This is a genomic window from Chelativorans petroleitrophicus (genome assembly GCF_025398195.1).
In the GTDB taxonomy this organism is placed as follows: Bacteria; Pseudomonadota; Alphaproteobacteria; order Rhizobiales; family Rhizobiaceae; genus Chelativorans; species Chelativorans petroleitrophicus.
Map to the genome: position 1 here is coordinate 168,475 of NZ_JAODNV010000008.1, position 57,488 is coordinate 225,962.

Annotated in this window: 48 protein-coding genes (2 of these 48 only partly in view); 24 read left to right on the top strand and 24 right to left on the bottom strand. The window is 63.2% G+C overall.

The features are described from left to right. On the bottom strand, nt 1-871 hold the 5' portion of the coding sequence (locus tag NYR54_RS08225; RefSeq protein ID WP_261515135.1) for a class II aldolase/adducin family protein. It extends 185 nt beyond the left edge of the window; only the first 871 of its 1,056 coding nucleotides appear in the window; its start codon is at nt 869-871; its stop codon lies off the left edge, out of view. A 174-nt stretch (nt 872-1,045) separates the two neighbouring features. Here NYR54_RS08225 and NYR54_RS08230 point away from each other — a divergent pair, with 174 nt between their 5' ends. The 6 genes from NYR54_RS08230 (at nt 1,046) to NYR54_RS08255 (ending at nt 7,871) form a co-directional block, all read left to right on the top strand. Beyond that, nucleotides 1,046-1,828: a DeoR/GlpR family DNA-binding transcription regulator gene (locus NYR54_RS08230; protein ID WP_261515136.1), complete on the top strand. Its 783-nt coding sequence runs from the start codon at nt 1,046-1,048 to the stop codon at nt 1,826-1,828. Then, nucleotides 1,828-3,213 (top strand): FGGY-family carbohydrate kinase, encoded by a 1,386-nt coding sequence (locus NYR54_RS08235; RefSeq protein ID WP_261515137.1) that lies wholly within the window; start codon nt 1,828-1,830, stop codon nt 3,211-3,213. Before NYR54_RS08230 ends, NYR54_RS08235 begins: the two co-directional genes overlap by 1 nt. Before the next feature lie 22 nt (nt 3,214-3,235). Beyond that, complete coding sequence (locus tag NYR54_RS08240) at nt 3,236-4,801, top strand: sugar ABC transporter ATP-binding protein (protein ID WP_261515138.1); 1,566 nt, start codon at nt 3,236-3,238, stop codon at nt 4,799-4,801. 34 nt (nt 4,802-4,835) lie between these two features. Beyond that, on the top strand, nt 4,836-5,819 hold the full coding sequence (locus NYR54_RS08245) for an ABC transporter permease subunit (RefSeq protein ID WP_261515139.1): 984 nt from the start codon (nt 4,836-4,838) through the stop codon (nt 5,817-5,819). Between the two features lie 76 nt (nt 5,820-5,895). Then, nucleotides 5,896-6,834, top strand: coding sequence for an ABC transporter substrate-binding protein (locus NYR54_RS08250; protein ID WP_261515140.1), 939 nt, complete (start codon nt 5,896-5,898; stop codon nt 6,832-6,834). A gap of 140 nt (nt 6,835-6,974) precedes the next feature. Then, nucleotides 6,975-7,871, top strand: coding sequence for a sugar phosphate isomerase/epimerase family protein (locus tag NYR54_RS08255; protein WP_261515141.1), 897 nt, complete (start codon nt 6,975-6,977; stop codon nt 7,869-7,871). A gap of 27 nt (nt 7,872-7,898) precedes the next feature. On the opposite strand, the gene NYR54_RS08260 is transcribed toward NYR54_RS08255, so the two are convergent. The 3 genes from NYR54_RS08260 to NYR54_RS08270 are packed head-to-tail and all read right to left on the bottom strand — an operon-like array spanning nt 7,899 to nt 10,661. Beyond that, a complete protein-coding gene (locus NYR54_RS08260; RefSeq protein WP_261515142.1) occupies nt 7,899-8,555 on the bottom strand; it encodes a PIG-L deacetylase family protein in 657 nt (218 codons plus the stop codon). 1 nt (nt 8,556) lies between these two features. After that, entirely contained in the window at nt 8,557-9,369 is an 813-nt protein-coding gene (locus NYR54_RS08265) for a glucose-1-phosphate cytidylyltransferase (RefSeq protein WP_261515143.1), read from the bottom strand. Next, nucleotides 9,366-10,661, bottom strand: a complete 1,296-nt coding sequence (locus NYR54_RS08270) for a class I SAM-dependent methyltransferase (RefSeq protein ID WP_261515144.1) — start codon at nt 10,659-10,661, stop codon at nt 9,366-9,368. The genes NYR54_RS08265 and NYR54_RS08270 overlap by 4 nt, the downstream gene beginning before the upstream one ends. Nucleotides 10,662-10,974: 313 nt before the next feature. Here NYR54_RS08270 and rfbC point away from each other — a divergent pair, with 313 nt between their 5' ends. Beyond that, the gene (rfbC, locus tag NYR54_RS08275; RefSeq protein WP_261515145.1) at nt 10,975-11,517 is read left to right on the top strand and encodes a dTDP-4-dehydrorhamnose 3,5-epimerase; all 543 of its coding nucleotides are present in this window, start codon (nt 10,975-10,977) and stop codon (nt 11,515-11,517) included. On the opposite strand, the gene NYR54_RS08280 is transcribed toward rfbC, so the two are convergent. From NYR54_RS08280 to NYR54_RS08300, 5 genes are all read right to left on the bottom strand, one after another. Continuing rightward, on the bottom strand, nt 11,510-12,856 hold the full coding sequence (locus tag NYR54_RS08280; protein ID WP_261515146.1) for a DUF4910 domain-containing protein: 1,347 nt from the start codon (nt 12,854-12,856) through the stop codon (nt 11,510-11,512). The genes rfbC and NYR54_RS08280 overlap by 8 nt on opposite strands. A gap of 3 nt (nt 12,857-12,859) precedes the next feature. Next, nucleotides 12,860-13,924: an NAD-dependent epimerase/dehydratase family protein gene (locus NYR54_RS08285; protein ID WP_261515147.1), complete on the bottom strand. Its 1,065-nt coding sequence runs from the start codon at nt 13,922-13,924 to the stop codon at nt 12,860-12,862. Between the two features lie 146 nt (nt 13,925-14,070). Beyond that, a complete protein-coding gene (locus NYR54_RS08290; RefSeq protein ID WP_261515148.1) occupies nt 14,071-15,408 on the bottom strand; it encodes a glycoside hydrolase family 140 protein in 1,338 nt (445 codons plus the stop codon). Then, nucleotides 15,405-16,760 (bottom strand): glutamate-1-semialdehyde 2,1-aminomutase, encoded by a 1,356-nt coding sequence (locus NYR54_RS08295; protein ID WP_261515218.1) that lies wholly within the window; start codon nt 16,758-16,760, stop codon nt 15,405-15,407. Before NYR54_RS08295 ends, NYR54_RS08290 begins: the two co-directional genes overlap by 4 nt. Nucleotides 16,761-16,786: 26 nt before the next feature. Further along, a complete protein-coding gene (locus NYR54_RS08300) occupies nt 16,787-17,980 on the bottom strand; it encodes a glycosyltransferase family 4 protein (protein ID WP_261515149.1) in 1,194 nt (397 codons plus the stop codon). Nucleotides 17,981-18,260: 280 nt separating this feature from the next. Here NYR54_RS08300 and NYR54_RS08305 point away from each other — a divergent pair, with 280 nt between their 5' ends. Beyond that, the gene (locus tag NYR54_RS08305) at nt 18,261-19,514 is read left to right on the top strand and encodes a polysaccharide pyruvyl transferase family protein (RefSeq protein WP_261515150.1); all 1,254 of its coding nucleotides are present in this window, start codon (nt 18,261-18,263) and stop codon (nt 19,512-19,514) included. Here the strand turns inward: NYR54_RS08305 and NYR54_RS08310 are convergent. From NYR54_RS08310 to NYR54_RS08320, 3 genes are all read right to left on the bottom strand, one after another. After that, nucleotides 19,491-20,510, bottom strand: coding sequence for a glycosyltransferase family 2 protein (locus NYR54_RS08310; RefSeq protein WP_261515151.1), 1,020 nt, complete (start codon nt 20,508-20,510; stop codon nt 19,491-19,493). The two genes, NYR54_RS08305 and NYR54_RS08310, sit on opposite strands and share 24 nt — an antisense overlap. A 12-nt stretch (nt 20,511-20,522) precedes the next feature. Then, nucleotides 20,523-22,016, bottom strand: a complete 1,494-nt coding sequence (locus NYR54_RS08315) for an oligosaccharide flippase family protein (protein ID WP_261515152.1) — start codon at nt 22,014-22,016, stop codon at nt 20,523-20,525. Between the two features lie 194 nt (nt 22,017-22,210). Next, nucleotides 22,211-22,558 carry a hypothetical protein gene (locus tag NYR54_RS08320; RefSeq protein ID WP_261515153.1) on the bottom strand — a complete coding sequence of 116 codons (348 nt, stop codon included), beginning with the start codon at nt 22,556-22,558 and terminating at the stop codon, nt 22,211-22,213. A gap of 374 nt (nt 22,559-22,932) precedes the next feature. Between NYR54_RS08320 and NYR54_RS08325 the strand changes: the two genes are divergently transcribed. From NYR54_RS08325 to NYR54_RS08340, 4 genes are read left to right on the top strand one after another with little or no spacing between them, the layout of a single operon-like run. Further along, nucleotides 22,933-24,072 carry an MraY family glycosyltransferase gene (locus tag NYR54_RS08325; RefSeq protein WP_261515154.1) on the top strand — a complete coding sequence of 380 codons (1,140 nt, stop codon included), beginning with the start codon at nt 22,933-22,935 and terminating at the stop codon, nt 24,070-24,072. Nucleotides 24,073-24,081: 9 nt separating this feature from the next. Then, entirely contained in the window at nt 24,082-24,912 is an 831-nt protein-coding gene (locus NYR54_RS08330; RefSeq protein ID WP_341484283.1) for a glycosyltransferase family 2 protein, read from the top strand. Continuing rightward, a complete protein-coding gene (locus NYR54_RS08335; protein ID WP_261515158.1) occupies nt 24,909-25,571 on the top strand; it encodes a YdcF family protein in 663 nt (220 codons plus the stop codon). The genes NYR54_RS08330 and NYR54_RS08335 overlap by 4 nt, the downstream gene beginning before the upstream one ends. 17 nt (nt 25,572-25,588) lie before the next feature. Beyond that, the gene (locus NYR54_RS08340) at nt 25,589-26,176 is read left to right on the top strand and encodes an LbetaH domain-containing protein (RefSeq protein ID WP_261515162.1); all 588 of its coding nucleotides are present in this window, start codon (nt 25,589-25,591) and stop codon (nt 26,174-26,176) included. Here the strand turns inward: NYR54_RS08340 and NYR54_RS08345 are convergent. Genes NYR54_RS08345 through NYR54_RS08355 form a run of 3 tightly spaced genes read right to left on the bottom strand, consistent with a single transcriptional unit; the run spans nt 26,122 to nt 29,845 of the window. Continuing rightward, nucleotides 26,122-27,285 carry a glycosyltransferase gene (locus NYR54_RS08345; RefSeq protein WP_261515163.1) on the bottom strand — a complete coding sequence of 388 codons (1,164 nt, stop codon included), beginning with the start codon at nt 27,283-27,285 and terminating at the stop codon, nt 26,122-26,124. The two genes, NYR54_RS08340 and NYR54_RS08345, sit on opposite strands and share 55 nt — an antisense overlap. Before the next feature lie 44 nt (nt 27,286-27,329). After that, complete coding sequence (locus NYR54_RS08350; RefSeq protein WP_261515164.1) at nt 27,330-28,586, bottom strand: glycosyltransferase family 4 protein; 1,257 nt, start codon at nt 28,584-28,586, stop codon at nt 27,330-27,332. Next, the gene (locus NYR54_RS08355) at nt 28,583-29,845 is read right to left on the bottom strand and encodes a glycosyltransferase family 4 protein (protein WP_261515165.1); all 1,263 of its coding nucleotides are present in this window, start codon (nt 29,843-29,845) and stop codon (nt 28,583-28,585) included. Before NYR54_RS08355 ends, NYR54_RS08350 begins: the two co-directional genes overlap by 4 nt. A 279-nt stretch (nt 29,846-30,124) precedes the next feature. Here NYR54_RS08355 and gmd point away from each other — a divergent pair, with 279 nt between their 5' ends. Continuing rightward, nucleotides 30,125-31,198 carry a GDP-mannose 4,6-dehydratase gene (gmd, locus tag NYR54_RS08360; RefSeq protein ID WP_261515166.1) on the top strand — a complete coding sequence of 358 codons (1,074 nt, stop codon included), beginning with the start codon at nt 30,125-30,127 and terminating at the stop codon, nt 31,196-31,198. After that, nucleotides 31,179-32,159 carry a GDP-L-fucose synthase family protein gene (locus NYR54_RS08365; protein WP_261515167.1) on the top strand — a complete coding sequence of 327 codons (981 nt, stop codon included), beginning with the start codon at nt 31,179-31,181 and terminating at the stop codon, nt 32,157-32,159. The genes gmd and NYR54_RS08365 overlap by 20 nt, the downstream gene beginning before the upstream one ends. Here NYR54_RS08365 and NYR54_RS08370 read toward each other — a convergent pair. The 4 genes from NYR54_RS08370 to NYR54_RS08385 all read right to left on the bottom strand — a co-directional run bounded on the left by NYR54_RS08370 (nt 32,108) and on the right by NYR54_RS08385 (nt 37,409). Beyond that, entirely contained in the window at nt 32,108-33,400 is a 1,293-nt protein-coding gene (locus tag NYR54_RS08370) for a polysaccharide biosynthesis/export family protein (protein ID WP_261515168.1), read from the bottom strand. The genes NYR54_RS08365 and NYR54_RS08370 overlap by 52 nt on opposite strands. Nucleotides 33,401-33,410: 10 nt before the next feature. Beyond that, nucleotides 33,411-35,585, bottom strand: coding sequence for a GumC family protein (locus NYR54_RS08375; protein ID WP_261515169.1), 2,175 nt, complete (start codon nt 35,583-35,585; stop codon nt 33,411-33,413). Between the two features lie 44 nt (nt 35,586-35,629). Further along, nucleotides 35,630-36,412, bottom strand: a complete 783-nt coding sequence (locus NYR54_RS08380; protein WP_261515171.1) for a LuxR C-terminal-related transcriptional regulator — start codon at nt 36,410-36,412, stop codon at nt 35,630-35,632. A gap of 259 nt (nt 36,413-36,671) precedes the next feature. Beyond that, nucleotides 36,672-37,409 (bottom strand): Crp/Fnr family transcriptional regulator, encoded by a 738-nt coding sequence (locus NYR54_RS08385; RefSeq protein WP_261515172.1) that lies wholly within the window; start codon nt 37,407-37,409, stop codon nt 36,672-36,674. A 906-nt stretch (nt 37,410-38,315) separates the two neighbouring features. On the opposite strand from NYR54_RS08385, the gene NYR54_RS08390 reads away from it, so the two are divergent. The 3 genes from NYR54_RS08390 (at nt 38,316) to NYR54_RS08400 (ending at nt 42,103) form a co-directional block, all read left to right on the top strand. Further along, complete coding sequence (locus NYR54_RS08390; protein ID WP_261515173.1) at nt 38,316-39,596, top strand: hypothetical protein; 1,281 nt, start codon at nt 38,316-38,318, stop codon at nt 39,594-39,596. Continuing rightward, nucleotides 39,596-40,639, top strand: coding sequence for an SGNH/GDSL hydrolase family protein (locus NYR54_RS08395; protein WP_261515219.1), 1,044 nt, complete (start codon nt 39,596-39,598; stop codon nt 40,637-40,639). The genes NYR54_RS08390 and NYR54_RS08395 overlap by 1 nt, the downstream gene beginning before the upstream one ends. Before the next feature lie 180 nt (nt 40,640-40,819). Further along, a complete protein-coding gene (locus NYR54_RS08400; RefSeq protein WP_261515174.1) occupies nt 40,820-42,103 on the top strand; it encodes a Gfo/Idh/MocA family protein in 1,284 nt (427 codons plus the stop codon). A gap of 192 nt (nt 42,104-42,295) precedes the next feature. On the opposite strand, the gene pgi is transcribed toward NYR54_RS08400, so the two are convergent. Next, nucleotides 42,296-43,933, bottom strand: coding sequence for a glucose-6-phosphate isomerase (gene pgi / locus NYR54_RS08405; RefSeq protein WP_261515175.1), 1,638 nt, complete (start codon nt 43,931-43,933; stop codon nt 42,296-42,298). 146 nt (nt 43,934-44,079) lie between these two features. Here pgi and pdxR point away from each other — a divergent pair, with 146 nt between their 5' ends. Beyond that, on the top strand, nt 44,080-45,570 hold the full coding sequence (gene pdxR, locus NYR54_RS08410; protein ID WP_261515176.1) for a MocR-like pyridoxine biosynthesis transcription factor PdxR: 1,491 nt from the start codon (nt 44,080-44,082) through the stop codon (nt 45,568-45,570). Between the two features lie 149 nt (nt 45,571-45,719). On the opposite strand, the gene NYR54_RS08415 is transcribed toward pdxR, so the two are convergent. Then, nucleotides 45,720-47,522 carry an IlvD/Edd family dehydratase gene (locus tag NYR54_RS08415; protein ID WP_261515177.1) on the bottom strand — a complete coding sequence of 601 codons (1,803 nt, stop codon included), beginning with the start codon at nt 47,520-47,522 and terminating at the stop codon, nt 45,720-45,722. A 123-nt stretch (nt 47,523-47,645) separates the two neighbouring features. On the opposite strand from NYR54_RS08415, the gene NYR54_RS08420 reads away from it, so the two are divergent. Next, nucleotides 47,646-48,116: an SRPBCC family protein gene (locus NYR54_RS08420; RefSeq protein WP_261515178.1), complete on the top strand. Its 471-nt coding sequence runs from the start codon at nt 47,646-47,648 to the stop codon at nt 48,114-48,116. Between the two features lies 1 nt (nt 48,117). Here the strand turns inward: NYR54_RS08420 and NYR54_RS08425 are convergent, their stop codons facing one another. Then, the gene (locus NYR54_RS08425; RefSeq protein WP_261515179.1) at nt 48,118-49,275 is read right to left on the bottom strand and encodes an Mrp/NBP35 family ATP-binding protein; all 1,158 of its coding nucleotides are present in this window, start codon (nt 49,273-49,275) and stop codon (nt 48,118-48,120) included. A 256-nt stretch (nt 49,276-49,531) separates the two neighbouring features. Between NYR54_RS08425 and NYR54_RS08430 the strand changes: the two genes are divergently transcribed. The 5 genes from NYR54_RS08430 to NYR54_RS08450 all read left to right on the top strand — a co-directional run bounded on the left by NYR54_RS08430 (nt 49,532) and on the right by NYR54_RS08450 (nt 55,618). Continuing rightward, entirely contained in the window at nt 49,532-50,005 is a 474-nt protein-coding gene (locus tag NYR54_RS08430) for a formate dehydrogenase subunit gamma (protein ID WP_261515180.1), read from the top strand. Beyond that, nucleotides 50,002-51,558 carry a formate dehydrogenase beta subunit gene (locus tag NYR54_RS08435; protein WP_261515181.1) on the top strand — a complete coding sequence of 519 codons (1,557 nt, stop codon included), beginning with the start codon at nt 50,002-50,004 and terminating at the stop codon, nt 51,556-51,558. The genes NYR54_RS08430 and NYR54_RS08435 overlap by 4 nt, the downstream gene beginning before the upstream one ends. Nucleotides 51,559-51,568: 10 nt before the next feature. After that, entirely contained in the window at nt 51,569-54,442 is a 2,874-nt protein-coding gene (fdhF, locus tag NYR54_RS08440; protein ID WP_261515182.1) for a formate dehydrogenase subunit alpha, read from the top strand. A 110-nt stretch (nt 54,443-54,552) separates the two neighbouring features. Next, the gene (fdhD, locus tag NYR54_RS08445) at nt 54,553-55,377 is read left to right on the top strand and encodes a formate dehydrogenase accessory sulfurtransferase FdhD (RefSeq protein WP_261515183.1); all 825 of its coding nucleotides are present in this window, start codon (nt 54,553-54,555) and stop codon (nt 55,375-55,377) included. Further along, nucleotides 55,367-55,618, top strand: a complete 252-nt coding sequence (locus NYR54_RS08450) for a formate dehydrogenase subunit delta (RefSeq protein WP_261515185.1) — start codon at nt 55,367-55,369, stop codon at nt 55,616-55,618. The genes fdhD and NYR54_RS08450 overlap by 11 nt, the downstream gene beginning before the upstream one ends. Nucleotides 55,619-55,636: 18 nt before the next feature. Here NYR54_RS08450 and NYR54_RS08455 read toward each other — a convergent pair whose 3' ends face one another. Together NYR54_RS08455 and NYR54_RS08460 are read right to left on the bottom strand one after the other, a co-directional pair. Then, a complete protein-coding gene (locus NYR54_RS08455) occupies nt 55,637-55,969 on the bottom strand; it encodes a hypothetical protein (RefSeq protein ID WP_261515186.1) in 333 nt (110 codons plus the stop codon). Between the two features lie 814 nt (nt 55,970-56,783). Further along, nucleotides 56,784-57,488: the 3' portion of a mannose-1-phosphate guanylyltransferase/mannose-6-phosphate isomerase gene (locus NYR54_RS08460; protein ID WP_261515187.1), read on the bottom strand. The gene runs 711 nt beyond the window's last position; only the last 705 of its 1,416 coding nucleotides appear in the window; the start codon falls outside the window, past its right edge; the stop codon is at nt 56,784-56,786.

Genomic DNA, 57,488 nt, shown 5'->3' on the forward strand with positions numbered 1-57,488 from the left:
GGCCCGGAACGAGAACGAGCCTGAGAAGCGTTCCGCCCGCTGCCTCTTCATTTTGCTGCAAGGCTGCTGCTGTCTCTCCCTCTTCAAGCACACCCAGCTCGGTTCCAAGGAAGATCACGTGATCGGGATAGAGAGAGCCCGCGCGGGCGATTCGGCAGGCATCGGGATCGAGCGCGACCGCATGGGCGGCTTCGTCCTCAGGGAGGCGATATTCAGAGCCAGCAATTGAAGAAAGATAAGCAAGGTCCGGGGGGGGCGTCTTGCGCGGCTCGATTCTCAGCGCGGCCGTGACGGCCTCGATTTTAGCAGTCACCTCCTCCACGGTTTCCCCGGCGATGATGATGCCGTGATTGCGGAGGATAAGGACATCCGGCCTTTCGCTCGCCACCCGCGCAATTTCACGGGCAAGCGGCACACCAGGCCTGCGATAGGGGATGATGCGCCATTTGAGATGCGGAAGAGCCCTCATCCGCTCTGAAATCACGGCATGGACATCGGCGCGCACCGCATGCGCGATAGTGTTTACGCAGTGGAAATGCGCGACGACAGCCTGCGGCAGGACCGCGTGCACGCTCGTCTCGATGGAGGGGCGCAGCCGGCTTTCGTTGAGGCTTTCCACCACGAAATCCGTGATCGCAGCGTCCACCCGCTCGTCTCCCGCCTCCAGAGCAGTCACGAGCGGTTCGACCGCGACGGGAACGAAGATTTCCCGTTCCTCGGCCTCGGCAAGCCACGTTCCAGATGCCTTCACCCACATGATGCCTTCGGCTTTGATGGACGTGTTGCCGCCCGCCCCCTGGGTGCGCGTAATGTCCTTTCCGAGCTTGGCAGAAAGTTCCCTGAGCGCCGGTAGCGCTGAAGCCTGGGTCACCGCGTCCTCCGCTAAGGCACTGGATGGGTGCGGCGCATTCGCCGCATCGATGATATGGTTCTATCACACGATGAACGAGTTTCGTCAATGATGAGCAAAGTTGCTTGCGAAACGGCGGAGCTTCTGATTATATCCGCTCAAAACGAGCAGAGATGCTGGGGAGGAAGACGTCCTGTGAGTGATCTTGATCGCCATAGGATCATAAGGGACTTGCTGAAGGAGCGCCCGTTCGCATCGGTGCGCGACCTCCAGAAGCTGCTCGGCGTCTCGGCCGCGACCGTCCGCCGCGATATCGACAAGCTGCATGAGATCGGCGTCGTTCGTAAGGTCTATGGCGGCATCTCGGCCAATGACGGATATGCCTACGCGGAGCGTGCCTCCGCCCGCCCTTATAACGAGAACCGCGATATCGCCGTCGAGGCCAAGCAGGCCATCGCGAAAGTGGCCGAGAGGCTGGTTACCGACGGCGACTCCATCATCGTCCATGCCGGCTCCACCTGTTACTATCTGGGCGTGCGGTTGGCCCGGAGGAACTTGAGGATTTACACGAACTCCATGCCGCTGGCCTCCTATCTTGGCGAGCACGGCACGTGCCACCTTGTTATCGCGGGGGGCGAGCTGCACCGGGAGCCGGGCATCATCCATTCCGCCACGCCCTCGCAGCCCAGCTTCTTCGCATCCAAGTTCTTTCTGGGCACTCAGGGCATCAGCAGCGACGGCGCTTTGGAGTCCCACCCTCTTCTGGTCAAGGTCATCCGGGAACTGAGCGAATGTGCCGACGAGATCGTCCTTCTCGCCGACAGCCGCAAGTTCTCGCTCAAGCCGCGCCATGCCGTCTTGCCGCTTTCGCGCATCAGCACGCTGGTGACGGATGAAGGCATTTCTGACAAGAATGCCCAGATGATTGAAAATGCCGGCATCCGGCTGATGATCGCCCAGACGGCGGGGGAGGAATGATGGGCGCTCCGCTTGCAGTCTTCGACCTGGGCAAGACGAATTCCAAGATGTTCGTTTTCTCTCCCGAGGGCGAAATATTGGCCGAGCAGAGGCAGGCTCCGGAATGGAGAGAGCACAACGGCATCCGCGTTCTCGACGATGTACGGCTTGAAGCTTGGATGCGCGCGGCGCTGACAAAGGCCGTGGCGGAGCATGGCATCGAAGGCGTGATGTTTTCCGGTCACGGCTGCACCTTCGCGCTCGTTGCGGATGGATCGCTTACGCATCCCATCCTCGACTACGAACAGGAAGTGCCTGCTTCCGTGGCCCCGGAGATCGACGCTCTTCTTCCGCAATTTTCCGAGACCTACTCGCCGCGCCTGCCGCTCGGCCTCAATATGGGCCGGCACATGCTCTGGCTGGAGCGGGCCGCGCCGGCTGCCTTAGGGCAAGCCCGGCACATTCTGGGATATCCCCAGTTCTGGAGCTGGCGCTTCTCCGGGGTGCCTGTATCGGAGCTTTCCTATCTTGGCTGCCACTCGCATCTGTGGGCGCCACTGAAGAATGATTTCTCATCGCTCGTCGACAAGCGCGGCTGGCGGGAAAAGATGCCGCCCTTTGCGCGGGCGGGAGCAGTTCTCGGTACTGTCGATATAACGCCCCCGTCGGGCGAGACGCGTTCAGTCGCCGTTCACAACGGCGTGCATGACTCCAATTCTTCTCTCTACTGCTACCGTGCCGCTGGACACGATTCCTTCACGCTCATCTCCAGCGGTACCTGGGTCATCATTTTCAACACGGACTGTCCGCTTTCCATGCTCGATGAAGAGCGCGACATGCTTGCCAATGTGAGCGTGGATGGCGTTCCCGTGCCCACGATCCGGTTCATGGGCGGCCGGGAGTTCGACACGATCCGGCAAGATGCGCCTCCCAAGGTAAATCGGGCGGACATGCAGGCCGTGATCGATAAAAGGCTTTTCGCGCTTCCGAGTTTCGCCGCCGGCGGCCCCGCACAGGAGACGAAAGGAGAGATCGCCGGGCCGGTAGGCTCGGATGCGGAGCGCTCCGCTCTCGCGCTTCTCTATGTCGCCCTAATGACCGATTACTCCCTCGATCTCATCGGTTCCAGCAACACCCTCATCGTGGACGGGGGATTGGTGAAGACAGACGCCTATGCGGAAGTTCTGGCTGAGCTGCGTCCCTCGCAAAGGGTGCTGTCCAGCGACAACCCTGAAGGCTCGGCGGTCGGCGCGGCAACTCTCGCCTTCGAGGCGCATGGCGTGAGGCCTCGGCCCGTGGAATGCAGCGAGGTTCAGCCGGCCACGCTCCGCGGCCTTGCGGAATACCGCGATCTCTGGCGCGAACGCGTCGAGGAAAGGCGGCGCCGGGCGGGGAGCGGCCAATGACGATCCGGAAAGGAAATGGGCGATGACGCCGGTTGACGCTCCCGCCAGCACGGCTGCTCCAGTGCTGGAGATGCGCAACATCAGCAAGACCTTCGGCGCCATCAACGCGCTGAGGAATGTCTCCTTCACCGTCTATCCGGGCGAGCTGCACGCGCTGATGGGCGAGAACGGCGCTGGCAAATCCACTCTGATGAAGGTGCTGTCCGGCGCTTACACTGCCGATCCGGGCGGAGAAATCATCGTCGGCGGAGAACCGATGCCGACCGGCAACCCCAAGCTGGCGAGAGCAAAGGGGATCGCCGTCATCTATCAGGAACTCTCGCTGTCGCCCAACCTGACCGTCGCGCAGAACATCTTCCTCGGCAACGAGCCATCCCGCTACGGCCTTGTGGACCGGCGCGCGATGGTGAAGGCGGCTGCGCCCATCCTCGAACGGCTAGGCGTACATTTTTCGCCGACGACGCAGGTCGGCATGCTTTCGCTCGGCGAGCGGCAGCTTGTCGAGATCGCACGCGCGCTTGGCGCCGACGCCCGTATCATCGTCATGGACGAGCCGACGACGTCGCTGACGACGCGGGAGACGGAGAAGCTCTTCGAGGTCATCTACAATCTCAAGAAGGAAGGCATCGCGATCATCTACATCAGCCACCGTATGGAAGAGATTTATCGCCTGGCCGACCGATGCAGCGTGCTGCGCGACGGCGCCTATGTAGGCACGCTGGAGCGCAAGGAGCTTTCGGCTGCGCGTCTTGTCTCCATGATGGTGGGGCGTGATCTCTCCTCCTTCTACCGGAAGGAGCACTACACGCCGAAACAGGGCGGCGAGGTCATTCTTTCCGTGCGCAATCTGGGCGACGGAAAGCGCGTTCACGACTGCTCCTTCGATGTCTACCGCGGCGAGGTTCTGGGCATTGCCGGGCTTGTCGGCTCCGGCCGGACGGAGCTGGCTCGCCTCATCTATGGTGCCGACCGGCGGACATCGGGAACCATCACGCTGAACGGCAGGGAACTTTCCATCAACTCCCCACGCGAGGCACTCGATCAGGGCGTGGCCTATCTCACGGAAGACCGCAAGGTTCTGGGCCTTTTCCTCGACATGTCCATTGCCGAGAACGTGAACATCAGCGTGCTTGAAAAGGACGCCAGGACAGGCGGGCTGATCGATTTCAAGGCGGTGGCGCGCCGCGCGGCGAAGGCGATCGAGACGCTTTCCATCAGGGCGCAGAGCGCGTCCATGACGGCAGGCGCGCTATCGGGGGGCAACCAGCAGAAGGTGCTGCTTGCGCGCCTTCTGGAGACGAAGCCTAAGGTCATCATTCTCGACGAACCCACGCGCGGCGTGGATGTGGGCGCGAAATCCGAAATCTACCGGCTGATCGACGAGCTTGCCCGCAGCGGCATCGCGATCATCATCATCTCCAGCGAGCTTCCGGAGATTGTCGGCGTGGCCGACCGGACGCTCGTGATGCGCGAGGGCAGGATCGCCGGCGAGGTGACGGCCAGCGCGAAGGAGCCGATCGACCAGGAAGCTGTGATGGCGCTCTCCACCGGCGCCACGACGGTTCAGCAACACATGCCGGCGGCGTGATCATGAAACTCAAGCGATGGATCGAGTATCCGCGATGACTGATGCTGTTGCCCAGACCCAGAGAGACCGCCAGCTCCGGCTGCGAGTGCTGATCACAGCCCTTGGCATGCTGCCCGTGCTCGTGCTGCTGGTGCTCGGCTTCGAGCTGCTTTCGGGCCGGTTTCTCACCTTCAACAATCTTTCGATCGTCATGCAGCAGGCGGCCATCAACATCGTGCTTGCCGCCGGCATGACCTTCGTGATCCTCACGGGCGGCATCGATCTTTCGGTCGGCTCGATCCTGGCGGCGTCAGCGATGATAGCGGTCATCGTTTCGCTCATTCCCGACTGGGGAATGCTGGGCATTCTTGCCGCGCTGGCGATGGGGCTTGCCTGCGGCTTCGCTAATGGCGCGCTCATCGCCTATCTTAAGCTGCCGCCCTTTATCGTAACTCTGGGCTCACTCACCGCCGTACGCGGCCTTGCGCGACTTCTGGGGGACGACACGACGGTCTTCAATCCATCCCTGCCCTTCGCCTTCATCGGCAACGGCACGCTGTTCGGCGTGCCCTGGCTCGCGATCATCTCCATATCCGTGGTACTCGTGTCCTGGTTCATCCTGCGGCGCACCGTTCTCGGCACCTGGATCTATGCTGTTGGCGGCAATATGGAGGCGGCGCGGCTGACGGGCATCAAGGTGCCGCTCGTCCTGCTCTTCGTCTATTCCATGTCCGGCCTTCTTTCAGGCCTTGGCGGCGCGATGTCCGCGGCGCGTCTCTTCGCGGCCAACGGCCTGCAGCTCGGTCAGGCCTATGAACTCGACGCCATCGCGGCCGTCATCCTCGGCGGGACGAGTTTCGTGGGCGGCGTCGGCTCCATCTGGGGCACGCTGATCGGCGCGCTCATCATCGCCGTCCTGTCCAACGGGCTGATCCTCGTGGGGGTCTCGGACATCTGGCAGTACATCATCAAGGGATTGGTCATCATCGCGGCCGTTGCTCTGGACCGCTACCGGCTCCAGGGGGTCAGCCGAACGTGATTGATGGTCCAAAACCGGTTTCCAACCGGTCCAACAGCGCCTGAGGCGCACTCAAGAGAAAGAGGAGGTTACGTTCATGCGTATCGTCAAGAACCTGCTTTGCGGTGCCGCTCTGGCATCCATGATGGCCGGCTCGGCCATGGCGAAGGATCTCAACAGCATCGGCATCTCGGTGGGCCTGCTGGGCAATCCGTTCTTTGTGGCGACGATCAAGGGCATCGAGGATCGCGCCAAGGAGATCAATCCGGACGTGAAGATCACCTCGGTCTCGGCGGACTATGACCTGAACAAGCAGGTCTCGCAGATCGACAGCTTTATCGCCGCGGGCGTCGATATCATCATGCTCAACGCGGTGGATGCGAGCGCGATCGCCCCGGCGGTCAAGAAGGCCCAGGACGCCGGCATCGTCGTGGCCGCCTTCGACGTTTCGGCACCCGGCGCGGACGTGACGGTGATGACCAACAACGTGAAGGCGGGCGAGATCGCCTGCCAGTACATCGTCGATGAGCTGAACGGCGAAGGCAACGTCATCATCATCAACGGCCCGCAGTCCTCCTCCATCATCGACCGCGTGAAGGGCTGCAAGAGCGTGTTCGAGCAGCACCCCGGCATCAACATCCTTTCAGACGACCAGAACGGTCAGGCTTCACGCGAGGGCGGGCTGGATGTGATGCAGGGCCTTCTGACCCGCTTTGACGATGTCGACGCGGTCTTCGCCATCAACGACCCGACGGCGATCGGCGCGGAGCTTGCGGCCCGTCAGCTCAACCGTACGGACTTCTTCATCACCGCCGTGGACGGTGCGCCGGATATCGAGCAGGCGCTGAAGACCGGCACCTCGATTATCAAGGCTTCGGCCTCGCAGGACCCCTACGTGATGGCCGGTCAGGCGCTGGAGCTTGGCTACAAGGTGCTGCAGGGCGAGAAGCCCGAGCAGGACACCGTGCTTCTCGATCCGCAGCTGATTACGGCCGAGAACGTGAACGAGTACAAGGGCTGGACAGCGGCTCGCTAAGCCAGCACCGAAAATGCGCAGCCGGATCTTTCCGGCTGCGCATTCCTGGATCGCTGGCGTCCACGTGACGGGGAAGCGATCCACGTTGTTTCTCAAGCAATTCCGGACGGAAGTTCTGGAGCGCGCAGAAGGGTCATCCCATGTCCAAACTCGGCATTCATTCATTCGTCTGGAGCGCCGGCTCCTCCCGGAATGAAATCGAGACCGCGCTGATCCGGACCAAGGAAGCGGGTTTCGATCTGATCGAGCTTTCCTATCTCGATCCGAAGGTGGTCGATATCCCCTGGCTGGCGCGCCGTCTGGAAGAACTCGGGCTTGCTGTCGCCATCAGCATGGGATTGCCGCAGGACGGCGACATTTCCAGCGCCGATGCCGAGATCGCGAAGAATGGTGTTGCAATTCTCGACCGTGCGGTGGCGCTCACCCGCGATCTGGGCGGCACCAAGCTGGGCGGCATCTTGAGCTCCGCGCATGGCTATTCGCCCCAGGCCCCCACGCGCGAGGCCTGGGACCGGAGTGTGGCCAATCTCTCCAAAGTGGCCGAGCGGGCGAAGGAAGCGGGCGTCACGCTCAACCTCGAGATCGTCAACCGCTTCGAGAGCAACCTGCTCAATACCGCCGCCCAAGGCATCGCCTATATCAGGGATACGGGCGCCTCGAACGTGTTCCTCCACCTCGATACGTTCCACATGAATATCGAGGAGGCGGACCTCGGGCTGGCCCTGCGCAATGCGGCCGACAAGGTGGGCTACGTTCATATCGGCGAGAGCCACCGCGGCTATCTCGGTACGGGCAGCATCGATTTCGCCGCCGTGTTCGATGCGCTCGTGGCCATCGGCTATAACGACTACATCACCTTCGAATCCTTCTCCTCGGAGATCGTGGACAGGGACCTGTCGCTGAAGACGGCCATCTGGCGCAATCTCTGGACCGACAATGTGGACCTCGCCCGCCATGCGCGCACCTTCATATCCCTCGGGATGGAAACCGCGCGACGCAAGGCAGAGCTTGTTAGGCAAGAGCAGCGGCCTTCCTGAGGCCGTCACCGCGCGGCGAGGGGGGTGTCAGGGCGCGAGGACCAGCGTGCCCTTTCGCATGGTAAAGGCCTCCGCGAAGTGCTCGGGCGCGCGGCATTCCATGCCGCGCAGGCGGGCAATGCCGGTAAACGTCTCGGCATCGAACCAGTCCTTGGAGCGCTGCGTGGCGAAATGCTCCATGAGCAGCGCGATCTTGCGCTCCAGCGTCTTCCCTGATAACGGCATGTAGAGATTCGGCCGCCCCAGATCGCCGTCCCACTTGGGGATCTCGTATTCAAGGATGAGATGGTCGCGGAACAGGTTCCACGTCAGCTCGCAAAGCTGACGGTGGTCCTGATGGGCGTCATCCCGCGAATGGGTAAAGACGATGTCCGGCGTGCATTCGCTGCGGATGCGGGCGAGCCATTCCTTGATCGCGCGGCTTTGGGCCGGAAAGTAGCTGTCGTCGAAATTGGCAAGCTCGATCCGCCTGTCCGGCACGCCCTGCAGAAAGGCGCGGGCGGAAGCTTCCGCCTCGCCGGACCTTTGCCCCCGGGCACTCGCCACGCACCAGTGGACGGAGAGTTTCGTGCCGGATTCGATAAGCTGAAGGATCGTGCCGCCGAGACCGATCTCGATATCGTCGGAATGGGCCCCGATGCAGAGAAGGCGCAGCGGCTCACGCCTCAGCACAAGCCCTTCCATATCACAGCGCCGTCTTCAACGGGGCATCCGCGGCCTGCGCCTTGCGCCGCACCTTCCACGGCATCTCGCCCTTCTCGACGATATCCTCGAGGGCCTGCCAGTCCCTGAGCGTATCCATCGACCGCCAGAAGCCTTCGTGCTTGTAGGCCATCAGCTTGTCTTCGGCGATCAGCCGGTCGAACGGCTCCAGCACAAGCTCCTCGCCTTCGCGCATGTAGTCGAAGATCTCCGACCGGAAGATGAAGTAGCCGCCATTGATCCAGATGTCCGACCGCGACGAGCTGCGGAATTCCCGCACCCGCCCATCCTCCGCGATGTCGGCGAGGTGATAGGTGAGCGGCGGGCGCACGGCCAGGAAGCAGCCGATCTTGTCGCTCGCCTCGAAACGCGCCAGCATGTCGTCCAGGTCCACGTCGGTGAGCCCATCGCTGTAATTGGCGAGGAACATCTTTTCCCCGCGCAGGTGATCGCGCACGGCCCACAGGCGCTGGCCGATGTTCCTCCAGATGCCGGTGTCGATGAGCGTGACGCGCCAGTCCCGGTTCATTTCGCCGAGGACCTGCACGTTCCGTCCACCGTCCGAGATCACGCAGTCGCCGAAGGTTTGCGGACGGAAGTTCAGGAAGAAATCCTTGATGACGTTCGCCTTGTAGCCAAGGCAGAGAATGAAATCGTCATGGCCGTAATCGGCATAATACTGCATCACGTGATGCAGTATGGGCCGGTGGCCAAGCGGTATCATGGGCTTCGGGACGCTTTCCGAATATTCCCGGATGCGCGTGCCGAGCCCCCCGCAAAACAGAACCACTTTCATGGCAACCTCTCACGCGGATCGATGACCGTGACAGAGGGAATGGGAACGATGAACTTTGCCCCCCAACCGCCCACGTGCTGCATCTGGCGCACGATCTCGTCTTTCAGGTTCCAAGGCAGGATGAGGATGTAATCGGGCCGCGCTTCATCGAGCGCTTCGACCGGAAGAATGGGAATGTGCATGCCCGGGGTGTAGCGCCCGTGCTTGTAGGGATTGCGGTCCACGGTGAAGTCGAGGAAGTCCGTTCCGATGCCGCAATAGTTGAGCAGCGTGTTTCCCTTGCCGGGCGCGCCGTAGCCGCAAATGCGGGCGCCCTCGTTCTTCACAGAGATCAGGAAGGAAAGCAGGTCGCGCTTGGTGCGTTCTGCTCTGGCAGCGAATCCTTCATAGCCGCTGATATGGTCGAAGCCCCGCTTCCGCTCGCGTTCCAGCAGTGCGCCGACGACCGCCGACACGGGATGAGGCCCATCCTCATGGCCCAGATAGACCCGCAGCGAGCCCCCGTGGGTGGGCAATTCCTCCACATCGATGACGCGGAGCCCATGCCGCCGCGCCATCTCGGTGACAGTCAGCAGAGAGAAATAGGAGAAATGCTCGTGATAGATCGTGTCGAACTGGTTTTCCGCGATGAGGCGTTCGAGATGCGGAAACTCCAGCGTCACGACGCCATCCGGCTTGAGCAGGAGCTTGATCCCGGCCACGAAGTCGTTGAGGTCGGGCACCTGCGCGAGAACATTGTTGCCGACGATGAGGTCGGCCTGAATGCCCTCCGCCAGCAGGCGATGCGCCGCCTCGACGCCGAAGAATTCGATGCGCGTGGGTATACCCTTTTCGATGGCCGTGGCCGCGACATTGGCGGCGGGCTCGATGCCGAGAACCGGCACGCCCAGCGGCCCGAAATGCTGGAGCAGATAGCCGTCGTTGCTCGCGAGTTCCACCACCAGGCTGTTGGATCCCAAGCCAAGGCGCTTGGTGATCATCTCGCAATAGGCCTTGGCGTGGGCGACCCAGCTGGAGGAGTAGGAGGAGAAATAGGCGTACTCGGTGAAGATATCCTCAGGCGGCACATATTCCTTAAGCTGGACGAGAAAGCACTGGTCGCAGACGAGGACGTGGAGCGGATAATAGTGCTCCACACCATCGAGCTGTTCCTCCAGGCGGAAATCCTCGCAGGGGGGAGACATGCCGAGGTCCACGAATGTGTGGACCAGGTTGGCGCCGCACAGCCGGCATGAGCCGGCGAGCCGCCGCGACTGTCTCCTCCTCGCGAAATTCAGCGGCTCGACGTTCATCTTGTCCTGCTCCTGTACCAGGTCGTCGGGGTGGGCCGGGGGCTTCGGTCAGAAGTTGGACGCTGGCTGTGCGGCACCCCCCCGCAAGAGGCATCGAAGTCCCGATGCCTCGTGCAACAGACGTTAGAGGCAGGCGCCGCGTCTGCCGAGACGGCAATCGGTTCAATCCGTGCTGATGGGCCGCCATTCTAAGGAGTAGGCGGCCGCCCCCGGTCTACGCCCTTCGGAAGGCCTTCCTACCCATTAAGAATGGCTTTGCGTCATCTGCCGCGCGAGGAAGACTTGGCTTCCGCTCATGGGGACGGAAACGCCAATGCGATTTGAACAGATGCAGCTTAAGGGTGCCTGGATTGTCGATCCCGTACCGGCGGAGGATGAGCGGGGCTGGTTCGCCCGCACCTTCTGCGTCCGGGAATTTGCGGACCTCGGGCTTGAAACCCGTTTCGTGCAGCACAGCACCTCCCTTTCGCGCCGCGCGCGTACGCTCCGAGGGTTGCATTTTCAGGAGGAGCCTCATGGCGAGGTGAAAATCGTTTCCTGCGGGCAGGGAGCGATATTCGACGTGATCGTGGACATGCGGCCCGGATCACCCACCCGCATGCGGTGGACCGCGGTCGAGCTTTCCGCCCGCAACGGGCGCAGGCTCTATATCCCGAAAGGCTTCGCGCATGGCTTCATCACGCTCAGCGACAATGTCATCGTCAATTACCTGATCTCGGAATTCTACGAACCGTCTGCCGCGCGCGGCCTGCGATATGACGATCCCGTGCTTGCCATCGAATGGCCTTGCCAGCCCGCGGTCATTTCCGAGCGCGATCTTGCCTGGCCCTATCTGGAGCCCGAAGGGCTCATATAGCCTCTTGCCAGGACGAAGAGGTCGGCGGGGCGGCTTCGGCGAGAAGGCCCTTTTCCTTAAGGCGCCCAGCCGCTTCCGCGATCCGCGCGAAGGGAAGACCAGCGCGCTCGGCAATGTCTAGCAGCGTATGGGTTCCATCAGCGAGATTGAGGACCCATAGCATCGCCATCGCCCCATCTGCGGCGGCCTTGTCGCCGCCAGTCGAACCGTAAAGCCCGCGCCGGCCGAGCTGCGGCTCCCCCTTAGGGCTGAGGTTGAGCGGCGTCCAGTTGCCTTCGGCAACGCGGATCACCTCGGCGAGCGTTCGATAGGCGCGCTCAAGATGCTCAGGCGCGATGAAGTCCAGATTGTCCGCCGAGGTGTGATATTCCGGAAACTCGCCGAAGGGGCTGTGCTGGAACAGCCCTACCGGCAGGTTGAAGCCGGGCGAGCAATATTGCCGTTCGTCATAGCCGTAGGGTGAGAAATCCCTGATCTCGGCCTTCCTGCCGCAGTGCTTCAGCACATGCTCGACCGCGCGGTCGATGAAGGTATTGCCCCTGCGGCTGCGCTTGTAGGTGGGTCCGCCCGCGTCGCCCACGCATGAGATCACCAATCCCATGTCGATGAGGTGAAGGCGCTGTTCGTTCTGCGCGAGCCAGGCCAGCGCTCCGATGGTTCCAGGAGCGAAGATGAAGCGATAGGTGTAACGGGTGTCCATGCCTCGGAGTTGCCGCGCGAGAATGGCAAGCAGCGCAAGGCCGGAGCAGTTGTCATTGGCGAGCGACGGATGGCAGACATGCGCAGACAGGAGAAATTCGCGTCCGCTCGTGCCCGGAACGACAAGCTCGCCATAGTCGAGCCTGCCATCTTTCAGCTCCGAATCGATGCGCACCTCGTAGATGCCAGGCGATAGAGCCTCCAGCTGTTCGTGGGCCATGCAAAAACCCCAGCTCTCCGCGTAATAGGAGGTGCGATAGGGGATGAGATGCGGCTGATCGGGGAGCGTATGGATGTGCCGCCTCAACTCCTCGAGCGGCATGCGGCGGTGGACGGGGGTGCTGTAGCTCACCACGTGCAAGTTGCAGGCATGGAAATCGACAATCCGGCGGCCTGCCTCATCCTTGATGAAGGCATCACGGATCACCCATTCCTTCGGTACCGTCCAGTCGAACAGACGCTCGTCCGTCCGGACGGACCGGCGCTCCAGCGGTATGTAGCAGGCAAGGATGTCGAGCGTATCGCGCACCCCCTGCCCTGTAATGCTGCGGCAGAGAGGGAAAATTTCGCTCGCGAGCGCGTAAATCTCCTGCCCCACGGAACCGGTGTGGGACGGTAGAGCTGTTTGCCCGTATTCCATGCCTCAACCGGCAAGTGACAGGGGCTCGCGCGCTTCCGCCCGCCTCAACCGCAGATCATGATCGAGCGTCCGCTCAAGGAGAAGCTGGCGGATATGCGCGATGCGCTGATAGCGCGGACCTTCGAACTCGGCGGACGTCAGATTGGAGCTCGTATAGGCGTGATAGAGCTGTTCGGCGCCCGATCTTGCATTCCACTGCGGTACGGCTTCAGGCAGAACCCGCGCAAGCTTTTCGAAGCTCACCCGGTAGGATCGCGTATCGGGCCCCGCATCAGCCGCAAATTCCAACCTGCATCCCGGCACCACATCGGCCACAATCTCAGCGATTTCCCGGATGCGGTAGTTGTGCGCCGTTGAGCCGACATTGAACGCCTGGTTCCACACCTTTTTGCGCGGTGCCGTAAGCCCCGCGATGAAGGCGCGCACGATGTCCCGCACATGCACGATCGGCCGCCAGGGCGTCCCGTCGGATTTCAGGAAGATGCGCCCCTCGGTCACCGCCCAGGCAACGAGATTGTTGAGCACGATGTCGAAGCGCAGGCGCGGCGAGAGGCCATAGGCGGTGGCCGGCCGGAAATAGACAGGGCAGAAGCTGTCGTCGGCAAGCTCCGCTATATCGCGTTCGGCCAGCACCTTGGACCAGCCATAGGGGGTGACGGGCCGCAAGGCGCCCGTCTCGTCGATCAGATCCGCGCCTGACTGGCCGTAGTTGCTGCAGGACGAGGCGAAGAGAAAGCGGCTGACGCCCGCCTTCTTGGCAGCACGCGCGACCCGCACGCTGCCGCGATGGTTGATGTCGTAGGTGACTTCCGGATCGAGATTGCCAAGCGGATCGTTGGAAAGCGCGGCGAGATGAATTACCGCATCGAACCCTTCGAGGTCAGCGGGCTCGACATCGCGGATGTCCTTATCGATGGACGGCACGTCCGCGAGCATTCCGCCCGGCTCATAGGTGCAGCGGCGATAAAGGTCGCTGTCATATCCAGTTACGTCAAAGCCATGCTGCAAGAGCATGGGCACCATCACCGAGCCGATGTATCCGCAATGCCCCGTCACCAGAACCTTCATGATCGTCGCTCCCTTCTTATTTTCTCGAAGCTATCAAGCGTGCTGCGCGCGGGCGACGGCGACCTTTGGGGAACTCGGATTAGGTGTGCTGCTGCGGGCCTACCTCTTTCGGCGGAAAACGTCGCAACGAACATTCGCTGGGAAAGCTATCCTTCTTCCGCCTCCATGACGAGCAGCCAGTCTTCCCCGCCCCCTCCATTCTGCGGCGAGGGCGGCTGCAGGATGACCATCGGCCGGCCGTTTTCGAGGTTTCTTTTCTGGGTCCACTGGCCCAGGGCGGGATCGAACCAGCGTATGTTGAGCCGGTGTCCTCCGGCCTCGGGCGGATGAAGGATAACCTGCGCAAGGCCCGAAACGTAAGCGATTATAAGGCGGTGGTCGGCGGTGGAGGCCACGTAAAGCTTGCCGGTCGTCCCCGGCGCTTCCAGCAGCGTTCCTACCGGCAGAGGCTCAAGCTGCCACCATGGGAACATCTCGAAAAAGCGCCGCAGATGGGTCATGCTCTCGGCCCCCGGGCTTCCCAAGGCTTCCTTCCAGCCGATTTCACTCGGATAGATTCCGGGCCCGCTGAAGTGCCACATAGGATTGTTGCCGTAGACATGCCCTGCCGCACCGGCAAGCATGGCGCCATAGGCGGCGGCGCGGACGGCCCGCGCGTCTGCCTCGCGCTCGCCTTCATAGGTGGTCTCAAGCATAAGGATCGGCCGCCCACCTTTTGCGGCATACCGTTCGAACACCTGGGCGTGAACATCGCTGTAGGTGTAAACGGTCTCGATATCGATCCATGGCTCTTCCGCCCAAAACGCGGCCACGATCGTGTCCGGGGCAGCATGGATCGTGCGCAGTCCGCCCGCACCGCCGGCCGCGAGCCCTGAAACCAGAGCGCGCACGAGGTTCTTGTCGGGCGGGTCGTAATCGCCCCCAAGCATCCAGATGATGTTCTTGAGCCTGCCGAAACGCCGGGCCAGATAGCGGCCATAGGCTTCGAGTTCCGTCGGACCGGCCGCCTCCACTTCACGGTACCAGCCTTCCTCGCCCCCGCCAAAGCCCAGATAGGCGGGTGCAAGCAGCACGATGAAACCGAACTCCTCCGCCCGTCTCAGCACCCATTCAGCATGGTCGAAATAGGCGTCCCGCGGCTGCGAGAAACGACCATGGGCCGCAAAGGGCTGCTCGCCATAAGCATTGGCGGGGGCGTTGGAGGCGAATTTGCGCTCTATGAGGGACACGATGAGCGCGTTGAACCCTCGGGCCTTGCGGTCCTGAAGGTAGAGCTCCGTTTCCTCCCGCGTCAGCTCTGCGATGAGCGACCACGCGGTATCCCCATGGAGGAGGAAGGGCTTTCCTTCAGCATCTTCCAGATAGCGGCCCGATCCATCTATCTGCAGCGGGAAGCGGGCAGCTGGAAACAGATCAGCCGTCCTCGGTGTCAGAGCAAGAACGGCCGACGCCAAGAGGAGGATCGGCAATGCACGCCGCATCATCCCCGCGCCATTCTGGCCTCGGGCACTTCCTGATTGAAGCGCCGGTAGACGATCTGGGAAGGCCGGCCGACCAGATAGCGCTCCACGCCATCCTCGAGCGCCCGCGCGTAGATTTGAAACACCTCGCGCACGGCCTCCACCGTACGTTCCATCTCCAGCGGGCCATGGGCGTAGCTCACCACCAGCGAGGGAGCGAGCACGCCGCGCCGGATGGTCTCCTGCAGGAAAAGGCTGCGGAAGGCCTGCGAGGGCTGGAACGCCTGATCGAGGGTGGCATACGCAAGGCAGCAATCCCGACCGGTGACCTTGAAATAGCCCTCGACACCTGCCTCCCGGATCGCGGCTTCGATGCCCTCGCGCAGCAAGCGACCCTGCCGGTAGAGATGCTGGACGACCGGCTCGCGCTCATAAGTCTCCATCGTCGCGATGCCCGCCGCAAGCGCATGGGTTTCCGCGCCATGGGTCGTTGAAAGGAGAAAGACCCGCGGCCTGTCATTGTGCTGCAGCCCGCCGAGCCGCATGATCTCCCGCTTGCCGGCCAGCGCGGAAAGCGAAAAGCCGTTGGCGAGCGCCTTGCCGAAACAGGAAAGATCGGGATCGGCCTCGTAAAGCGCCTGAGCCCCGTTCAGATGCCAGCGGAAGCCGGTGATCATCTCGTCAAGGATCAGGAGCGCGCCGTTGCGGTGGCAGATCTCCCTCAGGTCCTGAAAATAGCCTGCCGGAGGATCGTCCCCGCGCGAAGGCTCCAGGATCAGCGCCGCAATCCGGTCGGGATAGCGGTCGAAAAGGCGGCGCACGTCTTCCAGATCGCCATAGCGGAAGGTGGCAGTGAGCTCCCTCACCTGCTTTGGGATGCCGGAATTCATGGGCGTCGTGCCGATGAACCAGTCATCCGTGGAAAAGAATGGGTGGTCCGCGCAGCAGGCGATCATGTCACGACCGGTGTAGGCCCGTGCAAGGCGCACCGCGCCGGATGTGGCGTCGGAGCCGTCCTTGCAGAACTTGACCATCTCCGCGCCCGTTATGATCTCCAGAAACCGCTCGGCGCATTCTACTTCCAGATAGTGCGGCCGCGTAAAGTTGCAGCCGAGCGTCAGAGCGCGTTGCACCGCCTCCAGAACAGGCGGGTAGGCATGACCCAGCCCAACGGCGCGGTTGCCCATGCCGTATTCGATAAATTCGTTTCCATCCACGTCCCACACATGCGCGCCCTGCCCGCGGGCGATGAAACCGGGAGAGAGAATCGGATACTGATCATCCCCCTTGGCGTAAGTATGGGCGCCGCCGGGGATGATGGCGTGCGCGCGCTCGCGCAGCCGGTTCGATCGATCGAATGTCTCGCATAGGCGCATCACGGGTGTCATCCTTCCACTGCGATTCAGAGCCGCTCCATCACGACGCGAAGGAAATTCTTGATTGGCAGCGGCAGATAGGTCCTGAGGCTCGTCCGCAGACCGCTCGGCATCTTCCACGCCTCGATCGGGGGAGGCGGCGGCAGCGGAGGGCGCTCGCGGACGAGCTTTTCGATGAGCGCGAAATAGGCTTCCGCCATTGCTTCCAAGCCGAAGCCCGATTGTGCGCGGCGCCGCGCCCCTGCTGAAAGTTCGTCAAGGAAAGCCGGGCTTTCGTGCAGCCTTGCGATGCGGTCTGCCGCTTCGCCCCAGTCGCCCACGGGAAAGAGCAGTCCGGAAATGTCCTCTTCGATGATCGTGTCCGTCACGCCGGAAATGTGAGACGCAACGGGTACGCACCCGGCCGCCATGGCCTCGATGATGGTGAAGCCGAAGCCCTCGAAGCGCGAGGGGACGACCATCACATCATGCGAGGCAAGCAGCTTCGGAATAAACTCCGGCGCGACGGCGCCCAGAATGCGCACGCGGCCGGCATGCCGTTCCAGCCGGCGCGTCAGGCGCGGCAGGTCGGGGCCATCTCCGGCGACGGTGAGGGAAACCGCCTGCGGCAGCCGGTCCATAATCGTCGGCAGCCAGAAGACCCCCTTGGAGGCGTCCTCGATACGACCGAGAAAGATGAGGCGCGTTCTGCCTTCCGGGCGCGGCTTGCGCCCTACGACAGAGATCACCGATGTGTCCACCGCGTTCGGGATGGCCACCGTGTGCTCCGGCGGGAAGCCGTGGCTGTGCACGAGATCGCGGCGGCAGCGCTCCGACACCCCCACTGTCGCGTGCACGCTGTCGCGCAGCGATCGCGCCGCGGCATAGGTGCCAGGCGTGATGTTGTGCACGATCATGATGCGCAGCATCGCCTCCGGCAGGTAGCGGGCGACGTTCATCTGCAGACGGTCCGTCAGCACATTGACGAAAACTCCATCATAACGTCCGCGCTGCAGTTCCCTGATCAATGCGGCAGCCCGCTCCGGCTCGGAGAGACGCGCAGGCGTCGTGACCATGCAGCCCGCCTCGTCGTCATGATGCCGTATCCCGGCGCCTTCGGCGGTGCTCTCACAGCTCATCCAGCGCACATCGATCCCATAACCCGCCAGTCCCGTGCGCAAATGCCGGAACAGCGTATAGGTGCCGCCGATATGAGGCTTAACGAAATAGGCGAGCTTCAACGAAGGCCCTCCCAGGCCCGGCCGCAAAGCCCATTCCATTCATGGATTTGCGGACCAACCAAATGCTTCGCGAATGCTATCGGCAGCGACGGAAAGGGGAAAACCGGCCATGCTGCGTAACGGCTACGCCTTCCGGCTTAGCGCGCGGACGGGGGAATTGACGTCCAGTCATTCATCCCGCCGAGGGAAATGGGCCGCCCTGCCCCTCCAAAAAGCGGTGTTCCGATTGCCGGGCCGGAACGCCAATATGCGCCAAGGCGGGCATCCATGGCAGGCGTTGATGAAAATCGCTTTGTTTGGCCAGTTCGGCTGCGGCAGTTCAGGAAACGACGGCAGCCTGGAAGCCATACTGCTTTTTCTGCGCAGGGCAGCACCGGAAAGTGAGCTGGTGTGCTTCTGTCCCAATCCTGAAGCCGTCGAGGCGGAATTCGGAATTCGCGCCATCGGAACAGGATATTCCGGCACTCAGGCCCGCGTTCTGAAAACGCTCGACCGCCTCACCGGCCGCATTCTGGGCCGTGTTCTCGGTCTCCTGCACCCGATCGGCAGCACACGCGGCATCGATCTGTTCATTGTACCGGGAACCGGCTTTCTGGACGATTTTCAGGAAAGGCCGTTCGGCTGGCCGTTCATGATCTTCCGCTGGAGCCTTGCCGCGCGCCTGGCAGGCGCAAAGGTCGCCTTCGTCAGCATCGGAGCAGGCCCCATCGTCCATCCCTGGAGCCGCCGGTTCATGACCATGTCGGCCCGTATGTGCCACTACCGCTCCTACCGGGACCTGCCTTCAAGGAGCTTCATGGAGAGCGTGGGACTCGACACGAGGGAAGACCGGGTTTTCCCCGATCTCGCCTTCGCGCTGCCGCTTCCCAAAACGAAGCCTCGGCGCGAAAGAAAGAGAATTACCGCCGGGGTCGGCGTCATGACCTATGCAGGCTGGATGCGAAGCCATCCGGACGGCGAGGCCATCTATGAATCCTATGTCGGCAAGCTGGTGGACTTCATCATCTGGCTCCTTGAGCGGGACTGCAATGTCCGGATGCTGACCGGAGACAGCCTGGACGAGTCGACGATACGAGAGGTTCTGCGCAAGCTGGAAGCAAAGGCCGTGAAGCTGGACGAGGGACGGATCGCGGTCGAGCCTTCCCGAACGCTCGACCAGCTCATGCGCCAGATATCCGAGACGGACATCATGGTGGGGACGCGCTTCCACAACATCATTTGCGCCCTGAAGATGCAGAAGCCGGTCATTTCGCTCGGCTATGCGCAAAAGAACGACGCGCTGCTTTTCGACGCGGGGCTGGACGGCTTCTCGCAGCATGTGGAGCACTTCGACCTGGAGCTTCTGAAACGCCAGTTTCTTGAGGCACTGGGTCGGCGGGCTGAGTTTCGCGAACGCATTTCCGGCTCAACGAAACGATATGGAATGCTGCTTGCCGAACAGGAACGCATCCTCACCGATCTGTTTTTTGCTGGCGAGGCGCGCAGGCAGGAGCACGCCGATGAGCGGGCTCTACGCCTTACGGCGCAAGGCTGAGCTTTCCTCTGCGTGATCAGTCGGCCGGGCGGAAAGCCTCGCCTTCAGCGTTGCACGAATCCGGTCCAGCGCATCGGCCCGGCTGAAAAGGCTTCCCAATGGAGGCACGAGCGCGAGTGTGGGGCGCAGACGCAGCGCAAAGCGCATAAGGTCCGGCGCACCGGGTTCGCCGCGAAGCACATGCGAGACCGCGCACCAATACGCCCGGTGTGCAAGGCTGCGACACGCCATCCGGTGCAGCCGCCGCGCTTGGCCGAGCGCGGCACCAGCCCCGCTGAAGAAGGCGGCGAATGCCTGCTCCATCTCAAGGTTCCACGAATGGACATTCGAGACGGCGGCGGACTGGTTGGCCTCGTGGATGCGCGCGTAAAGCTGCACGGCGTCGATTTCGGCGACGGAGCCCAAACAGGCGATGCGCATCCACATTTCCACGTCGTCCGTGTGCGGGAGTGACGTCAGATAATGGCCTGCGCGTTTCTGCGCAGCGGTGCGGACGATCGCCGTCGGACCGCCGATCGGGCTGCGCCCAGTCCTACAGAAGATCTCGAGAAACTCCTGGCCACTGAAAATCCGGAAATCCGCCGGCTGAGATGGCAATGCGAGGGTTGAAGGCGAGAAAGCGGACGGCACGAATTCGGTCCGTCCGTAGACCAGGTTCACATCCGGATTTTGCTCCATGATCGCAACGGCGCGCGCAAGCGCCCCGAGCGGGAGCAGATCGTCCGCACACAGAATCGCAAAGTAGTCGGCCTCGGCCCAATCGACACCCTGGTTGAAGGAGGCGTGCTGGCCGAGATTGCGCTCTCGCAGGCAGAGTTCGACACGGCTGTCGGATGCCGCAAGCTCGCGCGCGATTTGCGGACTGTCATCGGTGGAGGCGTTGTCCACGATCAGCACGCGCAGATCAACACCTTCCTGCGAGAGCACGCTTTGGACGCAGTCCCGCAGATAGCGCCCGTAATTGTAGCTCGGGATCGCGACATCGATGCTGGCCATGACGCCTCCGCCTCAGCCCGGTTCGCTCGTGGTAGAAGCGGCGGGGATGTTGATGGACCGCCGGCACGCCCGCCGCGCCTGCTCAATGATCGGCCGAAGCTCGTCCTTCACCGGATGGCGCATGAACACGACCGCAAGAAGCCAGCCGCCCGCCGCAGCAAAGGCCGCAAACATCGCCTCCGTCATCGAAAGATCGAACCTGAAGCCGAACAGAGCCAGTGCGCCGGTAAGGCCGGCTGCGGCGCCTGCAGTGACGGCGGCGCTGCCCATCAGAATGCGGCCCAGATCATGCCAGGCGAAACCCACATGCTTTCTGACGAACCACAGCGACACCGCCATCTCGATGGGAATGGCGATGAGCTGGCCGGATACCATGACGAGAAGTCCGAAGGGGCTCGCCGCACACAGAACAACGGCGGCGACGGCGCGGCAGATGAAATGCGCCACGAACGCATCCCGGTTGTGCCCGAGCGCCATCAACACCGGACGGGTGAGGATGACCGGAAAAAAGAACAGGCTGGCGATTGAAAGAATGCGGACAAGCGGCACCACCTCGCCCCAATCCGGGCCGAGCACGAAGGCGACAACCGGTGTGGCAAGCACGGCAAGCAGAATGAGCGCAGGCCAATAGCAGGCCGTGATGTAACTGATGGCCCGCAGATAATGTTCGCCCACGGGCCGGCCTTCGCGCACCTCGGCCGCAAGCGCAGGAAAGGCGAAGCTGAACACCGCGCCAAGCAGCGTGCGGTCGGGTATGGCGCACACGGCATTTGCCCGGTTGTAGATGCCAACGGCGAAAGGGGTAAGCAGCCGCCCGAGAACCAGTGAGGGCAGCGCATCATAGGCGCGGTCGATGAACCCGGTGGCGCCGCGGAAACGGCCGAACTCGTAGACGGCGCGCCAGGACGCAAATGTCGGCCTCAGATCGCGTGCATCGCGTCTCGCCAGCCATGAAAGGCCGGTGTCCAGAACGCTGCCTGCAAGCGCGCCCCAGGCATAGCTCATGAAACCGAAGCCGAGGAGCGCCAGGAGAATGGTGGTGACGACTGTCAACGCCATACCCGCCGTGCGAATGCGCGTGATCGTGCCGAAGGCCATATCCCGCCGCATCAGGGCGAGCGCGGGAAGGCTGAGCGTCTCGACCAGCGTGGCGGCGGCTATCAGCCACAGGAAGACCTCCATGCCCGGCTCGCCATAGTAGCGCGCCAGCAGCGGAGAGGCGGCAACCAGCAAGGCGGCGAGCAGGAGGGTAGCGGCGGTAAGGACGGTCATGGCGGTGCGCACATCCCTGCCACTCACATGCGGGAGCTGGATGAGAAACTCGGCCGTGACAAACTCCCGAAGGGAAAAGACAATTACGCCGATCCCCATGCCGATGACGGCTATCCCGATCTCGGCCGGCGTAAGGATGCGGGAAACCGCCGCCACCATGGCAAAATTCAGGAGCAATGCGAGATATTGCTCGAGCGAAGCCATGACGAAGGCGCGGCGGGCTCGACTGCTCATCGGCGTTCACGCGCAGTCGGGCGCGCATCCCGGCTCAGAAAATGGAGCGGGAAGCGGCATACGAAACGGATTGGGCGGCAAGGCGGGATCATGTCTTCAAACATAGGCCGCGCCGGATTCCGCTGAACATGGCTTTTGGGGCAAAGCCTATCAGCCAAACGACTAGCCCCGCCCGCGGCATGCCACAGGACGGATCAGTTGCTGACCAGCTCGTGCTGCGCGCGGATCATATCTATGATTTCTGCGGCGGTGGCGTGATCAGACTGATCGTTCTCGCCGGCGGCCGCGCGCAACGTCTTGGCCGCGTCCTTGAGAAGCCCTTCTATATCCTTCCTTTGAAGGATTTCCTGGGATTCGAGTTCAAGCAGAAGGGATTCACAGATGTAGAGAGCGGCAAGCGCCACCGCCTTCGATCGAGCACGCAATATCTTGGATTCCAAGCTCAATCCCGCTTCCATCATATCAGCGTCCCCCAGCCAGGCCGGGGGACGGATGCCGTTTCCATGTTGCCCTGAGACCGCTTCCGGCGCCAAGCCGAGCACGCAATCGCTTCTTGCAAGAAAGATCGCGGCAGTGCCTCACAGGCGCTGGCCGCCGGTGACTTGGGAATTGTCTCACCGGATGCCGTTCCGCCTCACTCCGGCATTCGGCATGTGCCGGCCATAACTTTGAGGTAGGCGTACCTTGTTTGAGGTAGCTGAAGATGTGCCGCCAAATTCCTCCACAGCACGGATGTTGATGAACCGAGCCCGGTTCGGCCGGAGAGCAGGCGCCTTCCACCAGGCTCTACCCCTTCGGTCGGAGTATGGGCTAGGCCACACGGCTGAAAGCATCCGCATTTTCTCTAGCTGCGGCATTTCCCGGCCGCCGACTAAACTTCCCGTCCATATGAGGAGGAACAGGGTGAGGGCGGTCCATGTCGATCGGTTTGTATGTGCATATGCTCAATGCATTTTTGCTTTGCGTCCTCCTGATCCTGTCCACCAGGCAAATCGCCGGTGAAATACACCTCGTCGATACGCCGGATGCGAGAAAGTGGCATGAAGGCAATGTCCCGCTGTCGGGGGGCTTCGCGATCTTCACGGCGTTCATGGTGGCAGGCATCGGGTTTCAGCCGGGCCTTCAGATTCCATGGAATTGGGAGATTGGGCTTGGCATGCTCGTTCTGCTCGGTATGGCCGACGATCGCTGGCGTCTGCCACCGCTTCCGAGACTTGTGGTGCAAACCGTTGCCGCGCTGATCCTGCTGTCGGCGTTTCCGCGGCCGATCGATCTCGGCTCCTTCGCCGGAATGGAACTGTGGCAGATCGCGCCCCTGCTGGGTGAGGTGATCGCGGTCCTCTTCGTGGTGGGCACCGTGAATGCCATCAACATGCTTGACGGGGTCGACGGGCTTGCCGGTGCCAGCGCGTCCGCTGCGCTCTTCTGGCTGGCTCTGATCGCCTTCCATGAAGGCGCGCAGCTTTCGGCGCTTCACGCTCTGGTGCTGCTCGCGGCCGTCTTCGGCTTTCTTCTCTTCAACCTCCGCCATCCCTGGCGAGCGAAGGCAGCGGTGTTCCTCGGCGATGGCGGAAGCCTGATGCTGGGCGCAGCACTCGCCTTCTTCATCATAAACCTGAGCACCGGCGAGCGGTCCGTCGCTTTCCCCGTCCTGCTCTGGGTGGTCATCCTTCCCATTGCGGACACGCTGAGCCTGATCGTGCGGCGGCTTGCCAGCGGACGAAGCCCGTTTTCCGGCGACCGCAGCCACCTGCATCATCTCCTGATCGACGCCGGCTTTTCGCCTGCCATTACCACCGCGCTGATTTCGGGTGCTTCCGCTCTGTGCGGCGCTGTCGCCTATTGCGGTGTGGTTTTCGGCCTGCCCGACGATCTGATGCTGGCCGGCCTTGTCGTCCCGCTCTGCGTGCATGCCGCGCTCGTGCACCATCTGCAGACACACCGGCTCGAAGCACCGGCTGAGGCTTACGAGCTGAGGCTTCGGGCAGCTCACGCCTATCAGCCTGCCACGTCCGGCGGCGGTCACGAACCGCCGGCCGCAGCAGCCAATCCATGAGGATGCCCGATGAGCATATCCGTTCTCATCATGACATGGAACGAAGAGGTCAACCTGCCTGCCTGCCTGGAATCCGTCTCATGGAGCGACGACATCGTGGTGCTCGACTCCTTCAGCACGGACCACACCGTGGAGATCGCCCGGGCGGCGGGCGCCCGCGTGATCAAGCGCAAATACGACTCGGAAGACCGGCAGCGCATGTTCGGGCTGACCAAGATCAAGTTCAAATATCCCTGGGTCTACACGCCCGATGCCGACGAAGTTACGCCGGAAGACCTGCGCGACGAGATGCTGGCGATCGCTGCCGATCCCACCCGCCCCGAGGCCATGTTCAAGGCGCGCTACAAGAACATGTTCCTCGGCAAGTGGATACGCCATAGCAGCCTCTATCCCACCTGGATCACGCGCATGGTGCGGCCGGATCGCGTGCGCTTCGAGCGGCAGGTGCATTCGGTGTGCGTGCCGGACGGCCCCGTGGGACATCTGAAATCCCATTTCATCCACTACAGCTTCAACAAGGGCATCGAGGCCTGGTACGACAAGCACAACCGCTACTCAAGCGTGGAGGCGCGCCTTGCAGCAAGCCGCGCCGCCACGAAAATCGACTGGACCGACCTTTTCAGCAAGCAGCCCGACGCCAGACGGCGTGGGCTGAAGAGCCTGGCCTACCACCTGCCCTTCCGGCCCACGCTGCGCTTTCTCTACATGTATGTGCTGCGCGGCGGCTTCCTCGACGGCTGGCCGGGCTATGTCTATTGCCGCCTGATCTCCGGCTATGAATTCATGATCGTGCTGAAGACGGCGGAGTTGCGCAGGCGCGAGCGCGGGCTGCAGGTATGAGGAGCGCTGCCGGGAGACGTTCCCGCTCCATCGCGTTCGCCGCGGTGCTCGTCTCCGGTTTCCTGTTCACGGCCTATCTCGCAGCGATTGCCCTGTCCGAGGATCTTCTGACGGAACTCGGCGCGCCGGAGCAGGCCGACGCGCTGGTGGTTCTGGGCGGAGACGGGCCGCCGCGTGCCGCCAAGGCCGCGCGGCTCTGGCTTGCCGGATCGGCTCCGGCCATCAGGGTCGCGGGCCAGGGTGATTGCAATGCAATCCGCGACACGATCATCGCGGCCGGCGTGCCCGCCAGCGCAATCTCGGTCGAATGCCTTTCGCGCAACACGTGGGAAAATGCGCTCAACACCGTGCCTTTTGCGGACAAGGCCGGGCTCCGCTCCGGTATCCTGGTGACGAGCTGGTTTCACTCCAAGCGCGCGCTTGAGACATTCCGCGCGCTTTGCCCCGGCGTTTCGTGGTCCTCCGTACCGACGGCCGCGCCGAACCTCCTTGCAACCGCCTTTGGCCAGTATGGGCGGTATGTTGCCATGGAATACGTGAAACTTGCCGCTTACCGCCTGCGGATCGCCCTGTTCGCAGACCGCAGAACACATAGGGGCGCATGCGCTGGCACTCCCTCTGACGCCGATCCGCCTTACGGCAGCCATGCGATAGGATAGCCGGGAGCCCGGAGCCCATGTCCCTGCACTCTTCCCATCGGACGGCGCCCCTTGCAAAGGGCGTGCTCCCGCGCCTCGGCGGGCCGACTTTCGCCCTGCGGCACCGTGTTTTGCGCCTTCTATGGTCGCTTTCCTGGCTCGCCTTCGCGCGCTGGACTCCTCCGGTCTTCCAGCCCTTACGGCGCGCGCTTCTGAGCCTGTTCGGCGCACGTATTCATCCGACGGCCATCGTGCGCAGCAGCGCGCGAATCTGGTGGCCTGGGAACCTGGTGATGGGCGCCCACGCGTCGCTCGGCCCCGGTGTCATCTGCTACAACGTGGCCGAAATCGTCCTCGAGGATTTCGCCATCGTCTCGCAGCGCGCCCATCTGTGCACGGGCACGCACGACATTGACGATCCCGATTTCCCGCTGAAGGCGCGCCCGATCCATATTGGCCGGAATGCCTGGATCGCGGCCGAGGCTTTCGTCGGCCCTGGCGTGACGGCGGAAGAGGGCTCCGTTCTGGGCGCGCGGGGCGTTGCCTTCCGAGATCTCAAGCAGTGGACGGTCTATGCGGGAAATCCGGCCTGCCCGAAGAGAGAGCGCCGCCGCTCCGCGACCTGAGCCTCGGCCATGCGACGGTAAAGCCTCGCCATATCCAGGGCTATGGTGTCCCAGTTGAAGCGGCTAATGGCGAGCCGCCTGGCGCTCGCGCTCATTAAAAGGCGTTCGCTCTCGTCCATGGCGAAAAGGCATTCCAGCCCTTCCGCGATTCCCTCCTCGTGGGCGCTAATCTGCAGGGCCGCGCCGGCGGCGAAACCTTCGGGAAGATTGCATTGCGCCGTAAGAAGCGCCGGCAGGCCGGAGGCAAAGGCCTCGAGCGCCGCCATGGGCAATCCTTCGCTGACGGAAGGAAGGATGAAGGCATCGGCCGCGGCATAGGCCGCAGCCCTTGCTTCGCCATAGGCGGGACCGGCAAGGTGAACCGATGCGCCGCAGTTCCGTGCCTCGATCTCCTGGCGCAGGCGCCGTTCATAGGATTCATCGACGGGCCCCACAATCACCAGCCGCCACGCCCCGTCTCCCCTGCTGGAGCGGGCGAAAGCGCGGATCAGTTCAAGCACGCGCTTCTTGGGCGTAACGCGACCCAGGAAAAGTAGCACCTTGCTTTCCGGCGGCAGCATTTTGCGCCAGGGCGGCCGCTCAAAGGAGACGAAGGGGAAATCCACCCCGTTCGGAAGCACGGCAATAGGACCGGTAAAACCGGCAGCCTCGATTGCTTCTTTCTCCGCCTCGCAGAGCGCATGCAGGCAGGTGGCGTTGCGCAGATGGGCGTTCTCATAAAGAAGGCCCGCAAGGCGCTTCTTCCACCGGGCGTTTCGCAGCGCCCATGGGTCGAGCATGCCGTGCGGGCTTACGACATAGGGCCGGCCGCTCCTCTGTGCCCACCGCCGCGCGGCAACCGAAAGATACATCCACAGTCCATGCACGTGCAGAAGATCAATGTCGCGCGCCTCAAGCCCGTCCACGAGCCCTGGCGCGTAGCCGAACGCGGTCGGTCCGCGCGCGGCGAAGAGATGCACCGGAATGTCCCCGAAATCGACTCGATCCCCTTCGCCCCTGAGGCTGAAGATTTCGACCGAGATATCGGAAATCCGGCTGAGGGCGAGCGAAAGGGAGCGGAGGGCCTCGATCACGCCGCCTCCCGTGACGGAGACCGTGCCGATGAGCATCCCGATTCTCAGACGTCTCGCAGCGGATTTCGGATCGTGCATCATCATGCCGCCGCGAGAGGCTCCTCACCGGCCGGGACCGGTTCCGAATCGAGCGCGGCCAGAAGCCGCCGCCCATAGGCATCAAGATCGTGCGCAGCCGCGCTCTTGCGGGCTTCCTCGCCCATGGCACGGCGCAGCTCGCTGTCGCGGGCAAGCGTTTCGAGGCGCGCATACATGGCATCGGTATCGCCTGCCGGGCAGATGAAGCCGTCCACTCCGTCACGAACTACACTCCCGGCGTTCGGAGTCGTGACGACCGGCAGGCCGGCCGCGAGCGCCTCATAGACGACCGTAGCCGATCCCTCGCAAACGGAAGGCAGGAAGAACACATCCGCCCAGGCATAATGGCGCGCAATCTCCGCGCGCGGGGTCGGACCGGCCAGATCGAGGCTGCGCCGAAGCTGTTCCGCTATGGCGCGCGGCAGCACCGCGGGCCCAACCATCCGGAACTCGGCAAGGCCGGCCAGCCGGCGCGCCGCTTCCAGCACATAGGGCGATCCCTTGCGCAGCCCGACAGCCCCAACGGTGAGCACACGGAGCGGCCCGGAATGCGGCGCACGTTGCCCAGGAACGGCAGCAGGCGCATCGACGCCATAGGGCACGATCACGCAGCGCTCCACCGGGCCCCCGACGGCGCCCACGCCGTCGCGGACGAAAGCCGAGGGGCAGATGATGATATCCGCCACGTCCCACTCGGCCCTTTCCCGCGCGGCGAACTCGCTTGCCCATGGGTCCGGCCCGAGGCTTTCAGCCCATTCCGGATGCCGCGCCACCTCGTCGGACACGAGCCTGTCCACCACCATGCGCGGCGCGATGATCTGCTCCACCGCGGTGCGCAGACCCTGCTTTCTTGCCGCATCGAGCTGTTCCAGACACTCGCCGCTCATGCCGTAGAACCCGGCGGCCTTTCCAAAGCCATGCCGGATGACGTTGCGGGAAAAGCTTCGGCCTGCCTCAAGCGCAGCGCGCGTATCTCCCGCGCGTGTGGGAACCACCATCCTGTGCAGCACGGATGCGAGGCCCAGCCCCTCGAAGCAGACGATCCGGTCCGGAGGAATGTCTCGCGGCACCCTTCCCTTGAGCCTGCGCAAGGCAGCCGGAAGCATGGCAGGCGGCAGATGCGCAAGGGCGCGCGGCCAGCCCTTGACCGCGCAGATATCGGTGTAAAGCCGCTCCAGCCGGCCGGCCCGGTAAAGCATTCTGGGCACCGCGTAGTGCATGCGGGCGCCAAGCTGGCTGACAACGAAACTGCCGCTCACGTTCCGGCCCCCAGCGGCAGCGAGGCCGCGCGCGATTGATGGTTCTGGGGCAGAAGGGGCGCGACGGCATTGCGCCAGCGCGCGACACCATGGGGAAGCGTAAAGTCGCTCTCCAGAAGCCGCCGCGCGCGTTCCCCCATGGTCTGGCAGAGGACTGGCGAACTCTTCAATCTCAGGATGGCGGCGGCAAGCCCCTCCGCGTCTCCTGGCGACACGGTCTCGCCGCAGGCACCCTTGCGCAGCAGCGTGGCGACCTCTCCGTTCTCATCACCGATGAAGATGGCCGGCCGTCCCGCCGCAAGTACGCCGTAGAATTTGCTGGGCACAATACAGTATTCCAGCGCCGGCAGAAGCGAGACGATGTGCAGATCGGCCGCACTCAGGCTTTGCGCGAGTACTTCGCTCGGCTGGAAGGGCTTGAAGATGACGTTTCCGAGCCCGCGCCGGGCCGCCTCTTTCCGCACCGCCGTGTGCTGCTTTCCCTGACCGATGAGCAGGAAGCGGATGTCGGGATGATCCTGCAGCCTTTCGGCGGCCCCAATTAGGGTGGCGAATTCGTGCGCGCGGCCGAAATTGCCCGAATAGCCGACGACGAAGGCTCCCTCCAGTCCCCATTCGCGGCGCAGCGGGTTCTCCGCCGGGGGAACCGGCCGGATTTCCTCGCCATTGGACCAGTGATGGACGGTTACGAAACGCTGGGGGTCGCTGCTGCGCTCCGACAGGTAGCGCGTCATGGCCGCGATGGGGCTGATCGTAAGATCGGCCCTGTCGAGCGACCGGTTGCGCAGGCGCAGGGTAAGCGCGCCCAGCAGGCCCTCCCTCGGCAGCATGCCGAGTTCCATCGCCGTTTCGGGGAACAGGTCCATGACCCAGTTCACCATCCTGCCTCCGCGCAGGCGGACGGGCCCGGCGGCCGTTACGGACAGAAGCGGCGGGTCGGTGCAAACCACGCAGATGTCGCCGCGTCTCGTATGGGAAAGCCACCAGGCCGCCGCGGAGAGGTGGAAGGTCGCATAATCGGCCGCGCGTCCGGCAACACCGCTTCTGCCGAAGGAAGAGGTCCAGATGCGCCTGACGTCCACGCCCTCGATCGTCTCGCGCGCCGGCAGGCGGACCTCCTGTCTGTCATGGAAGTGCCTGCTGGCCAGCGCCGTAACCTCGATGCCCTCCGCTGCCAGCGCGAAGGCAAGGCTGGAGACCATGCGGCTCGTCGCCGACTGATCGGGGAAGAAATAGCGGTTGGCAAATATGATCCTCATGGAAAGCGCCCGCCTGCAGCTCATCAAGACTGTTACAGTTGAGCGAACAGGCCTCAAGCACCGCAAAGGTGGTAATCGCTCGCACGCCGCTGCAGCCGGCCTACGCCTTCCGGGGAGCCACCTTAGCCGTTCCCGCTTGCGGGTTTATGCCCCGCATTGCCGCCCACACCCTTTCAGCCGACCGGGCCTGATCGCTTTGCGATATTTCAGGGGCGGACCGGAGAGGCCAGACTGCAGGCAAATGGCTGTATCCCACGGCCTGCAGATCCCGGGGTGGCAATGGCGGACAAGACAGCACTCATCATCGGCGTGACCGGTCAGGACGGCGCCTATCTCAGCGAGCTTCTGCTTTCCAAAGGCTACACGGTCCACGGCCTCAAGCGGCGGTCCTCATCCTTCAACACCGCGCGTGTCGATCATCTCTATCGGGACCCGCACGAGGCCGAAACGCGCTTCTTCCTGCATTACGGCGACCTAACGGACGCGACAAATCTTTGCCGCGTCATACAGGAAATCCAGCCGGACGAGATCTACAACCTGGGCGCCCAGAGCCATGTGCAGGTGAGCTTCGAAACGCCCGAATACACGGCCAATGCCGATGCTCTGGGCACGCTTCGGCTGCTCGAGGCGTTGCGCATCCTGAAGATGGGCGACCGCTGCCGCTTCTATCAGGCGTCAACCTCGGAACTGTTCGGCGGCTCGGGCATCCTGCCCCAGAACGAACTCACGCCCTTTGCGCCGCGCAGCCCCTATGCGACCGCGAAGCTCTACGCCTACTGGATTACGGTCAATTACCGGGAGGCCTACGGTTTCCATGCCTCGAACGGCATCCTGTTCAACCACGAAAGCCCCATACGCGGGGAAACCTTCGTCACCCGCAAGATCACCCGCGCTGTCGCGGCCATCGAGCGGGGAATCCAGAAGAAGCTGCGCCTGGGAAACCTCGATGCCCGCCGCGACTGGGGGCACGCGCGCGACTATGTGGAAGGCATGTGGCGCATCCTTCAGCAGGACGAGCCGGACGACTTCGTGCTGGCGACGGGGGAGACCCATACGGTGCGCGAATTCGTCGAGAAGGCCTTCGCCGTCGTCGATCGCAGGATCGAATGGACAGGGCGCGGCGTGGACGAGAAGGGCATAGATGCCCGTTCGGGCGAGGAACTGATCGAGATCGATCCCCGCTATTTCAGGCCGAACGAAGTGGATTTCCTGCTGGGCGACGCCACGAAAGCCAGAACCCGCCTCGGTTGGACGCACCGCGTACCCTTCGAGGCGCTGGTTTCCGAAATGGTCGAGGCCGACCTGAGAGCGGTGATGCGGGAGGTGGGGCGCAATGACTTTGAGGGCTATTGATCCAGAGGTGACGCTCGCGGGCAAGCGCGTCTGGGTGGCAGGCCACACCGGGCTGGTCGGGTCCGCCATTGTGCGTCGGCTCGCCCGGGAAGACTGCCATATCCTCGCTCAGACCCACGAGGAACTGGACCTCACGCGCCAGGCACCGACGGAAGCGTGGATGCGGGAAAACCGCCCCGAAATCGTCTTCGTCGCGGCGGCGCGCGTGGGCGGCATCGGCGCCAACGCACGCTTTCCCACCGAATTTCTCTACGAGAATGCGGCGATCGCGCTCAACATAATAAAGACGGCCCATGAGATCGGTGTGGAGAAGCTGCTTTATCTGGGGTCAAGCTGCATCTATCCGCGCGCCGCGCCGCAGCCCATCAGCGAGGATGCGCTGCTGACGGGGCCGCTGGAATCCACGAACGAGGCCTACGCGGTTGCCAAAATTCTGGGCCTGAAGCTCGCGGAAGCGTTCAACCGCCAATACGGGTGCAACTTCGTCACGGCCATGCCGACCAACCTCTATGGGCCGAATGACAATTTCGATCCCGAGACGTCCCACGTCCTGCCTGCGCTGTTGCGCAAGATTCATGAGGCGAAAGTGGCCGGCTGGCCGAGCGTGTCCCTGTGGGGTACGGGGTCGCCCTTGCGCGAATTTCTCCATGTGGACGATCTGGCGGATGCCTGCGTTTTCATCGTGAAGCACTATAACGATCACCGCCCGATCAATATCGGCACCGGGCGGGAAATCTCGATCCGCGATCTGGCCCGGCTCGTCGCGCAGGTGGTGGGATATGCGGGCGAACTGCGGTTCGACACCACCAAGCCCGACGGCACGCCGCGCAAGCTGGTCGACAGCACACGGTTGCGGGCCATGGGCTGGCGCCCGGTGATCGGGCTCGAGGAAGGCTTGCGCGATCTCTATCAGCGTTGGCGTGCGATGGAAGACGTTCCCGTCGCCGCGGTTTCGCGCTGAGCAAGCGCGGCCGGCGCCGCGCCGGTGACAAGCGTTGCGCGCAGGATGTCACCTGGCCGCAGCAGCGTGAGTTCACCGGCCGGCACTTCACCGAAACCATCGGACGCGGCACTCACGATACTGAAGGTGAGGCGTGGGCGGGCCTCTTCCGGATTACCGCGCAGCATGGCCTCCGAAATGGCCTCGAACAGGACGCTGCGGCGCGCCCGCATGCGCGCAAGCGCGGTGTCGATCTCCTGCATTTCCTGCGCCGCTTCCCGGCGCAGAGTTTCCACCAGCGCAACGCGCCTCTGGCCAAGGGCCAGGCGGTTCTGCGTCGCGCGCGCAAGAAACGATCGCATTTCCAGCGCGTCGCGGCGCGCCGAGGACAGCCTGCGTTCCATCTCACGCAGATTTGACTTAGCCGTGAGCCCCCGCTCGGCGAGATCCCTGGTCGAGAGCACGTCCTGTTCGAGGAGCTTTATTTCCTCATCGTGCAGCTTGATACTCGCCGCCAACTGTTCAATCTCGTCCGCGTAGCTCCGTTCCTGAGCGGCCAGCGCCTCGTCCTCCGAAGCAAGCGTCGCCTGCCGCACTTCGAACAGCACGCGCTCCCCCTCCACCAGGCGCTGCTTCACGTCGCGCATATCCGGATCCGGCTCAGCCGGTGGGGGATAGTCGAACGCGGTGCCGTCGAGCTCAGCCTTGAGGCGCGCCCGCCGGACCTGCTGCGCAAATATCTGCAGCTCCAGATCAGTATATTCCTGCCTTGCGGCAACGAGCCATGCGCCGCCATCCGCCGGCGTGCGCCGCACACCACCTCCGAGCGCAACAAGCTCCAGCGCCGTCATGCCCGGGCGGTACTCGTAGCGCCCCGGCCTCTCCACGTCACCGACGATGAAGACGGGCGCATAACGCGCCACGGTGGCCGTCACGGCCGGCGCGGGCACATAGTCGGCCAGCGCCTTGTCCACCCTTTCCGCAATCTCCGCGCTCGTAAGCCCAGCCACCGGCACATTGCCGAGGATCGGATAGGCGATGGTGCCATCCGGACTCACAGTGAACTCACCCGAAAGGCCAGTTTCACCATAGACCATGACCGCCAGCACGTCGCCCGCGCCGACACGGTAGGGTTCGGCTGCCGACTGCGCGGCAGCCGGGAGAAGCGAAAGCCCGAGGATCAGAACCGAAAGACTTAAGGCCAGGACAAAGGCCAAGCCCGACCTTGCGGCCAGATGGAAACCTTGCAGAGAGAGTGTCATAGCGGGAAACCTATGCCGCGTGGATGACGACGGGCGCGGCCTTGCCCGGAGCCGGGGAATGCGGAAAGTGCTCCGAAATTTCCGCGTAGTATGCCGTGCTGACCTGGTTGAGCACGATGCCATCGGGCTGCCGCGCGCATTCGGCCATATTGCCGATGGCCGCCGCGGTCTGACGCACAGGGGCGCGTGCGAATTGGACGACGAACAGAACGCGGTCGGCAGCCCGCGCGATGGCGAAAGCGTCCGAGGCGCGTTCGAGATCTGGCGTGTCGACGATCACGAGCTGGTATGACCGCTTCAGCTCCGACAGGAGGAAGCCAAGCGTGCCGCTTGCGAAAAGGTCCGGCTTGCCGGTCACGGGGCGCGCCGCGATGAAGCGCAGCCCGGATTTCGGATCTTCCTGAACAAGCTCCGACACCAGCCGCTTGCGGCCCAGCGCGTCGTCCAGATAGGCGTCGGCACTCGCGCCGAGGACTTTTTCTACCATCGGATGGTGAAAGTTCGCATCCACGACAACGGTGTTGATTCCGGCGGCGGCGGCCGCACGGGCGAGCGCAAGCGCAAGCGTCGTCTTGCCTTCGCCTGCCAAAGCCGACGTGAACGCCACACAGAGCGATTGTCCGTGGCGCGGCGCCACCGGCAAGGCCAGACGCAAGCCGGAAATCGCCTCTCCGAAACGCGATGTGGGATCGCTGGCCCGGCGCAGCACCCTCTTGGGCGACATCCAGCCAAGCCGCGGAACGACGGCCAGGATGGGCATGCCGGTCGCTGTTTCCAGCGTCTCCGCGAAACGGGCGCGGCGGTCCGTCGCTTCGCGCAGGACGACCCCCGCTAGGCCAACGCTTCCTCCGAGCCCTAGCCCAAACAGAAGCCATGTGGAGAGGCGGGGGCTTACGCGCGCCGTTGCAGGCTCGGCAAACGAGATGATCTGCGCCTCGGGCGCGATGATCCCGTCCTGCTCGATCGTCTGCTTGTAGCGTACGAGATAGCTTTCATAGATCGTCTTGTTCGCGTTCGCCTCGCGCTCGAGCTGGGCCATCACCACTTCGGCATGATTGGCTTCGGAAAGCTCGCGCTGGGCCTCCTCAAGGGCTTTCTCGAGGCTTTCTTCCTTGCGCCGCGCGACCGCGATCTCATTCGAAAGGCTTTCCACGATGCGGTCCACCTCGTCAGCGATCTGCCGTTCGATGGCGTCGAGCTCAGAACGCAGCGCTACAAGCTGCCTACTTCTTGTTGCCCCGCTGGTGCTCAGCTCATTGATGCGGCGCTCCAGACGAAGCTGGTCGGCCCGGAGATTCTGGATCGCGGCGGAGTTGAACACGTCGAGGGAGGCGGGCAAGCCCTCGCCCTCCGCAGAGGCGCGCACGATCTGCAGCCGCGCCGTCGCCCCGGCCAATTCCGACCGCGTGGCCACGAGTTCGGCATTCAGCGCGGCGACGCGCTGCGCCTGCAAGGTCGTGCCGTTCGTCTCGACAAGCCCCGCCTTCTGTCGGAAATCCTCCGCCGCACGCTCCGACGCCTCCAACTGGGCGCGCAGACCGGCCACCGCTTCACCGAGCCAATCGCTTACGCGCTGCATCGCCGCCTGCTTGGCGGCAATCTGATGGTCGAGATAGGCGGTGGCGAAAGCATTCGCGATCTTGGCTGCATAGGCCGGATCCGGCGCCTGGAAGGAAATGAAGATCGTGTACGAGCGCCCGTCGTTGCTGACCCTCAGATTGGAGAGGAGCCAGTCGATCTTAGCCCTCTGCTCGGTGCTCACGACCTCCTGACCGTCGGCAGGGCCCGCGTTTGCCGCGAACAGGCCCAGAGCGGATTCTACCAAGGCCATCACCAACCCTCTGCGCGGCGGATCGAGGCGGATTGCCACTCCCTCCGCCTCGAGACGCTCGATCACCTTGGACGCCATGAGCCGCGAGCCTATGAGGTCGAGCTCGGTCCTCAGCACCGGGCTGTCCTGAGGCAGGGGGGACACCACCGACTCCGTCGGCAGGACCTGAATCCGCCGGGTGTCGAGCACCAGGACGGCCTCCGACACGTAGCTTTGCGGCGCATGCGCGTAGCTTACGATTCCGAAGGCCAGACCGGCCATGACCGGAACCGCAAGCACGTATTTCCGCCTGCGCAGGATACTGAAGAGCCGCGGCAGAGACGGCAGAGGACTACTGCCTTCCGATACGATCATCTCGGATCACCCCGCCCTTGGCAATACTTCGGCGCGCACGGCGCCTACTCCTGCATTCCGTCCTCCAAAGGGAACATCTTGCTGATCTTGTAGGCCACTTCCGTGCGGTTCGTGGCCTTCAGCTTTTTCATGATGTTGCGGATGTGGACCTTCACCGTGCTTTCGCGCAGGTTGAGCTCGTAGGCGATGATCTTGTTCGCCTTGCCCAGGCGCAGCGCGCGGACCACTTCCTCCTGCCGTTCGGTGAACATGCCGGCCATCGGCCGCGACGCCTCCGCGCTGGAGCTTACCAGCTTGCGCGCCGCAAGAACGCTGCTGGCCGGAACGAACGTGCCTCCGGCAATGGCGAGGTTTATGGCTTCGACGCAGACATCGATGCTCACGGAGCTCGGGATATAGCCCCGCACACCGTGCTCGAGCGCCGCCAGCACCTGCGCAATCGCGTCGTTTTCAGCCAAAAGGACGATCGGTACATTGCGCGCCTGCGACTTGAGCTTGACCAGCTCATCGGCCATGTCCGGATCGGTGACCTTCCTGCTGCCGATATTCACCACGATGGCAGCCAGCGGAGGATGGAGATCTTCTTCCAGTTTCCAGCTCTCGATGGAGCTGAAGGCGAGAACCTTCATACCAATGCCGTGCGAAGCGAGGCTTTGCGAGAAGCACTCGCGCTCCAGCGCTCGCGCGTCCAGGATCAGAAGAGATTTTCCCGCCACCTTGGCATCGGGAATGGTTAGGAAATTTTCGCCCCGATGCTCGCCATTGATCGAACCGGCGTGAATGCCAATTTCCACGCTATTTTCACTTGTTCTCAAAGCGGACTGCATGGACGCTCCCCTCATTGGGTGGGCCTGTCATGCCTAAGAGAGCGGACCTGTCCCTCGGCATGCGGGAACCACCTATACTTGAAGGATTTAACTATAAGCGCGAACAGGATCAGCGCGCTAATCTGTGTTAGCTAGTCCTTCGAGAGTCGCTGAAAGGGATGCAGGTAATAACGCTTTGGGAGAGGGGTAATGCATCCGGCTAATTATTTGTGATCAGATTAAAATTGCGGGAATGCCGCGGTTTAGAGGCTTTGGACAATTACCCCAGATCCTTCAATTCCCAATATTCGAGATATTTCCCGTCGAATTGCGCAAGCTCGACCAGTCCTGCATAGTCTAGGAATTCCACCCTATTGCGCCGCAGCGAGAGAAGTCCGTACTCTCGCAGCTCTCTCAACATCCGGTTGATGTGGATGGCGGTCAGTCCGAGTGCATCAGCCAGGTCATACTGTGTAAGGGGGCAATCATATCCCTGGTTGTCCGCCTGACCGGCGACTTTCAATCTTTCCCCGAGTTCGAGCAGCAGATGAGCCGTACGCGCGAGCGCGCTTCGCCGGCCAAGGTTGACGAGATGTTCGGCCATGATGTTGTTCTGCCGCCAGGCAATGGAGAGGAGCGCCTGGGCCATCGGTTGCGAGCGTGTCATTGCGGCAACCACTGCGCGCGCATTCGCCTCAATCACATAGAGCTCTGTGATCGACACGAAGGCGTGCTGGGCTTCCCCGCCCATCGGATGTATTCCGATGACGTCGCCGGCCAGGACGAAGTCTAAGACCTGACACTCTCCGTCGGGAAGATCCTTGTATACGCAACCCCAGCCGGACTGGATGATGAACGCGCGCTCGTCCGTCATGCCCTGATGGGTGATGCCGGTGTGCGGCGCGTATCGCCGTTCGGCCAGCCGAACGCTGGACAAGGCTTCATGGTCGCTGCTGTGCAGTTTCAGGCCGCGAAAAAACGGGCCGCTCAGGACGCTGGTATTTGTGTTCAGGCCCATGACACCACCGACACTTGGTCACCATCGGCTGTCAACAACCTGGGATAAGAATATAAAGCCAAATTCCTCCGCCTCAGAAGCGAGCACGAAGGAAATGGCGAGCATCTGTGGCGGCGAACGATGCCGAAGCTACGGAATTTACGCCCCCTGCGCGACGGGAACCAAAATCTCCCCTGAAAGCGTCAAAATGTTAGAAAGTGGCCCCCACCTTCTTGCACTTTTCCGCTGTTCAGGAACGGCTTTGGCGACCACGCAGCCTCCATCCCATGTTCCTAACAGCCTTTATATAGTAGCCTAAGGCATGTCATTCGGTAAGTGGCAATTCATCCAACATACTGAATTCCCCTCTATTGTTGCTGTATGAGGTCCACAACTTCATCAATTTATCGTTACTTACTTTGACATAGATCATGCTTTCCCGCTGTCATTCCGACTTTTGTATAATGCCTACCTCTTTTGAATTAGGGATATAAACGCTTCCGTTTCGGCTGTTCTTGATTTGGGAAGGCGGCCATCCGACCGTTCGCACACCGCATCGCGAATTCAGCCGTTTGAGGGAAGGACGCAGCCGTTCTGCGGAATAGGTCCGGCGTGGTGACGGCGTTAGTTTTGCTAACCAACGTCCGGAGCAACGATGTCGCCAGGAAAAGAGATCGCCGTCACCGCGGGCGTAGCGGGCTTGCTTGCGCAGCTGGGAATGGTGCGGGCTGCGGCGGCTCAGCCGGCTTCAGCCGATGTACCGGCGCCCATCGCCGGTGGTGGTATCCTTTGGCTGAGCATCGTTGTGGCTGCAGGGCTTTATCTTCTGCTGCGCCATAAAAATAAAAGGAGGCGGAGTTGACCCGGCCCTGGCTGCAACGGCGGGCAGTCGAAAGCGAGCTCGCCCTTTCCCGCAGGTGACACGAATTGCCCTGGCTTCTTCTGCTATTTCTTACTTCCCTTTGCTTCGTGATGCTGCTTTACGGGCTGCTGGAGCCGGGGCGTTATTATCAATTTCCCTTTTTTGCCGCCGGAATCTTCACGAGTTTCATCCTGCCGCAGCTTCCCGGCCTGATAAACAACCCGTTCATGGGCGAGGCCACTTTAAACAGGGCGCTATTCTTCTCCTTCCTCTGCCTGTTGATGTGCTGGGTGGGATGGGAGCTCGCCGTCCGGCGGCAGGGATATGCCCGGCCCAGTGTCGCCTTCAGCGAAAACAGGCTGCTTGTCGCGGCATGCGCGCTGACGCTGGTTGGCGCTTACTTTTTCTGGCGCTTTGGGCAGCTGCCGGACGAAGAGCGGCTTCGCGGCATCCTGACGGGCCGCGCCGTCGCCTACATGTTCTTCGCAAAGTTGCTGACCTACGGGTTTGCCATCGGGCTCTTGTGTCTGACCAACCGGCCGTCCAGGCTTGCATGGGCGGTTATCCTAGTCTGCACAGCGTTTTATCTGGAGCGCATTATCATCGCCGGAAGGCGGGGCGAGACAGCCGAATTTATCCTGCTGATCACACTGGCGCTCTGGTTCCAGAAAGGCTGGGCCGTTCCGCGGTCCTCGGTCGTCATCGGCCTCCTTTTCAGCATCGTGGGTATGCTGGCGGCGGGACAGTACCGGGAGGCGACCTATTACACGGAAGAACCGGACTGGTCGTCCGTGCTGAACATCGACCTTGCGGAAAACTGGAACCAGCTTCTGCAGAACGGCGGGGCGGAGATGGGAAACGCCGCCATGGCCATGGACTTCATCAACAGACAGCGAAGGTTCGACTTCGGCCTTAACCACTGGAATTCCACCGTCTTCGCCTATGTTCCGGCCCAGATCGTGGGACAGTCGCTGAAGGATTCTCTGATGGTGGACGTTCCTCCGACCTATGAAAGGGGATATCAGCCCCTGGTTGGTTCCACGCCCACCGGCATGACGGACGCCTTCGCTTCCTTCTGGTATTTCGGCTGCGTGAAGTTTCTCCTTATCGGATGGGCGATGGGACGGATCTACAGCGCCGCACGCAGGGGAAGCACCGTCATGCAGCTCGTCTACATGCTCTCGGCGGTTCCCTCGATGCTCACGATCACGCATTTCACCAATGAGATCGTGATTGCCTGGATCCACCTTGCTGCCTTTATGATTCCGGTGCTCATCTATGCCCAGTTGCAGGAAAACCGCGTGGCACAGCAGCTCACACTCCGGGCAGGGAGCGCCCAGACGTGATGCGGCGGCGGGCAGCCCTGGCGGCAGCGGCGGTTGGGTTCGCCCTGCTTGCCGTCGAACTCGGCCTCAGAATGACCATCGGTCTTGGCGACCCGCCGCTGTTTCAGGCGGATGAAGAGATCGGCTATCTGATGGCGCCCGGGCAGGAGGTTTACCGGCTCGGCAACCGCATCGCGATCAACCGTTTTCATCAGCGCTCCGATGAGATCACACTCGAACCGGAATCCGGCGTCCTCCGGATCTTCTTTCTCGGAGATTCGATCACTTTCGGCATTTCCGCCGTGGACCAGTCGGAAACCTATCCCGAAATCGTGGCGGAGACCCTTCGTCGAAAGGGGCGGCAGGCGGAAGCGCTGAACGCTTCGGCCGTCTCCTGGGGTATCGGCAACGAGCGCGCCTATGTGGATCGCTTCGGCGCCTTTGCAAGCCGCATCGCCATCCTGCAGATCAGTTCCAGCGACCTGCTTCAGCCGACGAGCACGGCCGAGGTGGTGGGCGTCAGCCCCGCCTATCCGGACAAAAAGCCGTTGAGTGCCATCGGAGAACTGCTGAACCGGTATCTTCTCCCGCGCCTCGCAGACGTCCTTGGCTATTCGGCGCCCGCCCGCGAAGAGCCAGTGACTCCGGAAGCCCGGAACGCCCGCTTCGAAGCGAATATGGAGGAGTTCCAGCGACTGGTGGATGCGTTACACCGGGAGTCGGTGCAGCCCGTCGTCCTGCTGATGCCGGGTCTGCCGGAGCTGCTTGACACGCCGGAGCGTCTCGACCGGTATGTCCCCTACCGCAGGCGCTTCATCGCCCTTGCCCGCCAGCTTTCGCTGCCGGTAATCGACATCGCAGCGCTTTGGAAAGGCGATCCGGCCGTCGCGAGCTATTATAGCGACGGAACACACCTGACGGCCGAGGGCAACCATGCGCTGGCCCAAATTCTGGCCAGTTTCCTTATCGAACACGGATTTGACGAGGCCCAGTCGTATGAGGGCGCCAGTCCACTGGCGGCTGGCGGGCGCGCACCTGCCTCATCCCGGCCCGGCCATGATTGACAATTGAGCCCGTAAAGCGGGGCCGCATTCGCATCGGGATCACGAGCAGCGAGCCCGAGCCTCAAGGCTCGCACAACCGAAACAATCCTTTTATAGATCGAGATGGCGGCAGTCTGCCGCCATCTCCAGGGAGGGGGACCGCCTGCGCGCGGTCGCAAAGGTATCAAACGGGATCAGCACGTGCGAAAGCGTTATGCTCTTGTCGGCACAGGAAGCCGTGCCCGCCTCTTCACCGAAGCCATTGCCGGCAAATATGCCGAAACCAGCGAACTGGCCGGTTTCTGCGACACCAACCAGACGCGCATGGACTACACGAACCGCGTTCTCGGCGAACAATTCGGCCTCAAGCCGGTGCCGACCTTCAAGGCCGACCGATTCGACGAGATGGTGTGTACCGTAAAGCCAGACGTCGTCATCGTCACATCCATCGACCGCACACATCACGAATACATCATCCGCGCAATGGAGATGGGCTGCGATGTCATCACCGAAAAGCCCATGACGATCGACGCAGAGAAATGCCAGACGATCGTGGACGCGGTAAAGCGCACGGGCCGCAACCTGCGCGTGGCGTTCAACTACCGCTATGCCCCGCACAACACCATGGTGCGGAAGCTGCTGAGGGAGGGCACGATCGGCGAGGTGTATTCGGTTCACTTCGAGTGGCTGCTCGATACCTCGCACGGGGCGGACTATTTCCGCCGCTGGCACCGCGAGAAGAAGAACAGCGGCGGCCTGCTTGTCCACAAGTCGACGCACCATTTCGATCTCGTCAACCACTGGCTTGGCACGCAGCCTGAGATTGTCTTCGCCATGGGCGACCTGCGCTTTTACGGTCACGCCAATGCCTCGGCACGAGGCGAGCCGCGCAGCTACAGCCGCTCGACTGGCGATCCGGCCGCTTCGGGCGATCCCTTTGCGCTCGATCTTTCGGCCTCGGAGACGCTGCGCGAGCTGTATCTCAACGCCGAGCATGAGGACGGCTATCTGCGCGACCAGAACGTGTTTGGCGAAGGCATCGACATCGAGGACACGATGGCGGTGATGGTGCGCTATGCCAACCGAGCGGTGCTTACCTATTCGCTCAATGCCTACATGCCGTGGGAGGGCTTCAACGTCGCCTTCAACGGCTCGCGCGGGCGGATCGAGCTCGAGGTGAAGGAACGTTCCTACGTCAACGCGGCGGGCAACAAGAGCGAGGAAGGAGCAGTGGCCTGGAAGAGTCTGAGACTTCTGCCCATGCACGGCGCACCGCTCCAGGTCGAGATCCCTGAAGGTGTCGGAGGACATGGCGGCGGTGACGATTTGATGCTTGAGGATATTTTCGGCGCGCCGAAGGAAACGCCCGACGAGCGCGGGGCCGGCTGGCGCGACGGCGCCATGTCGATCCTCACCGGCATTGCCGCCAACCGGTCGATCGCAACCGGACAGCCGGTCCGCGTGGCCGATCTCGTTCGGCTCTAGCCGAACTTACCATCACTGGACAGACGCCTCGTTTTTGTCCCTCGTGGGACCGCTGAGGCCATGCTTAAGAAAGCCGGCTTTTCGAGCATCGAGCGCCACCTTCTGCCGCACGATCCTATGAATGTGTAGTTCGTCGCGCAGGTCTACACGGCAGTTCGTTCGGACGCTGCGATCAAACAAGCCTGCGGCCGGTCATACCTGCCGCAGGCGCGCCACATGGGCGGCGAGGCCTGCCGTCGAGGCGTCCAGGCCGGAGGCATCCTTCTTGCCCTCGATCACCGGCAGAAGCCCGGTGGCAAGCTCCTTGCCCAGTTCGACGCCCCACTGGTCGAAGGCGTTGATGCGGAAGAGGGCCGCCTCCACGAAGACGCGATGCTCGTAAAGCGCGATCAGCCGGCCGAGCGCGAAGGGGTCCAGCTTCCCGTAGATGATGGTAAGCGATGGACGGTTGCCGGGGAAGACCCGATGGGGGGCGAGCGCGACCGCATCGGCTTCTGCCATGCCTTTTGCGACAAGCTGCGCCTTCGCCTCCTCCAGCGTCCTGCCCTTCATCAAGGCTTCCGACTGGGCGAGGCAGTTGGCGATGAGCAGGTCGTGATGGTGCTTCAGCTCTGGCTCATGACCATTGGCCGCCAGGATGAACTCGACCGGGATGACATCGGTCCCCTGATGCAGAAGCTGGAAGAAGGCATGCTGGCCGTTCGTGCCGGGCTCACCCCAGACCAGCGGCCCGGTGGGCGTGGAGACGGGTGCTCCATCGAGCGTGACACGCTTGCCGTTCGATTCCATGTCGAGCTGCTGCAGATAGGCCGGCAGGCGAGCAAGCCGCTGGTCGTAGGGGATGACAGCGCGCGAGGAATAGCCGCACACGGCCCTGTGCCAGAAACCGATAAGCCCGAGAAGCACCGGCATGTTGTGAAGCAGCGGCGCCTCGCGGAAATGCTCGTCCATCGCCTTGGCGCCCGCAAGGAAGCTGCGGAAGTTCTCCGGCCCGATCGCCATGATGATGGGCAGGCCGATGGCGGACCAAAGCGAATAGCGGCCGCCGACCCAATCCCAGAAGCCAAAGGTGCGGTCCGCGCCGATGCCAAAATCGGCGACCTTGTCGAGGGCCGTAGACACCGCCGCGAAATGCGCGCCCACCGCCGCTTCGTCCAACCGTTCGGCAATCCAGCGGCGCGCCGTGCCGGCATTGGTCATCGTCTCGATGGTGGTGAAGGTCTTGGACGCCACGATGAAGAGCGTACGCTCGGGATCGAGCCCCTTGAGCGAATCGCTGATATGCGCGCCGTCGACATTGGAGACGAAGTGCGAGCGCGGGCCGTCATGGTAAGGCGCGAGCGCCAGCGTGGCCATCACCGGCCCCAAGTCGGAACCGCCGATGCCGATATTGACCACATCGGTGAAGGGCTTACCGGTCGCCCCCCTGATCGCGCCGGACCGCACGCCTTCGGCAAAGGCGCTCATGGCCCTGAGCACGCTTTCGACCGCTGGCATGACATCGTGCCCGTCGAGGAGGACTTTGTCGCCGGCGCCGCCGCGCAAAGCGGTGTGCAATACCGCCCTGCCCTCCGTCACGTTGATGCGCTCGCCGGAAAACATTGCCTCCCGGCGCTCCTCCACGCCTGCTGCCTCCGCCATGCTGGCGAGCAGCTTCATGGTCTCTCCCGTCACGGCGCACTTGGAATAGTCCAGTATGAGGTCGCCGATCGTCAGCGAATGGCGCGCGAAACGCTCCGGATCGTTTGCGAAGGCGGCCTTCAGATCGAAGGCATTATGCTCCTGGCGATGCCGGCGCAGGGCTTCCAGCGCGGTTTTATAGGCGCTCATGAAAGACTCTCCTTTCCGTGCGCGGGGACCTTATGCCCTTGGCCCCTGAAAGTGAAGCGGCGGCAGAGCGGCGCGCGTGGCGCAGAAATTTGGTCCAGGGTTGCAGCCTGTGCCACATGCGGCTAGGCTCCCGGGCGGAGGATGCCATGCCGACCAAGAACGACACCGCCCTTTGGGCGGGCCTGATCAAGATTTCCCACGATTCGACTCAGACGCTTCAAGCTCAGATTCGCCAGGCCATCGTAGCAGCCGTGCTGGACCGGCAGATCGCGCCGTCCATGCCGTTGCCCTCCTGCCGGGTGCTTGCGGAGAAGCTGGGAGTGGCGCGCGGCACGGTCGTTCTGGCGTTCCAGCAGCTTGTCGATCAGGGCTTTCTGATCGCACGCGAGCGGCGCGGCCACTTTGTCAATCCGGAGGTGCTGGCCGCGCCGCCACGTCCGCCGCGCAAGACGCGCAGCGCGAGCAGGATCGACTGGAAGGCGCGCCGGCGGATGACGGCGAGCGAGTTTCCCGGACCTCCGAAGAACGAGAACTGGATGCAGGCCCCCTACCCTTTCGTCTATGGCCAGTTCGACCCCACGCTCTTTCCCACCGCCGAGTGGCGCGAGTGCAACCGCATGGCGCTCGCCGTGCTGGAAATCCGCAACTGGGCGGTGGACATGGTAGACCGCGACGATCCCCTTCTGATCGAGCAGATCCAGGCGCGGCTTCTTCCCCGGCGCGGCATTTTCGCCAACCCCAACGAGATCATGGTCACGCTGGGGGCGCAGCATGCGCTGTACATGCTGTCCACCCTGCTCACGTGGCGGGGTGCGCGGGTGGCGATGGAGAATCCCGGCTATCCTGACGCGCGCTCCATCTTCCGCCTGGCGGGCGCGGAAACCCTTTCCGTGCCCGTGGACCGCGACGGCATAAATGTCGACGCCATTCCCGCGGAAGCCAATTTCGTCTTCGTGACGCCCAGCCACCATTGCCCGACCATGGCGCCGCTCAGCTGGGCGCGGCGCGAGCGGCTTCTTGCGGGAGCGGAGGAGAACGACTGGATCATCATCGAAGACGACTATGACAGCCAGCTTGCAGACGAGACGCCGGAAGCCGCTCTCAAGGGAATCGACCATACGGGCCGAGTCATCTATCTGGGCTCGATGTCGAAGACATTGGCGCCCGGCCTGCGGCTCGGCTATCTCGTCGGCCCGGCCGAACTGGTATCGGAGCTGAGGGCCTTGCGCCGCTTCATGCTGCGGCATCCGCCGGCCAACAACCAGCGTGCCGTCGGGCTGTTCCTCTCGCTCGGCCATCACGACGCGCTGGTGCGGCGCCTGTCAACCGCTTACGAGGAGCGGCGCCACCGGCTGCACGAGGCGCTCTGCCGCTTCATGCCGGACTGGCAGGCGGACGACATTCCCGGCGGCACGTCCATATGGCTCGAAGGCCCACCGGGCAGCGACACGGCGGCCATCGCACGGGCGGCAAAGGCGCGCGGCGTGATCGTGGAACCGGGAGCCCGGTTCTTCGACGGACCGGAACGCCCCTCGCGCTTCATGCGTCTGGGCATTTCCTCCATCCAGCCGCAGCATATCGAGCCGGGAATCCGGGAACTTGCCGCGATCGTTTCGCAGCGTTCGATTGCAGCCTGACAGAGCTGTCGGGATACCGCCTCTCCTGACGGATCCTGAGATGACGGATCTGAGAGCGCGCCCGATCCTAAAAATGGGAAACCGAGGTGGCGATCAGGCTGGCGGATTGAGCGGGAGGGTATCGGGCGGACGCTTGTCCGCCCTCCCCGTCAGTGGTTGTCGCGCGGCACGCCCTTCTCGCGCGCGATCCGGCGATAGGCGACGGCAGGCCTAAGCACCATGCCCTCGGCAAGCTGGTCCACCATGGAGCGTTGGATCTCCTGCCAGGGCGTCTGGTGGCCCGGATAGGGATAGCCGCCAGCCTCTTCAAGCGCGGCGCGGCGCTTCTCCAGCTCTTCCTCGCTCACCAGCATGTCTGCGCTGCCCTTCTTCAGGTCGATCCGGATGCGGTCGCCTGTCTTGAGCAGCGCGAGGCCGCCACCTGCCGCCGCTTCCGGTGAAGCGTTGAGGATCGAGGGAGAGGCGGACGTGCCGGACTGGCGCCCGTCTCCGATGCAGGGCAGCGAGTGGACGCCCTTCTTGATGAGATAGCTTGGCGGGCGCATGTTCACCACCTCGGCCGCGCCCGGGTAGCCAATCGGTCCCGCGCCGCGCATGACGAGAATGCAATGCTCGTCGATGGCGAGGGCAGGATCGTCAATCCGGTGGTGGAAATCCTCCGGCCCGTCGAAGACCACCGCGCGCCCCTCGAAGGCCTCCGGATCGTCCGGGTCGGACAGGTACCGCGTGCGGAATTCCTCCGAGATCACGCTGGTCTTCATGATCGCGCTGTCGAAGAGATTGCCCTTGAGATTGATGAAGCCGGCATCCTTCTTGAGAGGGTTGGACACGGGACGGATGACATTGGCGTCGACCGTCACCGCGTTCTGGCAGTTCTCGCGCACGGTGCGGCCATTGACCGTCATCGCGTCCGGATGAGGTAGCAGGCCGGCCTTCAACAGCTCCGATATCACGGCCGGCACGCCGCCGGCCCTATGGTAATCCTCGCCCAGATATTCCCCTGCCGGCTGAAGATTGACGAGAAGCGGGATGTGGTGGCCGATCCGCTGCCAGTCGTCATTGTCGAGCGGCACGCCCAGATGCCGGGCGATTGCGTTGAGATGGATCGGCGCGTTGGTCGAGCCGCCGATGGCGGAGTTGACCACGATAGCGTTTTCGAAAGCCTCCCGGGTCATGATGTCCGAGGGCTTGATGTCTTCATGCACCATCTCGACGATGCGCCGGCCCGTCTCATAGGCCATCTGGCCGCGCTCGCGATAGGGCGCCGGGATAGCGGCCGAACCGGGAAGCTGCATGCCCAGCGCCTCGGCCAGCGAGTTCATCGTGGAGGCCGTGCCCATCGTGTTGCAGAAGCCCACCGAGGGGGCGGAGGCCGCCGCGAGCTCCATGAACTGCTCGTAGTCGATCTCCCCGGTGGCCAGCCTTTCGCGCGCCTCCCACACGATCGTGCCGGAGCCCACGCGCCGTCCTTCATGCCAGCCATTGAGCATCGGCCCCACGGAGAAGGCGATCGCCGGAATGTCCACCGTCGCGGCGGCCATGAGAAGCGCCGGCGTTGTCTTGTCACAGCCGATGGTGAGCACCACGCCATCGAGGGGATAGCCGTAGAGCACCTCAACCAGCGCCATGTAGGTCAGGTTGCGGTCAAGGGAGGCCGTGGGCCTCTTCCCTGTCTCCTGGATCGGGTGGCAGGGAAACTCGAAGGGAATGCCGCCCGCCGCCTCGATCCCGGCGCGCACGCGCTTGGCAAGCTCGATGTGGTGGCGGTTGCAGGGGGAAAGGTCTGAGCCTGTCTGGGCGATGCCGATCAACGGCTTGCCGGACTGAAGCTCACCGCGCGTCAGCCCGTAGTTCAGATAACGCTCGAGATAAAGCGCCGTCATATCCGGATTGCCCGGATTGTCGAACCATTCCTGCGAGCGGAGCCGCTTCCTTTTGCTGCCTTGGGTCATCGGTGCCTCCCGGTTGCCGGATTATCGATATTGCATCCGCCACGGGGCGGCAAGATCGGCCCCGGTGGACAACGCGCGCGAGCTGCGTTAGCCAATGACCGTTTTCAGCCGGAGGGATAAGCCATGGCCATGATCATCGAAGGCGAGGAGCGCATCGCCGCACCGGTGGAGACCGTCTGGCGCGCGCTGAACGACCCTGAAGTGCTGAAGGATTGCATTCCCGGCTGCGAAACACTGGAGAAGACGTCCGACACGGAATTCGCGGCCACTGTTTCCCTGAAGATCGGGCCGATCAAGGCCCGCTTCAACGGCACGGTGGAGCTGACGAACCTCAACCCGCCGCATTCCTACACCATCTCCGGCGAGGGCAAGGGCGGCGTCGCCGGTTTCGCCAAGGGCGGTGCCGACGTTCTTCTGAGTGCGGACGGGGCGGACACCACGATCCTCAGCTACAAGGCGAAGGCCGACGTGGGCGGCAAAATGGCCCAGCTCGGCAGCCGCCTTATCCAGTCCACCTCCAAGAAGCTGGCCTCGGAGTTTTTCGCCGCGCTGAACGAACGAATCAGCGGCCCCCGCGAAGCGGAGAGCGTCTAGTCTACTCGAACACGATCTTGGGCGCCTGCCTGCCGGCGGCGCCTTGCGTCTGAAGCTTCTCAAGTACCTTTTCGGCGATGGCGCGATATGTCCTCGCCTGCGCACCATCCGGATCGGAAACGACCACGGGCGTGCCGGCGTCTGAGCTCTCGCGCACATCGATGGTCAGGGGCACTTCTCCGAGGAAGGTCACGCCCAGCCGCTCGGCCTCCGCCTTCGCACCGCCGCTGCCGAAGATGTCGTAGCGCTTGCCCGTATCAGGCGCGAGAAAGTAGCTCATGTTCTCGACGATGCCGAGAACGGGCACCTCCACACGATTGAACATGTTGAGCCCCCTGCGGGCATCGATCAGAGCAAGGTCCTGCGGTGTGGAGACGATGACGGCGCCGGCAAGCGGCACCTGCTGTGCCATCGTAAGCTGCGCGTCGCCGGTTCCGGGCGGCATGTCGACCACCATCACGTCAAGCTGCGGCCAGGCGACATCCCGCAGCATCTGGCGCAGGGCGGACATCACCATAGGTCCGCGCCAGATCATCGGCGTCTCCTCCTCTACGAGGAAGCCAATGGACATGACATGCACGCCGTAAGCCTCCATAGGCCTGATGGTTCTGGAGTCGACCATCTCGGGCTTGCCCTTGATGCCGAGAAGACGCGGCATGGAGGGTCCGTAGATGTCGGCGTCGAGGATGCCGACCTTCAGCCCCAGCGCCTTCAGCCCCAGGGCCAGATTGACGGCGGTGGTCGACTTGCCGACCCCGCCCTTGCCGCTTGCTACCGCGATGATGGACTCCACACCAGGCACACCGGCCTTGGCCGCCGGCCGGGCCTGCGGTGCGCGTGCCTGTGGCGGCGGCGACGATCTCAGCGGCTGCTGGGGGCGCGGGGGTGGAGCCGCGCCCATACCGCCGCCTTCCCGCTCCGCCGTCAGTGCGACCACGGCGTTCGCGACGCCCGGCAGTTCCTTGACGGCCCGCTCCGCGGCCTCACGCAGGGGTTCCAGCTCCTTCGCCCGCTCGGCCGGAACGGTGATGGAAAAGAAGACCTTGCCGTCCGCGATGAAGATTTCCGAGACGAGACCGAGGGATACGATGTCTCCCTTCAGATCCGGTCCCTTGATGGTGGAGAGTTTCTCGATGACAGCTTCGCGGGTAACGGTCATTGTTCGTTTTGCCTCCGGGCTGGCTCCTGACATAATGCAGGCGGGCATGCGAACCAAGGTGCCTGTTGGCCGCACGCGGCTGTTACCATTGCGACGGATTTTGCCGCTTGAGGCGTTGCCCTGCGCGGCTTGTGTCCTTAGCATCGGGGACGCGGTGGCGATTTCCGCCCCGTGGCGCATATGCTATGCTGGCTGGAATGCGGCGGTGACTGCCGGATTCCTCCGCTTGTGACCAATCCAGGGAGGGCGCTGCAGAATGCAGCATGCTGATACCGAGATCGTCTCAGCCGTCACACCCATCATCGAGCGATGGAGACATGAAGAAGGCCCGCTTCTGCCGATCCTGAACGGCATTCAGCGGGAGCTCGGCTATGTGCCGCGCGAAGTGCTGCCGGTGATTGCGGATGCGCTGAATCTGTCGCGGGCCGAGGTCTATGGTGTCGTCTCCTTCTATCATGACTACCGCGAGAAGCCGGCCGGCCGGCATGTGCTCAAGCTTTGCCGCGCCGAGGCCTGCCAGTCGATGGGCGGCGAAGCCATCGCGGAGAGATTGCAAAGCCTGCTTGGCGTCAAATTTGGAGAGACGGCCGCCGACGGTTCGGTGACGCTCGAAGAAGTCTATTGCTTGGGCCTTTGCGCCTGCTCTCCTGCTGCAATGCTCGATGGCGAGGTGATCGGCCGGCTGGACGAGGAAAAGGCGGCGGAGATCGCACGCGAGGTGCGCGCATGACCGCTACGATCTACATCCCCCGGGATTCTGGCGCGCTGGCGCTCGGGGCGGAGAAGGTCGCCAAGGCGGTGGCGGCGGAGCTTGCCACGCGCAATATCGAGGCGAAGATCGTCCGCAACGGCTCGCGCGGGCTCTACTGGCTGGAGCCCATGGTGGAAGTGGAGACGGCATCGGGCCGGGTGGCATACGGGCCGGTGAAACCTTCAGATGTTCCGTCGCTTTTCGACAGTGGCTTCCTTTTCGGCGGAGCGCACCCACTTTTGCTCGGTGTTCCGGAGGAGATACCGTTTCTCAAGCGTCAGACACGCCTCACCTTCGCACGCTGCGGGATCACTGATCCGCTGTCGCTGGAGGATTACGAAGCGCATGGCGGCCTCAGGGGCTTGCGCAAGGCGCTTGCCATGACGCCAGCCGAAATCGTCGGCGAGGTGACCGAATCCGGCCTTCGCGGACGCGGCGGCGCGGGCTTTCCTACCGGCATCAAGTGGAAGACGGTGCTTGAGGCGCAAGCGGACCGTAAGTACATCGTATGCAACGCAGATGAAGGCGACTCTGGAACCTTCGCCGACCGCATGATCATGGAGGGCGACCCCTTCGTGCTCATCGAGGGCATGGCGATTGCAGGAATCGCGGTGGGCGCCAACAAGGGCTACATCTATCTGCGCTCCGAATATCCGCATGCCGAAAGGGCCCTGAACGAAGCCATTGCGGTTGCGCGCAAGGCAGGCATCCTGGGCCGCAGCGTGCTCGGCTCCGATCATGCCTTCGACATGGAGGTGCGCGTCGGCGCAGGTGCCTATGTCTGCGGCGAGGAGACGGCGCTTCTCGATTCGCTCGAAGGCAAGCGCGGCATGGTGCGCGCCAAGCCGCCGCTGCCGGCGCATGAAGGCCTGTTCGGCAAGCCGACCGTGATCAACAACGTGATCTCGCTTGCGTCTGTGCCTATCATCCTTGACAAGGGTGCCGCCTTCTACCGCGATTTCGGCATGGGTCGTTCGCGCGGCACGATCCCCATCCAGATCGCCGGCAATGTGAAACATGGCGGCCTGTTCGAGGCGGCCTTCGGGCTGACGCTCGGCGAGATCGTGGACGACATTGGCGGCGGCACCGCCACAGGGCGCCCGGTCAAGGCCGTGCAGGTGGGCGGTCCGCTCGGCGCCTATTTCCCGCGTGCGCTGTTCGACACACCTTTCGACTACGAGGCGTTTGCCGAGAAGGACGGCCTTATCGGCCACGCCGGCATCGTCGTCTTCGACGATACAGTGGACATGCTGAAGCAGGCGCGGTTCGCGATGGAATTCTGCGCGGTGGAAAGCTGCGGCAAGTGCACGCCCTGCCGCATCGGCTCGACGCGCGGCGTCGAAGTTCTAGATAGACTCGCAAGGAACATTGAGCCCGAGAGCCAGATCGAGATCATTACTGATCTCTGTAACACGATGAAGTTCGGCTCGCTTTGCGCACTCGGCGGATTTACGCCCTATCCGGTGATGAGCGCGCTTACTCATTTTCCCGAAGACTTCCGCCCGCAGCCGGTGCGGCAGGCAGCGGAATAGGAGGAAGACCATGTGCTTCGTGAACGAGATTGACTACGGCACGCCGGCTTCCAGGTCGGACAAGACAGTCACGCTGACGATCGACGGCAAGGACGTCACCGTTCCTGAAGGCACGTCGATCATGCGCGCGGCGCGCATGGCGGGCATCGAGGTGCCGAAACTCTGCGCCAACGACATGGTGAAGGCCTTCGGCTCCTGCCGGCTCTGCCTCGTGGAGATCGAAGGACGTGCCGGAACGCCGGCCTCCTGCACCACGCCAGTGGCCGAGGGCTTGAAAGTTTCGACGCAGACCGAACGCGTGCAGGCGATCCGCCGCGGCATCATGGAACTCTACATGTCAGACCATCCGGAGGATTGCCCGGCTTGTGCGGCGGGCGACTGCGAGATGGCCAGGATGGCCGAGACCGTGGGCCTCAAGGAAATCCGCTACGGCCGCGAGGGCGAGAATCATATCTGGCCCGCCCATGACGGCGCCGCCAATCCCCATTTTCTGGAGCCCGATCTCTCCAACCCCTATTTCGCCTACGATCCCTCGCAGTGCATCGTCTGCTCGCTCTGCGTCCGTGCCTGCGAGGAGGTGCAGGGCACGTTCGCCCTGACGGTGGAGGGGCGCGGCTTCGAGAGCCGCATTTCCGCTGGCATGAACGAGCCGTTCCTCGAATCGGAATGCGTGTCCTGCGGAGCCTGCGTGCAGGCCTGTCCCACGGGTGCACTGCGCGAGAAATCCGTGATCGAACTCGGCATGCCCGAATGGTCCACGGTCACCACATGCGCCTATTGCGGCGTCGGCTGCTCCTTCAAGGCGGAGATGAAGGGCGAGCAAGTGGTGCGCATGGTGCCCTACAAGGAGGGCAAGGCCAATCGCGGCCATTCCTGCGTGAAGGGCCGCTTCGCCTACGGCTATGCCACCCATAAGGACCGCATCCTCAACCCCATGATCCGTGAAAAGATCACGGATCCCTGGCGCGAGGTGACGTGGGAAGAGGCGCTCGCCCATGTGGCGAAGGAGTTCAGGCGCATCCAGTACCAGTACGGCCGTGGCGCGATCGGCGGCATCACCTCTTCGCGCTGCACGAATGAGGAGACGTATCTGGTCCAGAAGCTCGTGCGGCAGGGCTTCGGCAACAACAACGTCGATACCTGCGCGCGCGTCTGCCATTCGCCGACGGGCTATGGGCTCAAGACCACCTTCGGCACCTCGGCGGGCACGCAGGACTTCGACTCGGTCGAACATGCCGACGTCGTGATGCTGATCGGAGCCAACCCGACCGATGCCCACCCGGTCTTCGCCTCGCGGATGAAGAAGCGTCTTCGGGAGGGTGCGAAGCTGATCGTCATCGATCCGCGTCGCATCGACCTCGTGCGCACGCCGCATGTGGAGGCGGCCTATCATCTGCCGTTGAGGCCCGGCACGAATGTCGCGGTGCTGACGGCGCTCGCGCATGTGATCGTGTCGGAAGGCCTTGTCGATGAAGCCTTCGTGCGCGAGCGCTGCGAGTGGGACGCATTCGAGGACTGGGCTGAGTTCGTGCTTCAGCCCGAGAATAGCCCGGAGGCCGTGGAGAAGGTTTCGGGCGTTCCGGCTGAGACCATCCGCGCCGCGGCCCGTCTCTATGCCACGGGCGGGAACGCCGCGATCTATTACGGCCTCGGCGTCACCGAGCACAGCCAGGGCTCGACCGCCGTTATGGCGATCGCCAATCTTGCTATGGCCACCGGCAATATCGGCCGGCCGGGCGTGGGCGTTAACCCGCTTCGGGGCCAGAACAACGTGCAGGGCTCCTGCGACATGGGTTCCTTCCCGCATGAGCTGCCGGGCTATCGCCACATCTCTGACGAGGCCACGCGGGCGATCTACGAGAAGATCTGGGGCGTGAAGCTCGATGAGGAGCCGGGCCTCCGGATCAACAATATGCTCGACGCCGCCGTCGAGGGCTCGTTCAAGGGCATCTACATCCAGGGCGAGGACATCCTGCAGTCCGATCCCAACACGCGGCACGTGGCCGAAGGGCTTGCCGCCATGGAGTGCGTGGTCGTCCATGATCTCTTTCTAAACGAGACGGCCAATTACGCCCACGTGTTCCTGCCCGGCTCCACCTTCCTGGAGAAGGACGGCACCTTCATCAACGCCGAGCGGCGCATCAACCGCGTGCGCAAGGTGATGGAGCCCAAGAGCCGCTATGCGGACTGGGAGGCGACACAGGAGCTCGCCCGGGCGCTGGGACTCAACTGGAACTACAAGCACCCGTCCGAGATCATGGACGAGATCGCCGCCACGACGCCCACCTTCGCCGGCGTCAGCTACGACCTTCTGGAGCGCGAAGGCTCCGTGCAGTGGCCCTGCAACGAGAAGGCGCCGCTCGGCACGCCGGTCATGCATGTGGACGGTTTCGTGCGCGGCAAGGGCAAGTTCGTCCGCACCGCCTATGTGGCGACCGACGAGAAGACCGGCCCGCGCTTCCCGCTGCTGCTGACGACCGGCCGCATCCTGACCCAATACAATGTCGGCGCGCAGACGCGGCGCACCGACAACGTGGTCTGGCACGCCGAGGACCGGCTGGAGATCCATCCCTTCGACGCGGAGAACCGCGGTATCCGCGACGGCGATTGGGTGAAGCTCGCCAGCCGGGCCGGCGAGACGACGCTGCGCGCCAAGGTGACCAACCGCGTCGCGCCGGGCGTGGTCTACACGACCTTCCATCACCCGGACACGCAGGCTAACGTGGTCACCACGGAATATGCCGACTGGGCCACGAGCTGCCCGGAATACAAGGTGACGGCGGTGCAGGTGTCGCCTTCCAACGGCCCCACCGAATGGCAGCGCGACTACCGGGAGCATGCGCAGAAGAGCCGCCGCGTCGTGCATGCGGAGCCGGCGGAATGACAGGCGCCATTCCTTTGCCCCTGCGGAGCCGGGGCGAGGAACAGCCTGCCGAACCTGAAACGTCGTTCCTGGCGGCGCGGCCTCGCTGCAGGGAGAGTTAGCGCTTGGACATGACATCCAACCCTCTTTCGAAGGTCCTGCGCACCGCCCAGCGGGAAAAGGGCGTCCGCGTCAGCGCGCGCATCGTGCCGAAAGAGGTGCCGGTGGCGTTGTCCTATGGCGGGACCACCCACGCTGTCATGATGGCCACACCCGACGATCTTGAGGATTTCGCGCTTGGCTTCAGCCTGACGGAAGGCATCGTGTCCTCCGCAAGCGAAATCGAGTCGATCAACGTGCAGGCGTTGAGGGTTGGTTACGACGTGCAGATCAGCCTGAAGGACGCGGCCAACAAGCGCTTCGAGGCGCGCCGCAGGCGGCTCGCCGGTCCGGTGGGCTGCGGGCTGTGCGGCATCGAGTCGATTGAAGAGGCGATGCGCCAGGTCCCCAGCGTGGCGGGAACCTCCTGGCTGATCAAGCCCGGCGAAATCACTCAATCGGTGGAACTTCTTTCGCTGCAACAGACCCTGCACAAGCAGACGGGTGCGGTGCATGCGGCGGGCCTCTACATCCCGGGCAAAGGCATCGTCGCCGTGCGCGAGGATGTCGGCCGCCACAATGCCCTCGACAAGCTGGTCGGCGCCCTGGCGAGGCAGGGCGTGAATGCCGCCGAGGGCGCGATGGTCATCACCAGCCGGGTCTCGGTCGAGATGGTTCAGAAAGCGGCGGCGATCGGTTCTCCGGTGCTTATCGCCGTTTCCGCCCCCACGGCGCTAGCGATCAGCACCGCGGAACAGTGCGGCATGACCATGATCGCGCTTGTCCGCGGACAGGAATTCGACATCTTTACCCATCCGGAACGTGTAAGGAGCGGAGCGGCCCCCAATGTCGCATGAAGCAGGTGTCAAGACCGGCAAAGAAAAGCTCATCTACATGGCGAACCAGATCGCCAGCTTTTTCGAGACGATGAAGCGGGAGGAAGCGGTGGAAGGCGTGGCCGACCACATCAACAAGTTCTGGGAGCCCCGCATGCGCCGCCAGCTATTCGAGATCATCGACCGGGGCGGCGACGGGCTGAAGCCGCTTGTCCTGGAAGCCGCCGCGCACATTAAGCGCCCGCAGGAAGCGAGGGCCTAACGGCCCGTCCGGTCGCTATTATCGGCCCGGCAACAGTGTGATCATCACCACCGCCACGATCGCAAGCACCAGCCCGGCTCCCTGAACGGGTGCGACACGCTCGCCGAAGAAGAAGAGCGCGACCGCGTTTACCGCGACAAGCTGAACGACGGCCGAAAGGCTGAGGGCAATGCCCATGCCGATATCCTTGATCAGGCGCAGCATGATCAGATTGCCCAGCGTATAGAGACCGAGCGTCGCAGCGAGCCAGAACCAGCTGCCGTTCGACAGGGCCCAGTTCTTGGCGGAGCTGGCAGCAGCGACAAAGATCACGGTCGAAACTGCAAGGAGCGCGATGCTCACCGGGTTCATAGAAGCCTTCCGCGTGCATGGGACTGCGGCGCTATAGATAGCCTGCCGCGCTCCGGCGCAACAGAGCCTCGAAGGAACGTTCGCAATCTGGCCTTGCCGAAGGCTCACTGCTTGCCTTTGAGAGTTCCCAAGGCCCGCCTGACAGCACCTGCAGGCGCGGCAGGACAGGGCCTTGGGCATGCCGGTCCGGGGGGCGGGAAGACCGGCGACGAGGTGCCGGCGTGCAAGGCGTGCCGCCGGCTTATTCCAGTTGCTCCATCGGCGTTGGAGGGCGGTTCCCAAGACCCCGCCTGACGGCACCCGAAGGCGCGGCAAGACGGGGCCTTGGGCAGAGTCGGTCCGGGGGGCGGGAAGACCGGCTATGACGCGCCAGCGCAAGGCATGCCGCTGGTTTTGTCCCGATTGCTCCACTGGCCTTGGAGGTTAGGGTGCCAAGGCCCCGCCTGACAGGTGTGGCAGGACGGGGCCTTGGGCGAAGCCGGCCCGGGGGGCGGGAAGGACCGGCTGGGCTCTTGCCGCAGGTCACGAAGGTAGGGCTGCCTGCCCCGAGACCTTCGATCATCTTGCGTGAAAAAGAAGTAGTCTTTTCTGGTGACGCGGATCAGCCGCCCGGAGAAGCGCCGCAGCGTATGGTTGGTGCGCAGCGCCTGCCATATGGCTTCCGCCGGGCATTGCTGGGTTTTCGGTCGCGCATCGTGATTGCCCCTAAGTTGTGGCGTCTCGATCTGTTATGCGCGTTTTGACCCAGCGTACTCCTTATACACAAATAGCCGGGAGTAAAATTTCTGAAAATTTTCGATAAGCGGATACGCGATCAGGAGCGGCCGTAAACATCGTCGAAGCGGACGATGTCATCCTCCCCGAGATAATCGCCGCTCTGGACCTCGATGAGTACCAGCGGCAGGATTCCCGGATTGGCCAGCCTGTGCTTGTAGCCGCAGGGAATATAGGTGGACTGGTTGGTGGTCAGCAGGATCTCCTCATCGCCGTTGACGACGAGCGCGGTGCCGCTCACCACGACCCAGTGCTCAGACCGGTGATGATGCGCCTGCAGGCTGAGCGTGGCGCCGGGCTTTACGACGATCCGTTTGATCTTGAAGCGGTCACCCTCCTCAAGCACGGTGTAGGTGCCCCAGGGCCGGTGCGCGGTGCGGTGCAGCTTCGCGGCATCGTGCTTGCCTTCCTTGAGACGATTATAGAGGCGTTTGACTTCCTGCGCCTTGTCCTTGTGCGCGACAAGCAGCGCGTCCGGCGTATCGACCACCAGCAGATCGGAAACGCCGACTAGCCCGACCAGGCGATCCTCCGAATGCACGAAGCAGTTCCGGCTCGCCTCGATCAACGCCTCGCCCGTCAGCCGGTTGCCGCTTGCGTCCGCTTCCACCAGCTCGGAAATGGCCGCCCAGGATCCCACGTCCGACCAGCCGCAATCCACCGGTACACAGGCCGCGTTGTCGACTTTTTCCATGACCGCATAGTCGATCGAGATCGCGGGCACGGCCTCGAATTCCTTTGCATC

Excerpts from the sequence above, each read along its gene's own strand:
- NYR54_RS08455 (WP_261515186.1), bottom strand. The coding sequence starts at position 55,969 with ATGAACCCGGTGAGCATCGCGCTCCTTGCAGTTTCGACCGTGATCTTT.
- NYR54_RS08305 (WP_261515150.1), top strand. The coding sequence starts at position 18,261 with ATGAAAATCGCTTTGTTTGGCCAGTTCGGCTGCGGCAGTTCAGGAAAC.
- NYR54_RS08340 (WP_261515162.1), top strand. The coding sequence starts at position 25,589 with ATGTCCCTGCACTCTTCCCATCGGACGGCGCCCCTTGCAAAGGGCGTG.
- NYR54_RS08345 (WP_261515163.1), bottom strand. The coding sequence starts at position 27,285 with ATGCTCATCGGCACGGTCTCCGTCACGGGAGGCGGCGTGATCGAGGCC.
- NYR54_RS08450 (WP_261515185.1), top strand. The coding sequence starts at position 55,367 with ATGTCGCATGAAGCAGGTGTCAAGACCGGCAAAGAAAAGCTCATCTAC.
- NYR54_RS08385 (WP_261515172.1), bottom strand. The coding sequence starts at position 37,409 with ATGGGCCTGAACACAAATACCAGCGTCCTGAGCGGCCCGTTTTTTCGC.
- NYR54_RS08355 (WP_261515165.1), bottom strand. The coding sequence starts at position 29,845 with ATGAGGATCATATTTGCCAACCGCTATTTCTTCCCCGATCAGTCGGCG.
- NYR54_RS08240 (WP_261515138.1), top strand. The coding sequence starts at position 3,236 with ATGACGCCGGTTGACGCTCCCGCCAGCACGGCTGCTCCAGTGCTGGAG.
- NYR54_RS08310 (WP_261515151.1), bottom strand. The coding sequence starts at position 20,510 with ATGGCCAGCATCGATGTCGCGATCCCGAGCTACAATTACGGGCGCTAT.
- NYR54_RS08255 (WP_261515141.1), top strand. The coding sequence starts at position 6,975 with ATGTCCAAACTCGGCATTCATTCATTCGTCTGGAGCGCCGGCTCCTCC.
- NYR54_RS08375 (WP_261515169.1), bottom strand. The coding sequence starts at position 35,585 with ATGATCGTATCGGAAGGCAGTAGTCCTCTGCCGTCTCTGCCGCGGCTC.
- NYR54_RS08270 (WP_261515144.1), bottom strand. The coding sequence starts at position 10,661 with ATGAACGTCGAGCCGCTGAATTTCGCGAGGAGGAGACAGTCGCGGCGG.
- NYR54_RS08370 (WP_261515168.1), bottom strand. The coding sequence starts at position 33,400 with ATGACACTCTCTCTGCAAGGTTTCCATCTGGCCGCAAGGTCGGGCTTG.
- NYR54_RS08250 (WP_261515140.1), top strand. The coding sequence starts at position 5,896 with ATGCGTATCGTCAAGAACCTGCTTTGCGGTGCCGCTCTGGCATCCATG.
- NYR54_RS08335 (WP_261515158.1), top strand. The coding sequence starts at position 24,909 with ATGAGGAGCGCTGCCGGGAGACGTTCCCGCTCCATCGCGTTCGCCGCG.
- NYR54_RS08415 (WP_261515177.1), bottom strand. The coding sequence starts at position 47,522 with ATGACCCAAGGCAGCAAAAGGAAGCGGCTCCGCTCGCAGGAATGGTTC.
- NYR54_RS08435 (WP_261515181.1), top strand. The coding sequence starts at position 50,002 with ATGACCGCTACGATCTACATCCCCCGGGATTCTGGCGCGCTGGCGCTC.
- NYR54_RS08285 (WP_261515147.1), bottom strand. The coding sequence starts at position 13,924 with ATGAAGGTTCTGGTGACGGGGCATTGCGGATACATCGGCTCGGTGATG.
- NYR54_RS08315 (WP_261515152.1), bottom strand. The coding sequence starts at position 22,016 with ATGAGCAGTCGAGCCCGCCGCGCCTTCGTCATGGCTTCGCTCGAGCAA.
- rfbC (WP_261515145.1), top strand. The coding sequence starts at position 10,975 with ATGCGATTTGAACAGATGCAGCTTAAGGGTGCCTGGATTGTCGATCCC.
- NYR54_RS08420 (WP_261515178.1), top strand. The coding sequence starts at position 47,646 with ATGGCCATGATCATCGAAGGCGAGGAGCGCATCGCCGCACCGGTGGAG.
- NYR54_RS08280 (WP_261515146.1), bottom strand. The coding sequence starts at position 12,856 with ATGGAATACGGGCAAACAGCTCTACCGTCCCACACCGGTTCCGTGGGG.
- NYR54_RS08295 (WP_261515218.1), bottom strand. The coding sequence starts at position 16,760 with ATGCGCCTATGCGAGACATTCGATCGATCGAACCGGCTGCGCGAGCGC.
- NYR54_RS08425 (WP_261515179.1), bottom strand. The coding sequence starts at position 49,275 with ATGACCGTTACCCGCGAAGCTGTCATCGAGAAACTCTCCACCATCAAG.
- pdxR (WP_261515176.1), top strand. The coding sequence starts at position 44,080 with ATGCCGACCAAGAACGACACCGCCCTTTGGGCGGGCCTGATCAAGATT.
- NYR54_RS08380 (WP_261515171.1), bottom strand. The coding sequence starts at position 36,412 with ATGCAGTCCGCTTTGAGAACAAGTGAAAATAGCGTGGAAATTGGCATT.
- NYR54_RS08395 (WP_261515219.1), top strand. The coding sequence starts at position 39,596 with ATGCGGCGGCGGGCAGCCCTGGCGGCAGCGGCGGTTGGGTTCGCCCTG.
- fdhF (WP_261515182.1), top strand. The coding sequence starts at position 51,569 with ATGTGCTTCGTGAACGAGATTGACTACGGCACGCCGGCTTCCAGGTCG.
- fdhD (WP_261515183.1), top strand. The coding sequence starts at position 54,553 with ATGACATCCAACCCTCTTTCGAAGGTCCTGCGCACCGCCCAGCGGGAA.
- NYR54_RS08265 (WP_261515143.1), bottom strand. The coding sequence starts at position 9,369 with ATGAAAGTGGTTCTGTTTTGCGGGGGGCTCGGCACGCGCATCCGGGAA.
- gmd (WP_261515166.1), top strand. The coding sequence starts at position 30,125 with ATGGCGGACAAGACAGCACTCATCATCGGCGTGACCGGTCAGGACGGC.
- pgi (WP_261515175.1), bottom strand. The coding sequence starts at position 43,933 with ATGAGCGCCTATAAAACCGCGCTGGAAGCCCTGCGCCGGCATCGCCAG.
- NYR54_RS08290 (WP_261515148.1), bottom strand. The coding sequence starts at position 15,408 with ATGATGCGGCGTGCATTGCCGATCCTCCTCTTGGCGTCGGCCGTTCTT.
- NYR54_RS08430 (WP_261515180.1), top strand. The coding sequence starts at position 49,532 with ATGCAGCATGCTGATACCGAGATCGTCTCAGCCGTCACACCCATCATC.
- NYR54_RS08235 (WP_261515137.1), top strand. The coding sequence starts at position 1,828 with ATGGGCGCTCCGCTTGCAGTCTTCGACCTGGGCAAGACGAATTCCAAG.
- NYR54_RS08245 (WP_261515139.1), top strand. The coding sequence starts at position 4,836 with ATGACTGATGCTGTTGCCCAGACCCAGAGAGACCGCCAGCTCCGGCTG.
- NYR54_RS08325 (WP_261515154.1), top strand. The coding sequence starts at position 22,933 with ATGTCGATCGGTTTGTATGTGCATATGCTCAATGCATTTTTGCTTTGC.
- NYR54_RS08365 (WP_261515167.1), top strand. The coding sequence starts at position 31,179 with ATGACTTTGAGGGCTATTGATCCAGAGGTGACGCTCGCGGGCAAGCGC.
- NYR54_RS08260 (WP_261515142.1), bottom strand. The coding sequence starts at position 8,555 with ATGGAAGGGCTTGTGCTGAGGCGTGAGCCGCTGCGCCTTCTCTGCATC.
- NYR54_RS08330 (WP_341484283.1), top strand. The coding sequence starts at position 24,082 with ATGAGCATATCCGTTCTCATCATGACATGGAACGAAGAGGTCAACCTG.